Source organism: Blastococcus sp. OS1-29 (genome assembly GCF_057628075.1).
In genome coordinates this window covers 336015-393163 of the sequence record NZ_JBXXJK010000004.1, presented here as the reverse complement: position 1 = coordinate 393163, position 57149 = coordinate 336015, and the positions used below count along the sequence as shown (strand labels likewise).

Here is a 57149-nt window from a genome sequence, read left to right as displayed (position 1 = left end):
GGGGTCTTCTGCGTGTAGTCGCGGGGGGTCGGCCCGAAGACCGTGCCACCACCGGCGAACTGCGGCGCGCGGGTCGAACCCTGACGGGCGCGGCCGGTGCCCTTCTGGCGGTAGGGCTTGGCGCCACCACCGCGGACCTCGCCGCGCGTCTTGGTCGAGTGCGTGCCCTGACGTGCCGCGGCCAGCTGGGCGATGACGACCTGGTGCATCAGGGAGACGTTCGCGTTGGCGTCGAAGAGGTCACCGGGCAGCGTGACGCTGCCGGAGGTCTCCCCCGCCGGGGTGCGGACGTCGACCTGGCGGTCGGTACGCGTCTCGGTGGATGAAAGCGTCACTTCTTGTCACTCCCCACGGGGCCGCCCTTGACCGCGGAACGGACGAGGAGCAGGCCACCCTTCGGACCGGGAACGGCGCCCTTGATGAGCAGCAGCCCGCGCTCCGTGTCGACCTTGTGCACGACCAGCGAGAGCGTCGTCGTCTTCACGTGACCCATGCGGCCGGCCATCTTCAGGCCCTTGAACACGCGACCGGGGGTCGACGCGCCACCGATGGAACCGGGCGACCGGTGCTTGCGCTGGGTGCCGTGCGACGCGCCGAGGCCCTTGAAGCCGTGACGCTTCATGACGCCGGCGGTGCCCTTGCCCTTGCTGGTGCCGATGACGTCGACCTTGGCCACGCCGTCGAACACCTCGGCGTTCAGCTCCTGACCGACCGTGTACTCGCCGGCGTCCTCGGTGCGGAGTTCCACCAGGTGCCGCCGCGGCGTGACGCCCGCCTTGGTGAAGTGCCCACCCTCGGGCTTGTTCACCTTGCGCGGGTCGATCTCACCGAATCCGAGCTGGACGGCGGAGTAGCCGTCGACCTCGGGGGTGCGCACCTGGGTCACCACACACGGGCCCGCCTTGACGACGGTCACCGGCACGAGGCGGTTGTTCTCGTCGAAAACCTGGGTCATCCCCAGCTTCTCGCCGAGGAGACCGCGAAATGTGCTCGCCATGTCTGCTGACTGCCCTTACTGAATGTTGACGTCGACCGAGGCCGGCAGGTCGATGCGCATGAGCGCGTCGACCGTCTTCGGCGTCGGGTCGAGGATGTCGATGAGCCGCTTGTGCGTGCGCATCTCGAAGTGCTCGAACGAGTCCTTGTACTTGTGCGGCGAACGGATCACCGCGTACACGTTCTTCTCCGTCGGCAGAGGCACCGGGCCGACCACTCGCGCTCCGGTCTTGGTGACCGTCTCCACGATGCGTCGCGCCGAGGCGTCGATGGCCTCGTGGTCGTAGGCCTTCAGCCGGATGCGGATCTTCTGTCCCGCCATCGCTGTCTTCTGCTCCTGCCGATCGGTTGTGAAAGTTCGAGTGGGTCTGCTGACCCGGTGACGGGCGGCGGCCTGGACCGGCCGCCGCCCGCCGGGGGTGTTACTTGAGGATCTTGGTGACGCGGCCGGCGCCGACGGTGCGGCCACCCTCACGGATGGCGAACCGAAGGCCCTCCTCCATGGCGATGGGCTGGATCAGCTCCACCGTCATCTCGGTGTTGTCGCCGGGCATGACCATCTCGGTGCCGGCGGGCAGGGTCACCACGCCGGTCACGTCCGTCGTCCGGAAGTAGAACTGGGGACGGTAGTTGTTGAAGAACGGCGTGTGACGGCCACCCTCGTCCTTCGAGAGGATGTAGACCGAACCCTCGAAGTTGGTGTGCGGGGTGATCGAACCGGGCTTCACGACGACCTGGCCGCGCTCGACGTCCTCGCGCTTGATGCCACGGAGGAGCAGCCCGACGTTGTCACCGGCCTGACCCTGGTCGAGCAGCTTGCGGAACATCTCGACGCCGGTGACGGTCGTCTTCGTCGAACCCTCGCGGATACCGACGATCTCGATCTCCTCGGAGACCTTGACGATGCCACGCTCGACGCGACCGGTGACGACCGTACCGCGACCGGTGATCGTGAAGACGTCCTCGACGGGCATGAGGAACGGCTTGTCGATCTCACGCTCGGGCTCGGGGATCGCGGTGTCGACCGCGTCCATGAGCTCCATGAGCTTGTCGCCCCACTCCTTGTCGCCCTCGAGCGCCTTGAGCGCCGAGACGCGGACCACGGGGACGTCGTCGCCCGGGAACTCGTACTCGGAGAGCAGCTCGCGGACCTCGAGCTCGACGAGCTCCAGGATCTCCTCGTCGTCGACCATGTCGGCCTTGTTGAGGGCCACGACGATGTAGGGGACGCCGACCTGGCGGGCCAGGAGGACGTGCTCCTTGGTCTGCGGCATCGGGCCGTCGGTCGCGGCGACCACCAGGATCGCGCCGTCCATCTGGGCGGCACCGGTGATCATGTTCTTGATGTAGTCGGCGTGCCCGGGGCAGTCGACGTGCGCGTAGTGCCGAGCCTCGGTCTGGTACTCGACGTGCGCGATCGAGATCGTGATGCCGCGGGCCTTCTCCTCGGGCGCCTTGTCGATCGAGTCGAAGGCGGACGCCTCGTTGAGGTTCGGGAACTTGTCGTGCAGGACCTTGGTGATCGCCGCGGTGAGCGTCGTCTTCCCATGGTCGATGTGCCCGATGGTGCCGATGTTGACGTGCGGCTTGGTCCGCTCGAACTTGGCCTTGGCCACTGGGTTCCTCTCTCCGTGTCTTTCGCAGTCGTGCGCGTGTCTAGGGGGATTGCGGGCAGTGCTCGGGTGGTGCCGGGGCTATTCGCCCGTGACCTTGGCGATGATCTCCTTGGCCACGTTGGACGGAACCTCGGCATACGAGTCGAACACCATGGTGTAGCTCGCCCGTCCCTGGGTGCGGCTGCGCAGGTCGCCCACGTAGCCGAACATCTCCGAGAGCGGCACCAGGGCCTTGACGACGCGAGCGCCGGAGCGCTCGTCCATCGCCTGGATGGTTCCGCGCCTGGAGTTCAGGTCGCCGATGACGTCACCCATGTTCTCTTCCGGGGTGACGACCTCGACGGCCATCAGCGGCTCGAGCAGGGCCGGGCTGGCCTTGCGGGCGGCCTCCTTGAAGGCGATCGAGCCGGCGATCTTGAAGGCCATCTCCGAAGAGTCGACCTCGTGGTACGCCCCGTCGAGCAGGGTGGCCTTGACGCCGACCATGGGGTAGCCGGCCAGCACGCCGTACTGCATGGCGTCCTGCATGCCCTGGTCGACCGACGGGATGTACTCGCGGGGGATGCGCCCACCGGTGACCTTGTTCTCGAACTCGTAGGTCGCCGAGTCGCCGCCCATCTCGAGCGGCTCGATGGCGATCTGCACCTTCGCGAACTGGCCGGAGCCACCCGTCTGCTTCTTGTGCGTGTAGTCGTAGCGCTCGACGGCCTTGCGGATCGTCTCGCGGTAGGCCACCTGCGGCTTGCCGACGTTCGCCTCGACGTTGAACTCACGCCGCATGCGGTCGACCAGGATCTCCAGGTGCAGCTCGCCCATGCCCGAGATGACCGTCTGACCGGTCTCCTCGTCGAGGCGGACCTGGAACGTCGGGTCCTCCTCGGCCAGCTTCTGGATGGCCGTGCCCAGCTTCTCCTGGTCGCTCTTGGTCTTCGGCTCGATGGCCACCGAGATGACCGGCGCGGGGAAGGTCATCGACTCGAGGATCACCGGCTTCTGCGGGTCGCAGAGGGTGTCACCCGTGGTCGTGTTCTTCATGCCGTTGACGGCGACGATCTCGCCGGCGCCCACGCCCTGGCGCTCTTCGCGCTTGTTGGCGTGCATCTGGTAGATCTTGCCGACCCGCTCCTTGCGGTCCTTCGTGCTGTTCAGCACGGGGGACCCGGCGTCCAGCTTGCCGGAGTAGACCCGGATGTAGGTCAGCTTGCCCAGGTGCTGGTCGGTCTGGATCTTGAACGCCAGCGCCGAGAACGGCTCGTCCTCGTCGGCGTGGCGCAGGACCTCGGTCTCGCCGTCCAGCGCCGTGCCGACGATGGCCTCGATGTCGAGCGGGCTGGGCAGGTAGTCGGTGACCGCGTCGAGCATGGGCTGGACGCCCTTGTTCTTGAACGCGGAACCCGTCACGACCGGGTTGACCTGGCCGGCGATGGTCGCCTTCCGGATCGCCGCCTTGATGGTGTCGACCGAGATGTCCTCGCCGCCGAGGTAGGACTCCATGATCGAGTCGTCGAAGTCGGAGATGCCCTCGAGGAGCTTCTCGCGGTACTCCGCGGCCTGGTCGGCCAGCTCGGCCGGGATCTCCTCGACCGTGTAGTCCTCACCGAGCTTGGTCTCGCCGCGCCACGTGAGGGCCTTCATCTGGACCAGGTCGACGACGCCGATGAAGTCGGCCTCGGCACCGATCGGGATCTGCAGCACCAGCGGGTTCGCACCCAGACGCTCGACCATCATGTCGACGCAGCGGAAGAAGTTCGCACCGGTGCGGTCGAGCTTGTTGACGAAGCACATGCGCGGGACGCCGTACTTCTCGGCCTGCCGCCAGACCTGCTCGGTCTGCGGCTCCACGCCCGCGACACCGTCGTAGACGGCGACGGCACCGTCGAGCACCCGCAGCGACCGCTCCACCTCGACGGTGAAGTCGACGTGCCCGGGGGTGTCGATGATGTTGATGTCGTAGCCGTTCCAGGAGCACTTCGTCGCGGCGGACGTGATGGTGATGCCGCGCTCCTGCTCCTGCTCCATCCAGTCCATGGTGGCCGCGCCGTCGTGGACCTCACCGATCTTGTAGTTGATACCGGTGTAGAAGAGGATGCGCTCGGTCGTCGTGGTCTTGCCGGCGTCGATGTGCGCCATGATCCCGATGTTGCGGGTCTTGGCGAGCTCGGCCTTCTTGGCCATCTCTTACTCCTCTTTGTTTCGGTTCCGTGTGCGGGTGCCGGGGGTCGCCCGGGTGTCCCGCCGACGGCGGGCGCTGGTGCGTTACCAGCGGTAGTGCGCGAAGGCCTTGTTCGACTCGGCCATCTTGTGCGTGTCCTCGCGCCGCTTGACCGCGGCACCGAGACCGTTGCTCGCGTCGAGCAGCTCGTTCATGAGGCGCTCGGTCATCGTCTTCTCGCGACGGGCCCGGCTGTACTGGATCAGCCAGCGCAGACCCAGCGTGGTGCTGCGCGAGGCGCGGACCTCGACCGGGACCTGGTAGGTCGCACCACCGACGCGGCGGCTGCGGACCTCGAGGGCCGGCTTCACGTTGTCCAGCGCGCGCTTGAGCGTGACGACCGGGTCGGTGTCGCTCTTGGCGCGGGCACCCTCGAGGGCGCCGTAGACGATCGCCTCGGCGACCGAACGCTTGCCGTCCACCAGGACCTTGTTGACCAGCTGCGTCACCAGCGGCGACTGGTACACCGGGTCGGCGACGAGCGGACGCTTCGGGGCGGGGCCCTTGCGCGGCATTAGCTCTTCTCCTTCTTCGCGCCGTAGCGGCTACGAGCCTGCTTGCGGTTGCGGACACCCTGCGTATCCAGCGAGCCGCGGATGATCTTGTAGCGCACGCCGGGCAGATCCTTCACACGGCCACCGCGCACGAGCACCATCGAGTGCTCCTGCAGGTTGTGGCCGACACCCGGGATGTAGGCGGTCACCTCGATGCCGCTGGTCAGCCGGACGCGGGCGACCTTGCGCAGCGCCGAGTTCGGCTTCTTCGGCGTCGTCGTGTAGACGCGCGTGCAGACTCCGCGACGCTGGGGCGAACCCTTCAGCGCCGGAGTCTTGGTCTTCTCGACCTTGTCCTCGCGGCCCTTGCGGACCAGCTGGTTGATCGTGGGCATGGGTGGCCTGGATCTCCTACCTGCGCTGGGGTGGTGCTGTCTGTGTGGTGCGGGCTGGTCGTACCTGGTGCCGGTCCTGACCCGTTCCCGGCCGCGAACCATTGTCCGGCCCCCGCGGTCGGGCGTGTCGCCCAGCCCGGGACCGGCCGATGAAGTCGGACCGGAATCGGTCGCCCCTCGCGACTCGGCGCCGCCACCCACCGGCGTGAACCGGAAGGTGGTCCCCGGCAGCCGTGAGGCCACCCAGGCGCACCGCGAACGGGAGCAGGCCCAGGGCACCCTGGGCACGGCTGACCACGATACCCGTGCGCCCGAGGCCGGTCAAAGCCGGGTACCTCACATGCACGGCCAGCGGCCAACTGTCGCCCACCGAAGCGGGCGACACCCGGGACCAACGGCCCGCCGTCCGGTTCTCTTCCCAGCCCGTGGTCCGTGTCCCGGGCTCTGGGGCGGCGCGGCCGACGGTACCGCTCCGAGGTGCCTGGTGGGTGCTCTGTGCGGAGCGACATGCCGCTGCCCGATACCGTGCTCGCGGCGCCAACGGTGGTGCCGGGAGACCCGGGAGGGCACGTGCGCATCGGCATCCAGGCCAGCTACAGCGGTGGGTTCCAGGAGACGGCAGCCGAGATCCGGGACCTGGAGGCCGCGGGTCTCGACGTCGCGGCGGTGGCCGAGGTGTACACGTTCGACGCCGTCAGCCAGCTGGGGTACCTCGCCGCGGTCACCGAGCGGGTCGAGCTGCTCAGCGCCATCTTCCCGATCTACAGCCGCACTCCTGCCCTGACCGCCATGACCGCCGCCGGGCTCGACTTCGTGTCCGGCGGCCGGTTCACCCTCGGCCTGGGCGCCTCCGGGCCGCAGGTGATCGAGGGCTGGCACGGCGTCCCCTACGACGCTCCACTGCAGCGCACCCGCGAGGTCGTCGAGATCTGCCGCCAGGTGTGGCGCCGCGACCGCCTGGACCACCAGGGCAAGAAGTACACGGTGCCGCTGCCCGCCGACCAGGGCACGGGCCTGGGCAAGCCGCTGAAGCTCATCAACACCCCTGTCCGCGACCGGATCCCCGTGATGCTTGCCGCGCTCGGCCCCAAGAACGTCGAGCTCGCCGCCGAGATCGCCGAGGCGTGGGAGCCGATCTTCTTCCACCCGGAGAAGGCCGCATCCGTCTGGGGCGAGTTCCTCGCCGCGGGCAAGGCCAAGCGCGACCCGTCGCTCGGTGAGCTGCAGGTGATCACCGGGGTGCCGGTCGCCATCGGGGACGACGTCGAGCCGCTCCTGGAATTCGTGAAGCCGGCGCTGGCCCTGTACATCGGCGGCATGGGCGCCCGCGGCAAGAACTTCTACAACGACCTCGCCGTCCGCTACGGGTACGAGGCCGAGGCGAAGACGATCCAGGACCTCTACCTGGACGGCAAGAAGGACGAGGCCGCGGCCGCGGTGCCGCTGGAGCTGGTGAAGGCGTCGTCCCTCATCGGGCCCGAGTCCTACGTGGCCGAGCGGATCGCCGCCTTCGCCGAGGCCGGCGTGAGCACCCTGATGCTCCAGCCGCTGGACGGCAGCCGTGAGGCCCGCCTGAGGACCGTGGAGACGATGAAGCGCCTCGCCGGCTGAGCCGCCCGCTCCAGGGGTGTTGTGCACGCTCCAGGGGTCCTGCACGACCCCGAAGGCGCGTGCAGCACCCCGAAAGCGAGGGCCCCGCAGACCTGACCGGTCTGCGGGGCCCTTGTGTCACTCAGCTAGGGCGCTCAGCCCCGCCAGTCGTACTCCTCGAGGCGCACGGCCTCGCCGCTGCCCTGACCGAAGACGTCCGGGCTGTAGTACTGCCCGTCGTCGTACCCGGCCATCGTGTAGACCGCGGCGCGGGCCTCCTCGGTCGGCTCGACCGTGATGTTCCGGTAGCGGCTGATGCCCGTACCCGCCGGAATCAGCTTGCCGATGATCACGTTCTCCTTCAGGCCGAGCAGGCTGTCGCTCTTGCCCTGGATCGCGGCGTCGGTGAGGACCTTCGTCGTCTCCTGGAAGGACGCCGCCGACAGCCACGACTCGGTCGCGAGCGAGGCCTTGGTGATGCCCATGAGGACCGGACGGGCCGAGGCCGGCTCGCCGCCCTCGGCGACGACGCGGCGGTTCTCGGTCTCGAACAGCGTCCGCTCGACCAGCGCGCCCGGCAGGAACTCCGTGGCGCCCGAGTCGATGATGGTCACCCGCTTCAGCATCTGGCGGATGATCACCTCGATGTGCTTGTCGTGGATCGACACGCCCTGGCTGCGGTAGACCTCCTGGACCTCGCGGACCAGGTGCAGCTGCACCTCGCGGGGGCCCATGATCCGCAGCACCTCGTGCGGGTCCACAGCACCCTCGGTGAGCTGCTCGCCGACCTCGACGTGGGCGCCGTCCTCGACCCGCAGCCGCGACCGGCGCGACAGCTTGTCGATGACGACCTCGTCGGAGCCGTCGTCCGGGGTGATGGTGAGCTTGCGGAACTGCTCGCCGTCCTCCACCCGGATCGTGCCGGCCAGCTCGGCGATCGGCGCCTTGCCCTTGGGGACGCGGGCCTCGAAGAGCTCCACCACACGCGGCAGACCGTGGGTGATGTCCTCACCCGCGACACCACCGGTGTGGAAGGTGCGCATCGTCAGCTGCGTACCCGGCTCACCGATCGACTGCGCGGCGATGATGCCCACCGCCTCGCCGACGTCGACGAGCTTGCCGGTCGCGAGCGACCGGCCGTAGCAGGTGGCGCAGGTACCGAGCAGCGACTCACAGGTGAGCACCACGCGGACCTTGACCTCGGACACACCGGCGTCGATCAGCGTCTGGATCAGGACGTCGCCCAGGTCGGAGTTGGCCTGTGCGATGACCGTCCCGTCCTCGGCCACCACGTCGGCAGCCAGGGCGCGGGCGTAGACGCTGGTCTCCACGTGCGGGTCACGGACGACCTTGCCGTCGACGACGGTGCCGATCGGCATGACGACGCCGCGCTCGGTCCCGCAGTCCTCCTCGCGGATGATGACGTCCTGCGAGACGTCGACCAGGCGACGCGTGAGGTAGCCCGAGTCGGCCGTACGCAGAGCGGTGTCGGCCAAACCCTTGCGGGCACCGTGCGTGGAGATGAAGTACTCCAGCACCGACAGACCTTCCCGGAAGTTGGCCTTGATCGGCCGCGGGATGATCTCGCCCTTCGGGTTGGCGACCAGACCACGCATACCGGCGATCTGGCTGATCTGCATCATGTTGCCTCGGGCGCCCGAGTTGACCATGACCCAGACCGGGTTGGTGGTCGGGAAGTTGTCCACCATCGCCTGGCTGACCTCGGCCCGCGCGCGGGTCCAGATCTCGATGAGCTCGCCACGACGCTCGGTGTCGGTGATGACACCGCGCTCGTACTGCTTCTCGATCTTGGCGGCCTCGGCCTCGTGCCGGTCCAGGATCGCCTGCTTCGACGGCGGCGTGACGACGTCGTCGATGGCGATCGTGATGCCGGCGCGGGTGGCCCAGTGGAACCCGGCGGACTTCAGCGCGTCCAGCGTCGCCGCGACCTGCACCTTGGGGTAGCGCTCGGCGAGGTCGTTGACGATCGCCCCGAGCTCCTTCTTCGGCACCTGGTAGTTGACGAAGCGGTAGTCCTCGGGCAGGGCCTCGTTGAACAGCACCCGACCCAGGCTGGTGAGCACGCGCGCGGGTGCGCCCGGCGTCCAGTCCGCAGGCGCTTCCCACGGCTCGTTGACCGAGCCGTTGTCGACGCCGAAGACCTCGTCGAGGCGGATCCAGGCCCGCTCCTGCAGACCCAGCGCGCCCTTGTCGTACGCCATGACCGCCTCGGCGGCCGAGGAGAACGCGTGCGGCTGGCCACCATCGGCCTCGGCCGGCGAGGCCACGAGGGTCGTCAGGTGGTACAGGCCCAGCACCATGTCCTGGGTCGGCGCGGTGATCGGACGACCGTCGGCCGGGCTCAGGATGTTGTTCGAGCTCAGCATCAGGATCCGGGCCTCGGCCTGCGCCTCGGCCGACAGCGGCAGGTGCACCGCCATCTGGTCACCGTCGAAGTCCGCGTTGAACGCGGTGCAGACGAGCGGGTGGATCTGGATGGCCTTGCCCTCGACCAGCTGGGGCTCGAAGGCCTGGATGCCGAGACGGTGCAGCGTGGGCGCGCGGTTCAGCAGAACCGGGTGCTCGGTGATGACCTCCTCCAGCACGTCCCACACGACGGGGCGCGCGCGCTCGACCATCCGCTTGGCGGACTTGATGTTCTGCGCGTGGTTGAGGTCGACCAGCCGCTTCATGACGAAGGGCTTGAAGAGCTCCAGCGCCATCTGCTTGGGCAGACCGCACTGGTGCAGCTTCAGCTGCGGGCCGACGACGATGACCGAACGGCCGGAGTAGTCGACGCGCTTGCCGAGCAGGTTCTGGCGGAACCGGCCCTGCTTGCCCTTGAGCAGGTCGCTCAGGGACTTCAGCGGACGGTTGCCCGGACCGGTGACCGGCCGGCCGCGACGGCCGTTGTCGAACAGCGCGTCCACGGACTCCTGGAGCATCCGCTTCTCGTTGTTCACGATGATCTCGGGCGCGCCGAGGTCGAGCAGCCGCTTGAGCCGGTTGTTCCGGTTGATCACGCGGCGGTACAGGTCGTTCATGTCGCTGGTGGCGAAGCGGCCACCGTCGAGCTGCACCATCGGGCGCAGGTCCGGCGGGATGACCGGCACGCAGTCCAGCACCATGCCCATGGGCGAGTTGCGGGTCTGCAGGAACGCCGCGACCACCTTGAGCCGCTTCAGCGCGCGCAGCTTGCGCTGGCCCTTGCCGTTGCGGATGGTGTCGCGCAGCGACACGGCCTCGGCGTCGAGGTCGAAGTCGGCGAGCAGCTTCTGCAGCGCCGCGGCACCCATGCCGCCCTCGAAGTACTCCCCGAAGCGGTCGCGCAGCTCGCGGTAGAGGCCCTCGTCGGCGATGAGCTGCTTGACCTCCAGCTTGCGGAAGGTGTCGAGCACCTCCTCGAGGCGGTCGATCTCGCGCTGGGCGCGGTCGCGCAGCTGGCGCATCTCGCGCTCGCCACCCTCGCGCACCTTGCGGCGGACGTCGGACTTGGCGCCCTCCGCCTCGAGCTCGGCGAGGTCGGCCTCGAGCTTCTGCTGGCGCGCCTCGACGGTGGAGTCGCGGGCGTCCTCGAGGTTGTGCTTCTCGGCGCTGATCTCCGCCTCGATGGTCGGGAGGTCGCGGTGCCGCGCCTCGTCGTCCACCGTGGTGATCAGGTAGGCCGCGAAGTAGATGATCTTCTCGAGGTCCTTGGGCGCCAGGTCGAGCAGGTAGCCCAGGCGCGACGGAACACCCTTGAAGAACCAGATGTGGGTGACCGGAGCCGCGAGCTCGATGTGGCCCATGCGCTCGCGGCGCACCTTGGCCCGGGTCACCTCGACGCCGCAGCGCTCGCAGATGATGCCCTTGAACCGGACGCGCTTGTACTTGCCGCAGTAGCACTCCCAGTCCCGGGTGGGACCGAAGATCTTCTCGCAGAAGAGGCCATCCTTCTCCGGACGCAGCGTCCGGTAGTTGATGGTCTCGGGCTTCTTCACCTCACCGTGCGACCACTGGCGGATGTCGTCGCCGGTGGCAAGGCCGATGCGCAACTCATCGAAGAAGTTGACGTCGAGCAACGTGATGACCCCTTTCCGGGGCTAGTTCTTCTATGTCCAAGTGGGTGGGGAGCCGGCCGGCCCGAACCCGGGCCGGCCGGCTACCTGACTAAACGTCCTCGACGCTCGACGGCTCGCGGCGGCTGAGGTCGATGCCCAGCTCCTCCGCGGCCCGGAAGACCTCGTCGTCGGTGTCGCGCAGCTCAATCGCGTTGCCGTCGCTGGAGAGGACCTCCACGTTCAGGCAGAGCGACTGGAGCTCCTTGAGCAACACCTTGAACGACTCCGGGATGCCCGGCTCGGGGATGTTCTCGCCCTTGACGATCGCCTCGTAGACCTTGACGCGGCCCAGGATGTCGTCGGACTTGATGGTGAGCAGCTCCTGCAGCGCGTAGGCCGCGCCGTAGGCCTGCATCGCCCAGCACTCCATCTCACCGAAGCGCTGGCCACCGAACTGCGCCTTACCACCCAGCGGCTGCTGCGTGATCATCGAGTACGGGCCGGTCGACCGGGCGTGGATCTTGTCGTCGACCAGGTGCAGCAGCTTCAGGATGTAGACGTAGCCCACGGCGATCGGCTCGGGGAAGGGCTCCCCGGAGCGGCCGTCGAACAGCTGCGCCTTGCCGGTCTGCTTGACCATCCGGTCGCCGTCACGGTTGGGCGTCGTCGCACCGAGCAGGCCGATGATCTCGTCCTCCTTGGCGCCGTCGAACACCGGCGTCGCCGTCCGGGTGCCCGGGGCCGCCGACTTCGCCACCTCGGGAAGGTTGGCGGCCCAGTCCGGCGTGCCCTCGACCTGCCAGCCCTGCTTGGCGATCCACCCGAGGTGCATCTCGAGCACCTGGCCGACGTTCATGCGGCCGGGCACACCGAGCGGGTTGAGGACGATGTCCACCGGGGTGCCGTCCGGGAGGAACGGCATGTCCTCCTGCGGCAGGATCTTCGAGATGACGCCCTTGTTGCCGTGGCGTCCGGCGAGCTTGTCGCCGTCGGAGATCTTGCGCATCTGGGCGACGTAGACCCGGATCAGCTCGTTGACGCCGGCGGGCAGCTCGTCGCCGTCCTCGCGCGAGAACACGCGGACGCCGATGACCTTGCCGGACTCACCGTGCTTGACCTTCAGCGACGTGTCGCGCACCTCGCGCGCCTTCTCGCCGAAGATCGCGCGGAGCAGCCGCTCCTCGGGGGTCAGCTCGGTCTCGCCCTTGGGCGTGACCTTGCCGACGAGGATGTCGCCGGGGACGACCTCGGCACCGATGCGGATGATGCCGCGCTCGTCGAGGTCGGCGAGGACCTCCTCGGAGACGTTCGGGATGTCCCGGGTGATCTCCTCGGCACCGAGCTTGGTGTCGCGGGCGTCGACCTCGAACTCCTCGATGTGGATCGAGGACAGGACGTCGTCCTGCACGAGGCGCTGCGACAGGATGATCGCGTCCTCGTAGTTGTGGCCCTCCCACGGCATGAAGGCGACGAGCAGGTTCTTGCCCAGCGCCATCTCGCCCTGGTCGGTGCACGGACCGTCGGCGATGACCTGGCCGACCTCGACCCGCTGGCCCTCCTCGACGACCGGGGACTGGTTGATCGACGTCCCCTGGTTCGAGCGGCGGAACTTCAGCAGGCGGTAGGTCTGCCGGGTGCCGTCGTCGGCCATGACCGTGACGTAGTCGGCGGTGGAGTCCTCGACCACACCGGCCTTCTCCGCGGTCACGACGTCGCCGGCGTCGACGGCGGCACGCAGCTCCATGCCGGTGCCCACGAGCGGGGCCTCCGAGCGGAGCAGCGGGACGGCCTGACGCTGCATGTTCGCGCCCATGAGCGCGCGGTTGGCGTCGTCGTGCTCGAGGAACGGGATCATCGCCGTGGCGACCGAGGTCATCTGCCGCGGGGAGACGTCCATGTAGTCCACGTTCTCGGGGGCGAGGTAGTCGACCTCACCGCCCTTGGTGCGGACCAGGACGCGCTCCTCGGCGAGGCGACCCTGCGCGTCGAGCGGGCTGTTGGCCTGCGCGACGACGAAGCGGTCCTCCTCGTCGGCGGTCAGGTAGTCGATCTGGTCGGTGACGGTGCCGTTCTCGACCTTCCGGTACGGCGTCTCGATGAAGCCGAACGCGTTGACCCGGCCGAACGAGGACAGCGAGCCGATGAGGCCGATGTTCGGGCCTTCCGGCGTCTCGATCGGGCACATCCGGCCGTAGTGGCTGGGGTGCACGTCGCGGACCTCCATGCCGGCCCGCTCACGGGACAGACCGCCGGGACCCAGCGCCGACAGGCGGCGCTTGTGGGTCAGGCCCGCGAGCGGGTTGGTCTGGTCCATGAACTGGGACAGCTGGCTGGTGCCGAAGAACTCCTTGATGGAGGCGACGACCGGCCGGATGTTGATCAGGGTCTGCGGCGTGATCGCCTCGACGTCCTGGGTCGTCATCCGCTCGCGGACGACGCGCTCCATGCGGGAGAGGCCGACCCGGATCTGGTTCTGGATCAGCTCGCCGACGGTGCGCAGCCGACGGTTGCCGAAGTGGTCGATGTCGTCGACGCCGTGCTCGGGCTCGCCGGCGTGGAGACGCACGACGTACTCGATGGTCGCGACGATGTCGTCCTCGGTCAGCGTGCTGGTGCTCTGCGGCACGGAGACGCCGAGCTTCTTGTTCACCTTGTAGCGGCCGACCTTCGCGAGGTCGTAGCGCTTCGGGTTGAAGAAGAGGTTCTCCAGCAGCGCCTGCGCGGACTCACGCGTCGGCGGCTCGCCCGGACGCAGCTTGCGGTAGATGTCGAGCAGCGCCTCGTCCTGCCCGGCGACGTGGTCCTTCTCCAGCGTCGCGAGGACGGTCGGCGACCACTGGAAGTGCTCGCGGATACGGTCCTCGCCCCAGCCGAGCGCCTTGAGCAGCACGGTGACCGGCTGGCGGCGCTTGCGGTCGATGCGGACGCCGACGGTGTCGCGCTTGTCGACGTCGAACTCCAGCCACGCACCGCGGCTGGGGATGACCTTGGCGCTGTAGACGTCCTTGTCCGACGTCTTGTCGAGAGTCTTGTCGAAGTAGACGCCCGGGCTGCGGACGAGCTGGGACACGACGACGCGCTCGGTCCCGTTGATGACGAAGGTGCCCTTGTTCGTCATGATCGGGAAGTCGCCCATGAACACCGTCTGGCTCTTGATCTCGCCGGTGGTGTTGTTCATGAACTCGGCCGTGACGAACAGCGGCGCCGCGTAGGTCATGTCCTTGTCCTTGCACTCCTCGAGGGACGCCTTGACGTCCTCGAAGCGCGGGTTGGAGAAGGACAGCGACATCGAGCCGCTGAAGTCCTCGATCGGGGAGATCTCCTCGAGGATCTCGGCGAGGCCGCCGACCGCGTCGGCCTGCTCCTCGGGCGAGAGGGTGGCGCGCCACTCGGGGCTGCCGATGAGCCAGTCGAACGACGCCGTCTGCAGGGCGAGCAGGTCCGGGACCTCGAGAGGCTCCTGGATCTTCGCGAAGGAGACGCGCAGCGGGGCGCCGGGGATCTTCTGCTGGTCGGCCTCACCGGTTCGGGGGCCGCTTGCGCTGTTCTTTTCGGTGGTGCGGGTGGGCGTGCTGGTGGGGCGAGAGCCTGCCAAGATGCGTCCTTCCAAGGACCTCACGACGTGCGGGCGGGACTGTGCGGGGTCGTCGTCGGTAATGGCGGAGCTGTCCACCTGACCGGGCCCGGACCGTTGGCCGACCACGGGTGTCCGGAACCTGCTCCCGGGCACCCCTGGTGACCCGTCTCGGCGGGCAAGCAGTCAGAGGGCAGCGCAACAGGAGACCCTACCCCTGCTCCAGCGCTCTGTCCACGCCGGGGGGCCGGGTGCGACCGGCGCCACATCCGGGGGACGGGCGGTGCTGAGCATGGGACCAACGGGCGTGCGCGACCATGATGCCAGTAGAGGGCGTCCGGCGTAACCGCCACGCCCAGAAGGACCCCCTCCTTCTCAGCCCTCGCACGCTCGGGCCGAGCCTCGGGAGGGGGCTCAGCTGGTGGTCAGCAGGGTCAGGTCGTTGATCTTCCAGTCCCCGTTCACCTTGGCGATCCGCACCTGCACCGTCTGCGTGCACGACTGGGCACCGTCGGCCGTGACGGTGCACTCCGACCCCTGGGGGGCGGGCTGCTCACCGGTGTTGACCGACTTCACGACGTACTCGCCGAAGACGACGACGGTCGCGGTGTCCTGGGCGTCGTTGACCTGCTGCAGGCCGACGTCGAGGACCTGGTAGCTCGTGGTCGCCGACACCTGCTTGTAGGTGTCGATGATGCCGCCCTGGCCGAGGTCCTTCTTGTACTGGTCGCGCAGGTCGCCGGTCAGCACGTCGAGCTTGCGCTTGATGCTGCCGTCGGAGTCCTTGTAGTCGTAGGCGTAGAGCGCCTGCACACCGCTGCGCGCCGCCGAGAAGATCGTCGGGTCGACGTACCCGGGGTCGACCCGCTGCCGGATCAGCAGCCCGCCCGCGACGAGCGCCGCCACGCACAGCAGCGCGAGGACGAGCGCCGGCACGCGGGAGGGACGACGGCCTGCCGTGGCCTCGGCGGCGGCCGTTCCGCGATCGCGGGAGAGGGCGGCCGAGCCGGTCCGCTCGCTCCGCGACGTGGCCGGACGTGCCGTGGCCGCCGGTCGGGCCGTCTCGGCGGTCGCGTCCTCGCGCTCCCGCCGGCTGCCGGCGACGCGGGGGCGCGGCGTGGGTCGCGCCCCTGCGGCCGGCCGCGGGCGCGGCGTGGGGCGGGGGCGCTCGTCGGAGCTGGTCCGGTCAGGAGTGTCAGCCATTGTTGCCGGTCCCCGTCCCCGCGACGCCCGAGAGCAGCCAGCGGCCGCCCGTCTTCTCCATCTCCACCCGGATGCGGTAGCGCACGACCTGCGCCTGCTCGCTCGCGCTGCTCTTCTGCGTCGACTGGATGACCAGCAGCACGGTGGCGCTCTTCTCGCCGGCGCTGGTGACCCCCGCGCCGACGACCTCGGTGTTCACCGTCGCCTGCGAGTCGGTGATCTGCTGCCTCCGGCTGTCGAGCTGGTCGACGGCCTCCTTCTTCAGGTCGCCGGTGGTGACCCGGCGGATCTGCTCGAGGTCGTCGTCGAGGGTCAGGTAGTCGAACGACGTCATGTCCACGACGCCGGAACGGGCGGCCTGGAGGACCTCGACGTAGTCGTCGGTCCGGACCGACGACTTCGCCGGGCGGGTGAACCAGAGGAAACCCACCCCGGCGAGCAGGAGCACCAGGATGACGGCGAGCACCGGCACGAGGGGCACTGACGGACGGGTGGCCGTCGGCGCGCCACCGTCCGGGTCGTCTGCCGGACGCCGGCGGGAACGGCGCCCCTTCTCCGCGGCCGTCTCCACCGTCGCCTCAGGACCGGTCGCCCGGGGTTCGGGGGCCGGCGTCTCGTCGGCGGTCGACGCCAGGGTCGGCGTGTCCTCCTCCTGCGGGCGTGGCCGCGCATCGCTGGTCACGCGCTGGATCCTCCTCGTCGTCTCACGGTGGCTGGTCTCCTCATCGGTGCCGGCGGTGCGGTGCTCAGCCGGCGGTGCTGGAGAACGGGCTGGCGTGCAGCATGCCGTTCAGCGCATCGGTCAATGGGTTGGAACCGCCGAGGGCCCCCGTGCCGCCGGCCGCACCGCTCTGCGGGCCGCCCGATCCCACTCCCCCGGAGCGGCCGATGTTCTGCTCGCCACGGATGTTGGAACCGTTCTCGTTCACCCCGTCCGACGGATTCGGGTCGACACCGTTGATCACCGAGCAGGTGACGCTACGGGTGTCGGCCGCCGCGACGGCGCCCGGGCTCGGCGTCGACGCCGTCGACCGGTAGCCGCTGATGCAGGCGTGGGGATCGTCGGCGTTGAGCACGAACCCGAAGTGGGCGCGCATCGTGCCGCTGTCGTTGCGGACGACGGTGAAGCCGCCCGAGACGACGTCGGGATACGTGACGAGCATCTGCTCGACGCCGTCCAGCCGCGGGATGGTGACCTTGTTCAGGATGTCCAGGTTGCGGACCAGCGAGCCCAGCCCTGGTCCGGCATTGTCCACCAGCTGCTGGATCTCACCGGCAGCGTCGGGGGCGTTCACCACGAGCTGCCGCACGTCCGGGTCGATCTGGACGAGCGTGTCGGTCACCTTCCGCAGGTCCGAGGCCCACTGGCGGATCGCCGACCGGTTGGCGTTCTGGGTGTCGAGGACCGTCTGCCCGTCGGTGATCAGCTTGAGGGTCTGCGGCAGCGACTCCTCGGCACGGGCGAGCAGCAGGTTGCCGTTGTCGATCAGCCGGCCGAGGTCGTCGCCGGAGCCGGCGAAGGCCTGCCCGAGCTCGTTGACCACGATCCGGAGGTTCTCCTGGTCCAGCGAGCCGACGAGCTTGTCCATGTTGAGCAGCAGCTGCTCGACCGGGACCGGGATCGAGGTGCGGTTCTTCGGGATGACCGACCCGTCCTTCAGATAGGGCCCCTTGTCGTCATCGGGCTTGAGCAGCACGTACTGCTCACCGACGGCGCTGCGGGTCGCCACCACCGCCTTGGTCGAGGCCGGGATCTTGTCCGCTCCGGGGTCGATGCTCAGCACCACCCGGACGCCTCCGTCGATCAGCTTCATGTCGGTGACCCGGCCCACGGCGACGCCGCGGTAGGTCACCTCGGCGTTGACGAAGATGCCGCCGGAGTCCTTGAAGTCCGCGGCGACGTCGTAGCCGCTGCCGAGGATCACGCGGTCCAGCCCGACGTACTTGAAGCCGAGGTAGGACATGCCGAGCACCGCCACGACGGCGAACGCAATGAGCTGCAGCTTGGTCCGGCGCGTGATCATCCGGTCACCCCCGGGATCGCCGGCACGCCGATGGTGCCGGTCGGCGCCTTCGGATCGGGCACCTGGCCCACGATGTTCCCCGGCAGCGTCGTGAACGGACCGACCCCGCCGCCGGACCCGCCGGTCGCCGCCGCCGCCTGGTTGGCCGGCGGCGTGCCGGCCTGGCCACAGGTGCCGGTGGGGACGTCCTCGGGCCGCAGCACCTTGAGGGCTCCGGTCACCGGGTCGATGGCGTATCGGCAGAGGGTCTGGGTGAGGTCCAGCTCGACCGAGGCCGTCATGTTGGTGAACAGCGCGTACCCGCCCGTCCGCTGGTCCTGCCGGTAGTTGAGCGGGGTGGCGCCACCGTGACCGGTGCCGATCACCGAGCTGGCGGGGAACGGGTACGTGATCAGCAGGTCCAGCGAGCCGGCGAGGTCCGGCCCGGCCGCGGCCAGTTGCGTGAGGATCGGCTGGAGCAGCTTCAGGTCGGCGACGGTGTCGGCCGAGGACTGGTTGATGATCCGCGTCCCCACGTCACCGAGCCGGGCCAGGCCCTGCAGCATCGAGACGAGCAGGTCGCGCTGCTGGTTGATCACGTCCAGGCCCGGGCCGATGTCGGCCAGGGCGGTGTCGATCGTGGTGGTGCGCGACGCCAGGGTGTCGGCGAGGGTGTTCGCGCTGTCCAGCGCCCGGTTGATCTCGGACTTCTGGACGTCGAGGCCGCCGATGAACGTGTCGAGCTGGGTCAGCGTGCTGCGGACGGCGGCCTCGCGGCCCTGCAGCGCCTCCCCCAGCTCCCGGTTGATGGTCTGCAGCTGGGCCAGCCCGCCTCCGTTGAGGACAAGGGACAGCGCGCCGAGGAGCTCCTCCACCTCGACGTTCCGGTTGGTCCGCTCCAGCGGGATGTGGGGGTGCTGACGCAGCGTGCCCTCCGGCTTCTCGTTGCCCGGGGCGGCGAGCTCGATGAACTTCTCCCCCAGCAGCGACGACTGCTGGATCTTGGCCACGGCGTTCGCCGGGAGGTCCACGTCGCCGTTGACCGTGAGGGTGACCAGCGCCGTCCAGTCCTTCCGCAGTTCGATCTTGTCGACCCGTCCGACCGGCACGTCGGCCACCTTGACACCGGACTGCGGCACCAGGTCGAGCACGTCGAGGAAGGCCACCTGAACGGTGTACGGGTCGCTGCCGACGTCGGCGCCGCCGGGCAGGTTGAAGGAGTAGGCGCCGCGGAAGCCGCAGCCGGCCAGCAGCGTGGCCAGCGTGACCAGGGCGGCGAGCCGCCGCAGGCGGGATCGCACCGTTGCGCGGTTCATCCCTGTCCCCCGATCGACGGCAGTCCGACGATCTGCCGGCCGCCCGCGCCGCCGCCGGCGCCACCCCCGTTGATCAGGGTGAGCAGCTCCTGCAGGTCGGGGATGTTGTTGCCGTTGGCGTCGTCGGGCACGTTGTCGGCGTTGGCGTCACCGGACAGCAGCCGGGCGCAGATGCCCTCCGGCGTCGTCGGCAGCGGCACCGGGACCGGCAGCGTCGGGTCCGGGAGGGGCAGATCCTTGATCGTCACCCGCCCCGTCGCCGCGAGGATCTGGCAGACGATGACCTCCGGGGAGGTCGAGCCCACCGAGTTGTCGCGGGTGTCGAGCGTGCCGTAGTCGGGGTTGTAGGCGTGCGACAGGTTGCCCAGGGCGGCGGGCGCGACGTCCAGCACCTCGGCGAGGGCCTGCCGCTGCTGCACGAGGGCCAGCGTGACGTCCGCGAGGCGGTTGACGTTCGTCGTCAGCAGGGTCCGGTTGGCCTGCACGAAGCCGGAGACGTCGGCCAGCGCCTTGTTCAGGAGGGTGACCGCCGACGCGAGGTCGGCGCGTTCCTGGGCGAGCTGGGCGGCGACGGCGGTCATGTTCTGGTTGAACTGGCCCACCTGCGCGTCGATGGAGGCCAGGGCGGTGGTGAACGTCTGCAGGTTGTCCAGGGACGCGAACAGGTCGTTCCGGTGGTCGGACAGGGTCTCGACGGCCTGCGAGAAGCCCTTGAGCGTGCGGTTGAGCGCCGCGCCGTTGCCGTCGAGGTTGGCCGCGCCGACGTCGACGAGGTCCGACAGCGCGCCGTTCTTGTTGGCACCGTTGGGACCCAGAGCGGCCGACAGCTCGTCGAGGGCGCCGTAGACCTGGTCGAGCTCGACCGGGGTGGCGGTGCGCTCCAGCGGCACCTTCGCGCCGTCCTTCATCTTCTCCCCGCCGTCGTAGACCGGCGCGAACTGCACGTACCGGTCGGACACCAGCGACGGGGCGAGGACGACCGCGTCCGCCTTGGCAGGGATGTCGTAGGCGTCGTCGATCAGCATCTGCACCCTGACCTTGTCGCCCTCGGGGACGACGTCGCTGACGGTGCCGATGGGGATGCCGAGCACGCGGACGTCGGAACCGGGGTACAGGCCGACCGTCTGGGTGAACCAGGCCGTGACCCGGTACTGGCCCGCGGGCCGCAGGATCGTCCAGCCCAGCGCAGCCAGCAGGACGAGGGTGGCCGCGACCGCCACGCCACGCTGCAAGGTGCCGCTCATCAGTTGCCCTCCGTACAGCCCACGGGGAGCGGTGTCTGTGCGGCGCCGCCGCAGACGATCCCGCCGACGACGGCCGGCAGCAGGTTGTCGACGAAGCTGTCGAACCAGCGGCCGTTGCCCAGGGTGTTGGTGAAGACCCGCACGAACGGCGCCAGGTTGTTGACCGTCTGCGCGAGCGCCGCCCGGTTGCGGGACAGGATGTCGGTGACCGTGGACAGCTGCTGCAGCGCCGGCGTCAGCGTCGCGCGGTTGTCGGCCACCAGGCCCGACAGCTGCTTGGACAGCTCCTGGGTGCTCGTCAGGATCGAGTCGATCAGCTCGCGGCGCCGCTGCACCTCGGTGAGCAGCACGTTGGAGTCCTCGATGAGCCGGGTGAACTCACCGTTGCGGTCGGCCAGCACCTGGCTGACCTGGCGCGTGGCCGACAGCAGCTGGCCCAGCTGGGCGTCGCGGGAGGAGATCGTGTCCGACAGCCGCGCCAGCCCCTGCAGGGAGGTGCGCACCTCCTCGGGGGTGTTCGCGAACGTCTGCGACAGCACCTCGAAGGAGCTCGCCAGCTGCGTGGTGTCCAGTTGCTCCACCGTGGTCGACAGGTCGGCGAAGGCCTCGACGACGTCGTACGGCGAGGCGGTGCGGTCCAGCGGGATCGGCTTGTCCGGGTCCAGTGCGGTGCTGCCCCGCGGGACGAGCGCCAGGTACTTCGCACCGAGCACCGTCTCGATCTTGATGGCCGCCTCGGACCGGTCGCCGACGAACGCGTCGGACACCCGGAACTCGACGGTCACCGCGCCGTGCTCGAGCGCCAGGCTCTCCACCTTGCCGACCTTCACCCCCGCGACCCGGACCGGGTCGTCGGGCTGCAGGCCGGCGGCCTCGGAGAACTGCGCGCGGTAGACGGTGCCGCCACCGATCAGGGGCAGCGACTGCGCGTTGAAGGCGAGGAACACCAGCAGGGCGATCACGGTGAGGCTGATGGCGCCGATGATCACCGGGTTCCGATCGCGGAAGGGCTTGGACTCACGAGCCATCACCGACACCCCCTCTCGCCGTTGTTCAGGCCGCTGCCCGCCGGGATCTGCACGCCGGTCTCGGTGCCGCCGGGCCCGGTCGCGGGGACGACGACGTAGCCCGAGGCGCTGCACATGAAGAAGTTGAACCAGCTGCCGTTGATCGCGGTTCGGGTGATCGAGTCGATCTTCATCGGGGCCAGCTTGAGGAAGCCCTCGAGCACGTCACCGCTGTCGGCGAGGTTGCTCGACAGCTGCCCGAGCCCCTGGATGTCCGCAGCCAGCGGCGGGCGGGCGTCGGCGAGGAAACCGCTGGTCGTCGTCGCCAGGGTGTCGATCGTCTGCAGCGAGTTGAAGATGGCGTCCTTGTCGCCGGCCAGCCCCGTCACGAACTGCTGGAGGCTCACGACGAGGTCCGACAGCTGCTGATCGCGCGCGGCGACATGGCCCATGACCGTGTTCAGGTTGTCGATGACATTGCCGATGACGGCGTCCTTGTCCGCCAGCGAGCTGGTCAGCGAGGCGACGTGGTTCAGCAGGCTCTCCACCGTGCCGCCCTCGCCCTGGAAGACCTGGATGATCTCGAAGGACACGCGGTTCATGTCTGCCGGCGACAGCGCCTGCAGCAGGGGCCGGAACCCGCCGAACAGCGTCGTGAGGTCGAGTGCCGGCTTCGTCTGGGCCAGCGGGATGACGCCGCCGTCGCGAAGCGTCCGGCCGCCTGACCCCTTCCCCTCGGTCAGCGCGATGTAGCGCTGGCCGACGAGGTTGCGGTACTTGATCGTGGCCTGAACGGCCGCGGGCACCGGGACGTCCGCGCTGACCTCCAGGGTGACCTCGGCGGTCGGCCGGTCCTGCTTCGCGGACAGGCCGATGCCGGTGACCTGGCCGACCCGGACGCCCGCGATGCGCACCTCGTCGCCCGCGACGAGACCGGCGACGTCGGTGAACTGGGCCTTGTAGGTGAGCTGCTTGCCGTAGCCGGCGTTGGTGATCGTGCTGATCAGCACGTAGCTCGCCAGCACCGTCACCAGCCCGAAGATCACCAGCTTGACCAGCGGGCCGGTGAGGCCGCGCAGTTGTCCCTTCATCGCAGCATCACCTGCGTCCCGCGCAGCAGGGGCGCCATCGTGGAGGCGGCCAGGTCCGAGACCTGGCCCGGCTTCAACCCGGTCTGGTAGGCGAGGATGCTGCGCACGAAGTCCAGTTCCGCGGTCGAGCCGGCCAGGTGGAACGGCAGGGACTGCCCCGCCCCCGGGTCGGGATTGCCCGCGCCCGGCGGCACGTCCTTGGGCCCGCTCCCGCCGAGGCAGTTGGGGTTGCCCGTCGTCGGGTTGTCGGCGGAGTTCACCCCGTCGGCCGGCGCGTTCGGGCAGTAGTACTCGTTGTGCTGGGCCGCGGCGATGATCGCGTCGATGTTGTCCAGTCCTCGGCAGTCGGGGCCGCTCTGGTCGGCGTACTGCGGCTGGTCACCGGGCACGTAGGGGTTGCGCGGCGGCAGGCTGACCGTGATGTTCAAGTTCAGCGCGGGGTCGCCGTCGGCGCCGAAGGCCTCGCTGATCATCGGGTTGAACCGCGTCAGGCCGTTGAGCAGGCAGGGGTACTCGGGCGAGTACTTGGCGAACACCCCGAGCACCGGCCGGGAGGTCTGGGCCAGTGAGATCAGGTTCTGCTCGTTGGTCTCCAGGAAGGCCGCCGTCACGTTCGAGGACGCGTCCACGACGGTGAACGTGCGGCGCAGCTGCTCCTTCTGGTCGACCAGCGTCTTGTTCACGATCGACAGGTTGTCCAGGACGGCGAGCAGGTCGTCCGCGGCCCCCTGGTAGGTGTCGGCGAAGTCGGCGAGCTCGGAGATGTCGGCCTGCAGCTGCGGCAGCACCGTGTTGACCTGGCCGAAGTACTCGCCGGTGGCGGCGAGGTTCTCGCCCAGGGACTTCCCGCGACCCCGCAGTGCGTCGGCCACCGCGCCGAGGGTGTAGGAGAGGTCCTGCGGCTGCACGGCCTGCAGCAGCGGGAGGGTGTCGTCGATGACCTTCTGCAGCTCGATGGCGTTCGAGCTCCGGTCCTGGCCGATGACGTCGCCGTCGGCGAGCCTCTTCTGGCTGGGGCTGTCGGGGATCTGCAGGTTGACGAAGCGCTCACCGAACAGCGTCTTGGGCAGCAGCCGGGCGCTGACGTCGGCGGGGATCTCGTCGAGGTAGTCGGGGTTGATGGCCAGGTCGATGGTGGCGCCCTCGGTGCTGGCCGCCACGCTGCGGACCTCGCCGACGATCACCCCGCGCACCTTGACGTCGGAGGCCTCCTGCAGCTGGTTGCCGGCGGTGTCGGTCTTCAGGGTCACGTGGGCGACGGTGGCGAAGGCCTTCTGGTACGTGGCGACCGCCAGGCCCAGCAGCAGTGCCAGGACGACGAGGAACGCCACGCCCTGCAGCCGGATGCGGATCTTCTTGCTCATCGCCGGCTCACCCCGCGATCCGCACGGTCGTGGTCGAGCCCCAGATGGCCAGCGACAGGAACAGGTCGATGATGTTGACCGCCACGATCGAGAAACGGACGGCGCGACCGACGGCGAGGCCGACGCCCGCGGGGCCGCCGCCGGCGACGTAGCCGTAGTAGCAGTGGGTCAGGATGATCACGACCGCGAAGACGAGCACCTTGAGGAACGACCAGAGGACGTCCTGGGGCGGCAGGAACAGGTTGAAGTAGTGGTCGTAGGTGCCCGCGGACTGCCCGTAGGCCTGCGTGGCGATCAACCGCGTGGCGAAGTAGCTGGTCAGCAGCCCGAGCACGTACAGCGGGATGACGGCGATGAAGCCGGCGATGATGCGGGTGGTCACGAGGAACGGCAGCGAGGGAACGCCCATGACCTCGAGGGCGTCGATCTCCTCGTTGATCCGCATGGCGCCGATCTGCGCGGTGAACCCGCAGCCGACGGTCGCCGAGAGCGCGAGGCCGGCCACCAGCGGGGCGATCTCGCGGGTGTTGAAGTACGCCGAGAGGAAGCCGGTGAACGCCGACGTGCCGAGCTGGTCCAGCGCCGCGTAGCCCTGCAGGCCCACCTCGGTGCCGGTGAAGAACGACAGGAACGCGATGACGCCGACCGTGCCGCCGATGACCGCGAGGGCCCCGCTGCCGAAGGTGACCTCGGCCAGCAGCCGCATCGTCTCCTTCTTGTAGCGCTTGAGCGTGCGCGGGGTCCAGCCCAGCGCGCGGCCGTAGAAGCCGAGCTGCTCCCCCAGGTCGTCGAGCGTGCTCAACGGCACCCGGTAGACCTTCTTGAACTTCCGCAGGCCGACCCTGACGCGGTCGGTGGTCGAGAGAAGGGCCATCACTGTCCCTTCGGCGGCACGAGCTGGAAGTAGATCGCCGTGATCACGAAGTTCACCGCGAACAGCAGCAGGAACGTGATGACGACGGACTGGTTCACGGCGTCCCCGACACCCTTGGGACCGCCCCCGGCACGCAGGCCCTTGTAGGCGGCGACGATCGCGGCGATCAATCCGAAGATCAGCGCCTTGATCTCGCCGGACCAGAAGTCGGCCACCTGCGCCAGAGCGCTGAACGACGCGAGGTAGGCGCCGGGCGTGCCGCCCTGCAGGATCACGTTGAAGAAGTAACCGCCGGCGACGCCGACGACGCTGACCAGGCCGTTGAGGAGCGTCGCCACCAGCATGCAGGCGAGGACGCGGGGCACGACGAGACGCTGGATCGGGCTGATGCCCAGGACCTCCATGGCGTCGATCTCGTCGCGGATCTTGCGGGCGCCCAGGTCGGCGCAGATGGCCGACCCGCCGGCGCCGGCGATCAGCAGCGCGGTCACGATCGGGCTCGCCTCGCGGAGGACGGCGAGGACCGAGGCCGATCCGGTGAACGACTGCGCGCCCAGCTGACGGGTCAGTGAGCCCAACTGCAGCGCGATGACCGCGCCGAAGGGGATCGCGACCAGCGCCGTCGGCAGGATCGTGACGCTCGCGATGAACCACGTCTGCTGGATGAACTCCCGAATCTGGAACGGGCGCTTCGGCAGCGCCCGCATGGTGTCCAGGGCGAAGGCGAAGAGGTTGCCGCTGGCGGCGAGCGGCCGGGTGGGCGAGAACTTGCCGTCGAGGAGCCCCGGGGCCTTCGGCTTGTCGGTCGCCGTCACCCCTCGCCCCCTTGACGGGGCAGGGTCGCCGTGCGGCCGCGGGAACCTCCGTCGGCGTCCGCCTCGGGCGCCCAGTGCCGGCCACCCTGACCGGGCGTGGGCTCGAACGCGCCGGAGTCGGCCTGGGCGAGAAGGTCGCCGGGCAGGGACTTCCGGATGGCCTCGCGGGTCTCGTCGTCGAACTCGTGGAGCATCCGTGCGACGCGCTCCTGGCGGCGGCGCTCGGCCTTGCGCTCGGGCAGGCCCTCCGTCGGCGTCAGCTGGGGCGGGACGGCGTCCCCGCCGCTGGCGCCCTTGGGGCCGATCCCGTTGTGCGAGTCGCCACCCCGCTCCTCGAGGGCCTTCATCTCGGCCTCGACCTGGGCGACGTCCTTCTCCTCGCTCATCCCGATCGGCCCCTCGCGGCGGCCGTTGAGGAACTGCCGGACGACGGGCTCCTGCGAGGTGAGCAGCTGCTCGCGGGGGCCGAACATGACCAGGTTGCGGCGGAAGAGCAGCCCGAGGTTGTCCGGCACGGTGCGGGCGGTGCCGATGTCGTGGGTGACGATCAGGAACGTCGCGTCGATCTGGGCGTTCAGGTCGACGATCAGCTGGTTGAGGTAGGCCACGCGCACCGGGTCGAGCCCGGAGTCCGGCTCGTCGAACAGGATGATCTCGGGGTCGAGCACCAGGGCCCGGGCCAGGCCGGCGCGCTTGCGCATACCGCCGGAGATCTCACCGGGGAGCTTTCCCTCGGCGCCCTCGAGACCGACCATCCCCATCTTCTCCAGGACGATCGACTTGATCTCCGACTCGCTCTTCTTGGTGTGCTCGCGCAGCGGGAAGGCGATGTTGTCGAACAGGTTCATGGAGCCGAAGAGGGCGCCGTCCTGGAACAGCACGCCGAAGAGCTTCCGGATCTCGTAGAGCTTGTGCTCGCTGGTGCGGACGAGGTCGGTGTCCTGGATGACGATCGAGCCCTTCTCGGGCTTGAGCAGGCCGACCAACGACTTCAGGAACACCGACTTGCCGGTGCCCGAAGGGCCGAGCAGGACCGAGATCTCGCCGGGCGGCAGCGTCAGGGTGACGTCGCTCCAGATGTTCTGGCTGCCGAACGACTTCGACAGCCCTTCGACCTCTACCGCGACGCCCACGACTGCCTGTCCCTCCGCTCCGGCTGCATCGCCGGGTCCCCGCCCCGTCGCATCGACGAGCCCCGGCAGTCTCCGACGTCCCGCGCACGTCCGCATCCGGACGCCCACGAGTCGCATCTACTGACGAGTAACGACCGTGCGCCACACAGGTTACGTGCGTCACGGGGTTTCCGTGACGCGGATCTCCACCAACTTCCCCGGCCGTGGCCTGCCCACACGTCCTTGTCGCCCGAGAGGGGGTACGCAACAGGGGCCGTTCCCCCGAAGGAGAACGGCCCCTGGCGTCGTGCGGTGGTGCGGGTGGTGCGGTGCCCGGCTGTCAGCGCCGGTGGAGGCTTCGCCGTGCAAGGACCCCCTGCCCCCACCACTCGCGCGCTCGCGGCGGGACCCTGCAGGCGGCCCGAGGGCAGCGAAAGGTCTTACTTGACGGTGACGGCGGCGCCGGCGCCCTCGAGAGCGGCCTTGGCCTTCTCGGCGGCGTCCTTGGCGACCTTCTCCAGGACCGGCTTCGGCGCGTTGTCGACCAGGTCCTTGGCCTCCTTGAGGCCGAGCGACGTGAGCGTGCGCACCTCCTTGATGACCTGGATCTTCTTGTCGCCGGCGCTCTCGAGGATGACGTCGAACTCGTCCTGCTCGGCAGCGGCCTCGTCGCCACCGCCGCCACCACCGGCGGCGGGGGCGGCCGCGACGGCCACGGGGGCAGCAGCGGTGACGTCGAACGTCTCCTCGAACTGCTTCACGAAGTCGGACAGCTCGAGGAGGGTCATCTCCTTGAACGCGTCGAGCAGGTCCGAGCTGGAAATCTTGGCCATGTCTGTCTCCTTCTGTCAGTCGTCGCTCGCTGCGTCAGCAGCGGCGGTCTCGGTCTCGGGGGTGGTGTCAGCAGCTACGTCATCGGTGGCCGGGGCGGCCTCGGCAGCGGCCTCGGGGGCCGGAGCGGCCTCCTCGGCGGGAGCGGCGGCCTCGGCCGGAGCCTCGGCAGCCTTCTTCTCCTGCAGCGCGGCGGCGAGGCGGGCGACCTGCGACAGCGGGGCCTGGAACAGCCCGGCAGCCTTGGTCAGGTTGCCCTTCATCGCGCCGGCCAGCTTGGCCAGCAGCACCTCACGGCTCTCGACGTCGGCGAGGCGGGTGACCTCGCGTGCGTCGACCGTGCGGCCCTCGACGACGCCGCCCTTGACGACGAGCGCCGGGTTGGCCTTCGCGAAGTCACGGATGGCCTTCGCCGCGTTGACCGGGTCACCCTCGATGAAGGCGATCGCGGTCGGGCCGTTGAGCAGCGGGGCGAGGTCGGAGAATCCGACCGAGTCCGCCGCCCGCTTCGTCAGGGTGTTCTTGACGACGGCGTAGCTGCTGCCCTCACCGAGGGAACGACGCAGCTGGGTCAGCTGCGCCACGGTCAGCCCGCGGTACTCGGTGAGCACCGCCGCACTCGAGTTCTGGAACCGCTCGGTGATCTCGTCGATCACCGCGGCCTTCGCCTGCGTGGGCATGGGCCTCCTCTCGTCTGTCGGGCGACCACCGGCCGGTGCACGACTGCGGACGATCTCCGGCCCCGGAGACGAGGAACGCCCCGGCGCAGAGCGCACGGGGCGAGAGGCAGGCGCGAGCGACTGCCGGTCGAACCGTCCACCTGCGCGGGCGCCCGGGTCACCGGGACCTTCGATCGCACGCGGACGTGCGACGACCAGCGGTCTTGGGGGGAACAGCGACGAGAGTACCCCATCCGTAGCCGACCCCGAATCCGAACGTCGGGCGACCGCCTCCGCCGACCCCAGGAGCTCTCGTGCCCTCCACCCTCTCCCCCGACCGGTCCGTCGCCGGACGTCTGTCGACCGTGATCGCCGAGGTGCTCGGCGAGGTCCCCGTCCGCATCCGGGCCTGGGACGGCAGCGAGACGGGCCCGGCCGGAGCACCGGTCCTCGTCGTCCGGTCGCGGACGGCACTGCGACGGCTGCTGTGGAACCCGGACGAACTGGGCCTCGCGCGCGCCTACGTGGCCGGCGAGCTCGACCTCGAGGGCGACCTCGCCGAGGGGCTGTCCCGCGTCCGGGCCGTCCTCCGCAGCCGGCCGCCCGCGCTGCCGGGATGGCGGGACCGGCTCCGCTGGGCCGGCACGGGTCTGCGGCTCGGCATCATCGGACGTCGGCCGGCGCCGCCCCGGGAGGAGGCCGAGCTCGGCGGGGAGAAGCACAGCACCGGCCGGGACAGCGACGCGATCAGCTACCACTACGACCAGAGCAACGAGCTCTACGCGACGCTGCTCGACGAGCACATGGCGTACTCGTGCGCTTACTTCCGCTCCGACCCGGCCGACGACCCCGGGGCCCGCGACGGCAGCTACGGGATCACCGACGCGCAGCGGGACAAGCTGGAGGCGATCTGCCGCAAGCTCGGCCTGCGGCCGGGGATGCGGCTGCTCGACGTCGGCTGCGGGTGGGGGTCGCTCATCCTCTATGCGGCCGAGCACCACGGCGTACACGCCACCGGGGTGACGATCTCCGCCCAGCAGCGCGACCACGTCGAGAAGCTGGTGGCCGAGCGCGGGCTCGCCGACCGGGTCGGCGTGCGGCTGCAGGACTACCGCGAGGTGCCCGTGCCCGCGGACGGTCCCTACGACGCCGTGGCCTCGATCGAGATGAGCGAGCACGTCGGGCAGGAGCAGTACCCCGCCTATGCCGCCACGCTGCACCGGCTGGTGCGCCCCGGTGGTCGGGTGCTGCTCCAGGCGATGAGCCACCCGACCGCGCCGGGTGGCGGTGCGTTCATCGAGCGCTACGTCGCCCCCGACATGCACATGCGGCCGGTGTGGGACACCGTGGCGATGCTCGCCGAGCCGGGTCTGGAACTGCGCGACGTCGAGAGCATTCGCGAGCACTACGCCTGGACCGTGCGCGCCTGGGCCGACACGCTCGAGCGGCGCTGGGACGACGTCGTCGGCCTGGTCGGCGTGGCGAGCGCCCGGATCTGGCGGCTCTACCTGGCCGGCGGAGCGCTGACGTTCGCCGAGAACCGGATGGGCGTCGACCAGCTGCTGTTCGTCCGGCCCGACGACCGCGGAATCAGCGGGATGCCGGCCACCCGGCGTGACTGGGCGGTCTCCTGAGCATGGACTGGGGAGCGTTCTGGATCGACGCCGCGATCACGTTGGGCGCCGTCTGGGTGCTGCTCTCCGGCACCTGGCTCGTGGCCCTGCGGGTCGGCCGGCACGCGATCATCGACGTCGTCTGGGGTGCCGGCTTCGCCGTCGTCGCGGTGCTCGGTGCCTTTCTTGCGGGGAGCCACGGGGTGGGGGACGGCGGGCGCACCGCGCTCGTCCTCGTCCTGACGGTGGTCTGGGGGCTGCGGCTGGCCGTGCACATCGGCCGGCGCAACCACGGCAAGGGCGAGGACCCGCGGTACGCCGACATCCAGGCGCGCGCCACCGGCAGCCCGGCCCTGCACATGTACCGCCGGGTGTACCTCACGCAGGCGGCCGCCATGTGGTTCGTCTCGCTGCCGGTCCAGGCCGCCGTGCACCAGGACGGCCCGCTGTGGTCGGGGGCGTCGCTGGTCGTGACGCTGCTGGGCGTCGCTGTCTGGGCCGTCGGGTTCTTCTTCGAGGCGGTCGGCGACTGGCAGCTGGAGCGGTTCACGGCAGACCCCGCCAACGAGGGCGTGGTCAACGACCGCGGGCTGTGGCGGTACACCCGGCACCCGAACTACTTCGGCGACGCCTGCGTGTGGTGGGGCCTGTTCCTGCTGTCGGCCGGCCACTGGTCCGGGCTGGCGTTCGTGCTCTCCCCCGTCTTCATGACGTGGACCCTGGCGAAGGGCACGGGGGCCCCGCTGACCGAGAAGCGGATGTCGAGCTCGCGGCGCGGCTACGCGGACTACGTGCGGCGGACGAGCGGCTTCGTGCCATGTCCACCGCGATCTTCACCGCGACGCTCCGCGTCGCACCGCGGCCAGGAGCCGTCCCCCAGGTGAGCTGAGCCCACCCGCGTTCCACCGGAGGAGGCCTCCGGCCCCCGTCCGGAGGAACGGCAGACACGACGAAGACCCCGCAGCAGATGCTGCGGGGCCTTCGTTCTCGGACTTACGCCGTGGGCTCGTCCACCAGCATGTTGCGCGTGCGGTTCGGGTCGACCGGGATGCCCGGGCCCATGGTCGTGGAGATGGTGACCTTCTTCAGGTACCGGCCCTTCGCCGACGACGGCTTGGCCCGCAGGACCTCGTCGAGAGCAGCGGCGTAGTTCTCGACCAGCTGGTTCTCGCCGAACGACGTCTTGCCGATGACCAGGTGCAGGTTGGCCTGCTTGTCGACGCGGAAGTTGATCTTGCCGCCCTTGATGTCGTTGACGGCCTTGGTGACGTCCGGGGTCACGGTGCCGGTCTTCGGGTTCGGCATCAGGCCACGGGGGCCGAGGATGCGGGCGATCCGGCCGACCTTGGCCATCTGGTCCGGCGTCGCGATCGCGGCGTCGAAGTCCAGGAAGCCGCCCTGGATGGCCTCGATCAGGTCGTCGGAACCGACGCGGTCGGCACCGGCGGCCTCGGCCTCGGCGGCCTTGTCGCCGGTCGCGAACACGATCACCCGCGCGGTCTTACCGGTGCCGTGGGGCAGGTTGACGGTGCCGCGGACCATCTGGTCGGCCTTGCGCGGGTCGACACCCAGGCGCATGGCCACCTCGACGGTCGCGTCGTAGGCCGTCGTCGACGTCTCCTTGGCCAGCGTTGCGGCCTGGAGCGGGCTGTACAGGTTGTCGCGGTCGACCTTGTCGGCCACCGAGCGGTACTTCTTGCCGTGCTTCGCCATGGTGATTCCTCTCGCGGGACCCGCCCTCGACGACGAGGCCCCGATCGTGTGGTGAACGGGCCTGGCGAGGCCCTCCCACGAATTGCTGGTCGGTGCTGGGTTCAGCCCTGGACGGTGATGCCCATCGACCGGGCGGTGCCGGCGATGATCTTCTCGGCCTGGTCCAGGTCGTTGGCGTTGAGGTCGGCCATCTTCGTGGTGGCGATCTCGCGGACCTGGTCACGGGTGACCGTGGCGACCTTGGTCTTGTGCGGCTCGCCCGATCCCTTGTCGACACCGGCGGCCTTGAGCAGCATGCGCGCCGCCGGCGGGGTCTTGGTGACGAAGGTGAACGAGCGGTCCTCGTAGACCGAGATCTCGACCGGGATGACGTTGCCGCGCTGCGACTCCGTCGCGGCGTTGTACGCCTTGCAGAACTCCATGATGTTGACGCCGTGCTGGCCCAGCGCCGGACCCACCGGCGGCGCGGGGGTGGCCGCACCGGCGTTGATCTGGAGCTTGATGACCGCGGTCAACCGCTTCCTGGGGGGCATGTCTTCCTTCTATCTCTGCAGAACAGGTCCGGGCGGACCGCTCAGATCTTGCTGACCTGGTTGAACGACAGCTCGACGGGCGTCTCGCGGCCGAAGATGGACACCAGCACCTGCAGCTTCTGCTGCTCGGCGTTGATCTCGTTGATGGTGGCGGGGAGGGTCGCGAACGGGCCGTCCATGACGGTGACCGACTCCCCGACCTCGAAGTCCACAACAGCGGCCGGTGCGGCGGTAGTCCCGGCCGCGGCCTCGCCGCCGGTGGCGCGCGCCGCCTGCGGGGCCGTCGCCGGGACGAGGATCTTGACGACCTCGTCGAGCGTGAGCGGCGACGGGCGCGAGGTCGCGCCGACGAACCCGGTGACGCCCGGGGTGTTGCGGACGGCGCCCCACGACTCGTCGTTGAGCTCCATGCGGACCAGCAGGTAGCCCGGCAGCACCTTGCGGTTGACCTGGGCGCGCTTGCCGTTCTTGATCTCGGTGACCTCCTCGGTCGGCACCTCGATCTGATAGATGTAGTCCTCGACGTCCAGTGACTGGATGCGCGCCTCGAGGTTCGTCTTCACCTTGTTCTCGTAACCGGCGTACGAGTGCACGACGTACCAGTCGCCCGGCGCCAGCCGCAGCGCCTTCTTCATCGCCTCGGCCGGGTCCTCGTCCTCCGGCTCGACGTCGGACGACGGGGCCGGCTCGGCCAGCGGGTCGGACGCCAGGGTGTCGGGATCCCCGCTCTCGATCTCGGGTGTCGCGTCGGCGACCTCGCCGTCGGCGATGTCGGCGTCGTCGTCGATCGCCAGATCGGTCGTGTCGCTCGACGCCTCGGCGGCGCCGGGCTCACCGGCGCCGGTGTCGAGATCGGCGCTGCCGCGCTCGTCGAGGCGGGTGTCGTCCAGGTCGGTCGCGGTGAGGCCTTCGACCGGGGTGTCGGTCTCGAAGGGCTCGCGGGGGTCGGTCACAGGGGTCTCTTCCTTGTCATGGAGCCGTGTCGTGCGGCGGGCGTGCAGGACGGGGGATCAGCCGAAGACGGCGATCACGCCCTTGGCGAAGAGCAGGTCCAGGCCGGCCACCAACGCGACGACGAACGCCACGAAGACGATGACCACCGTCGTGTAGGTGATCAGCTCGCGGCGGCCGGGCCAGATCACCTTGCGCAGCTCGGCCACGACCTCCCGGAGGAACCGAGCGATCGAGCGCTTCTGGCGGGTCTCGGCACGGGCCCGCTCCGCCTCGGCGCGGGACCGCGTGCCGCCGCCGGCACGGGCCGGGGTGGCCGAACGCGCGGCGCGCCGGCTCCGCGTCGCCGTCGACTCGTCGTCGTCGTCGCCGGCGGTGATGCGTCCCCCACGGCGACGGGCGGGCGTGGCGACGATCTTGTCCTCGTCGGCCTCCGCCTCCGCGGCGATCTCGTCCTCGGCGGCCTCGAGCTCCCCGGCGTCGTCGACCCCGGGAGCCTCGCGGTCGAGCTGTTCGTCGGTCAGCTCGGCATCGCGAGCGTCGTCCTCGCGTCCCGGCTTCTCGTCGCTCACTGCGCCTCGCTCGCCTCGTGGTGCCGGTCGCTCGGGTGAGCGGCCGGATGGTCGGTTACTGCCGTGCGGTGGCAGGGGTGACAGGACTTGAACCTGCAGCCTGCGGTTTTGGAGACCGCTGCTCTGCCAATTGAGCTACACCCCTATGCCCTGGCCGGGGCCCGGGACCGCCCGCCTCACCATGGCAGCACGGACCCTGCGAGAGGTTCCGGGGCACGCCGGTGGCGGGGTCAGCTGCCCCAGGACTGCGAGTGTACGGGACCGCGCCGGGCGAGAGCCAACGTCCTCCGGGCCGCCGGCGCCTCGACTGACGGTAGGCCGTGTCCGGTCGCCGCGACTTTGACACCATGGGGGCATGACCGCCGTGTCCTCGGAGTCCGCCATGCCCGTCACCCTCCCGACCGCTGAGTCCGCCGCCCTGCCCCCGGCCGAGCGCCGGATCTCGCGCCGGATCGCCGCGATCAGCGAATCCGCGACGCTGGCCGTCGATGCCAAGGCCAAGGCGCTCAAGGCCGCGGGGAAGCCGGTCATCGGCTTCGGGGCGGGCGAACCCGACTTCCCGACGCCGGACTACATCGTCGAGGCGGCAGTCGCCGCCTGCCGCCAGCCGGCCATGCACCGCTACACCCCGGCCGGCGGGCTGCCCGCGCTCAAGGAGGCGATCGTCGCGAAGACGGCGCGCGACTCGGGCCTGCAGGCCACGCCCGCGAACGTGCTGGTCACCAACGGCGGCAAGCAGGCCGTCTACGAGGCCTTCGCCACGATGCTCGACCCGGGCGACGAGGTCCTGGTCCCCGCTCCGTTCTGGACGACGTACCCCGAGGCGATCCGGCTGGCCGGGGGCGTCCCGGTGCCCGTCGTCGCCGACGAGCAGAGCGGCTACCTCGTGTCAGCGGCGCAGCTCGAGGCCGCGCGGACGCCGCGCACCAAGGTGCTGCTGTTCTGCTCGCCGTCCAACCCGACCGGAGCGGTGTACCCGGCCGAACAGGTCGAGGAGATCGGCCGCTGGGCGCTGGACGCCGGACTGTGGGTGCTCACCGACGAGATCTACGAGCACCTCACCTACGGCGGGGTCACCGCGCCGTCCATGCCGGTGCTCGTGCCCGAGCTGGCCGACCGCTGCGTCGTCGTGAACGGCGTCGCCAAGACCTACGCGATGACCGGCTGGCGGGTGGGCTGGATGCTCGGCCCGGCCGACATCGTGAAGGCCGCGACCAACCTGCAGTCGCATGCCACGTCGAACGTCGCCAACGTCTCCCAGGCGGCGGCGGTGGCCGCGCTGACCCGTGACCTGTCCGCCGTCGCGACCATGCGCGAGGCGTTCGACCGGCGTCGGCAGCTGATCGTGTCGATGCTGCGCGAGATCCCCGGCATCGCCTGCCCGGAGCCGCAGGGCGCGTTCTACGTCTACCCGTCGGTCAAGGGCCTCCTGGGCCGGCCGATCGCGGGGCGGACGGCGGAGTCCAGCGCGGAGCTGGCCACGCTGATCCTGGAGGAGGCCGAGGTGGCCGTCGTCCCCGGCGAGGCCTTCGGGACCCCGGGCTACGTCCGTATGTCCTACGCGCTCGGGGACGACGACCTGGTGGAGGGCGTCACCCGTCTCCAGCGGCTGCTCGCGTCGGCCGAGTAGCTCCTCAGCGCGGGACGTCCTTCTGGTCGAGCGCGCCGGCCTGCTCCAGCGGGGCGAGCGCCGCCGGCAGGTCGCCCAGTGCGGCGCCCAGGTCGGCCGGGGTCGCGATCGACCAGGCGTTGGTGTCGACGTAGCAGCGGATCGCGGCGTCGAACGCGTCGGGCCCGACCGCGTCCCGCGCGGCGAGCAGGGCCGCGCCGCCCTTGTCGTAGACGAGGGTGAAGTAGCTGTGGTCGTTCTCGTAGTCGGCCATCGAGCCCCCGACCGGCCCCTCCAGCGAGAGGGCCTGCCGATCGACCAGACCGTGGTCACCGTCGACGACGGCCTCGGCCCAGGATGCGAGCGCTTCGTCCAGCCACGGGTCGCGGAACTGCGAATTGCCGACCATTCCGTAGAACCACATGTGCGCGACCTCGTGCACGAGCACCTGCGGGTCCCGCGACGCCTCGAAGATCATGCTCGGGTACTCGATGCCGCCCCCGTAGTCGGGCAGCAGCGCCACGCTGAGGGTGCGGTACGGGAACGGGCCGACGTGTTCGGCGATCGCGGTGATCGCGGCGACGGTCTGCTGGGCGAGCTCCGGCGCGGGGAGATCGGCGCCGGGCAGGACACCGACCGTGACGCCGACGCCGTCCGGGGTCCTGGCCTGGGCGGTGGTGAACAGGCCGGCCGCCACGCCGACATCACGCGCCACCTTCTCGGTGGAGGTCCAGGTGCGGCGGCCGTCCTGCGCCGCCGACGGTTCCGCCCTGGTTCCGGTCATCAGGACCGTGAGGTCCTCCGGCGCGGAGACGCTGACCGAGGTGTCCATCACGGGGCTGCTCGCCGTCTCCCCGCTGAGCGCGACGAACGGGTCCTCCGCCCAGCCGACACCGGGTTCCCACGCGAGCAGGGGGGCGCCGCTGGCCCACCAGGAGACGCCGTCGTCGGTGCCGAACCGGTCGAAGTCGCGCCCGCCGAGGGTGAGCGTGAAGTCGAGTTCGACCTCGGTGGACTTCCCGGCCCGGAGCTCGTGGTCCAGCGGAACGACGTAGAGGCCACCCGGATCGGCCGCGGCCGCCGCCTCGTAGCCGCCTCCGGCGACGTCGTCGCCGCGGACGGCGTCGACGACGAGGCGGTTCCCGTCGGGCGCGGAGTCGGGTCCGTTGGGCACCAGCCGGAACACCAGCTCGCGGACCGGCTCGTCCGGGGTGAAGACGACGGTCTCGGTGCCGGTCACGGTCTTCCGGTCGTCGGCCAGCCGGAAGTCCAGCTTCACCACCGGTCGGTGGGGGTCGGGCCGCGCGCGCTGGGCCGGGCAGCCCCCGTGGGGCGCCGTCGAGGGGGTGGCGGCGGTGGGAACGGCGTCGTGCGCCGGGGTCGCGACCGTGTCCGCGAACGACGCGCAGCCGCTCAGGAGCAGCGCCGCGACGGCGGCCGGGCCGGCCCGCCGCGCCGGTGTCATGCCAGGCGGACGGTCGCGCGCGCCAGGGAGAGGACCTTCTCGCCGCCGGAGGTGACGGTGAGGTCGACCCTCGCCAGGCCGTCGTCCAGGAGCGCGCCCACCGTGCCGCGGACGGTCACCTCGGCACCCTCGTCGTCATCGGGAACGACGACCGGCCGGCCGAAGCGCACCTGGTACTCGACGAGTGCCGCCGGGTCGCCGGTCCAGCTCGTGACCGCGCGCCCGGCGAGCGCCATGGTGAACATGCCGTGGGCGATCACGCCCGGCAGGCCGACGGACGTCGCGACCCGGTCGCTCCAGTGGATCGGGTTGAAGTCGCCGGAGGCGCCGGCGTAGCGGACGAGGTCGCCGCGGGTGACCCGGTAGACCTGCTCCGGCAGTTCGGTGCCGACGGCGACGTCCGTGCTCATGCTGCTCCCCGTGCGACCAGCATCGACAGCGAGGTGCAGACCGCTTCGCCGTCCTCGGTCGCCAGATCGACCCGGGCGGTCAGCAGGTCGTTGCCGGCCACGCTGCGGGCGGCGTCGATGGTGGTGGTCGCGACCAACCGGTCGCCGGCCCGGATCGGGCGGTGGTGGGTGAAACGCTGCTCACCGTGGACGACGCGGCTGTAGTCGATGCCGACGTCCGGGTCGTCGAGGACCACCATGGCGGCCGCCAGGGTGACCGTGATGGCGAAGGTCGGCGGGGCGATGACGTCGGGGTGCCCGGCCGCGCGGGCGGCATCGACGTCGGTGTGGACCGGGTCGTCGGAGCCGATCGCGGCGGCGAACTCGGCGAGCTTCGCGCGACCGACCTCGTAGACGGCGGAGGGCGGGTAGCTGCGCCCGACCAGTGCCCGGTCCAGCGCCATGCTCCCGCCCTCTCGCGTCTAACGGCTGATCAGGTCAGCGGGTCTCGCGGTGCAGCGTGTGCTTGCGGTCCTTCGGGCAGTACTTCATCAGCTCGAGCCGGTCGGGGTCGTTGCGCCGGTTCTTGCGGGTGATGTAGTTGCGGTTCTTGCACTCCTGGCAGGCCAGGGTGATCTTCGGACGGATGTCGGTGGCTGCCACGGAAGTGCTCCTAGCCTTGTGCGTCCGCACCGGCGGTTGCCGACGCGGTGACGGACCCCGTCATCCGGGGTCCGTCGGGAGTAGCGGTGACCGGACTTGAACCGGTGACACAGCGATTATGAGCCGCTTGCTCTACCAGGCTGAGCTACACCGCCAGGCTGATGTTCCAGAGCCCCTTTACGGAATCGAACCGTAGACCTTCTCCTTACCATGGAGACGCTCTGCCGACTGAGCTAAAGGGGCGTGCTCGAAGAGCCGTCGGCGACTCTACCTGACCGCTCGGCCCTCCCTGCAGGGGCCCGCCGGCGCGTTACGTCCGGACGAACAGGCGGCGGTGGGTCGCGCCAGGTCCGGCCGAGCGGACGCCGGTGCGGGCGAGCAGCCACGCCTCGAGCCGGTCGTCGGCCAGTGGCCGGCTGACCAGGAAGCCCTGCAGCTTGTCGCAGCCCATCTCCGCCAGCAGGTTGCGGGTCAGCTCGTCCTCGACACCCTCGGCCACGACCCGCAGGCCCAGGTTGTGGGCGAGCTCGATGATCGACCGGGCGATGAACGACTCCCCCTGGCTGGTGGACATGCCGAGCACGAAGGACTTGTCGATCTTGACCTCGTCGATCGGCAGCTGCCGCAGCTGGGACAGCGACGAGTAGCCGGTGCCGAAGTCGTCCATCGACAGCCGCAGCCCGAGCGCGTGCAGGTCACCGAGCACGCTGCTGTCGCGGACCGAGTCGTCGACGACGCTGCCCTCGGTCAGCTCGAGGGTGAGCAGCTCGCCGGGCACGCCGTGCCGCTGGAGGGCCCGCCGCACGCGCATGACCAGATCCGGCTCGGTCAGGCAGTGCACAGACAGGTTCACCGCCACCGACAGCGCGATGTCCTGGTCCAGCCAGCGCCGGCAACGCGCCAGCGCGAGGTCCAGCACGTGGTCGGTCACCGCACCGATCCGGCCGATCTGCTCGGCCAGGTGGATGAAGTCGTCCGGCGGGATCGCGCCGTACCGCGGATGCGCCCAGCGCACCAGCGTCTCGACCGAGACGATGTCGGAGGTCTGGGCGTCGATGATCGGCTGGAACACGACGCCGATCTGACCGTCGGCCATGGCCTGCTCGAGCTCGGTGCCGAGCTGCAGGCGGCGCAGGCTCTGCTGGTCCAGCACCGGGTGGTAGCTCGCCACCCCGCCGGACTCGATGGCGGCGAGCAGGGCGACGTCCGCGCGCTGCATGAGCGTTCCGGCGTCCGTGCCGTGCACCGGGGCGGCCGCGACGCCGATCGTCAGGGTGACCTCGAGGTCCAGCCCGGCGACCCGGGCACGGGTCGAGGCGGCCTCGCGCAGCCGGCGGGCGGCACGCTCGGTGGCCGCGAGCGACAGGCCGGGCAGCAGGACGGCGAACTGCTCACTCTCCATGCGTGCCAGCAGCGCCTGCGGCGGCGCGTGCTCGCGGAGCAGGCCGGCGGTGACGAGCAGCAGTTCGTCGCTCGCCGCGTGCCCGAGGGTGTCGGTGACCTCGGTGTAGTTGCCCAGAGCGGCGAGGATGAGACCGGCACGGGCACCGACCGGGTCGTCGGCGAGCAGCTGGTCGATCTCTGCGGACAGCCGCTGGCGGTTCGGCAAGCCGGTGAGCCGGTCGTGGTCGGCGTCGTAGCGGATCTGGGTGAGCAGCTGCTGGTGCCGGATCGCCGCGTTGACGTGGGTGAGCATCGATTCCAGGGCGGCGCGGTCGCTGTCGGCGAACGACACGATCGCGCTGCGGCGGTCGCACACCTCCAGGTAGCCGGGCTCGCCGGCCGCCGTCATCACCGGCGCGCCGAGCAGGTCGGAGACTCCGCGTCGGCCGAGCGCCACGACCTCCTCCTCGTCCGCCCGCGCCAGGGAGACCAGCAAGGGCCCTTCCGCCGCGACCGCGCGGCGGCGGAAGACGTCGTCGGAGTCCCCGGGCCCGTCGTACCAGACGGCTCCGTTCTCGGCCGACACGATCAGCCGGGGCTCCTCGTCGAGGTACGGCGGCAGCCACAGCGCCACGCGCTCGGCGTTGAGCAGCTCCCGGACCGCCTCGACGATCTGCTGCGTGCCGGCCTCGTCCGGCGAGACCTGCTCCACGCGCCGCGCGAAGTCGTAGACGCGTTCGACACTGTTGCCCTCGCGGGCCACCCTCCCGAACCGGCGGAAGAGCAGTCCCACGACCGTCAGCACGGGGACGACCAGGAGCCAGGCCCACGAGCTCAACGAGGACAACAGCAGCGCGATGATGCCCACGGAGACCAGGACCGGGGAGACCACGCCGATCGGGACGAACTGCTGTCGCCAGAACTGCGGTCCGGGATAACCGGCCGTACCGATGATCGCCACGGTGATCATCAAGGCGCCGACCAGATTGGCCGCCAGGACGGCGATGACCAGACTCAGCCACCCGATCGGTTCCCTGACGTCCAGCGGCGGGAAGACGTGGAGAACTGCCACGGCGACCGAACCGTGCACCACCGCCAGTGCCACGTTGTAGACGGCCTTGGCGGGCGGCCATGCCTGCACCGTGAGCTGGATCGCTGCCGCGACGGCCCAGGCCAGGGTCGCCCACAGTCCGCCGACCTCGACGAGGGCAATGGTGAGGGCCAGTTCCGCGAGCGACCAGGCGTAGGTCTGCCGGCGGTACTCGATGTGCATCGACACCGATTCGCTGACGAGGAAAAGAACAGCGATGACGAGCACAGGAATCGGCCGGAACGGCTCGGCGGCCGACGGAAGGACTGCGACGGCGAGAACGATCGCCAGGGCGGCTCCGCCCACCGCGATCCCCCAGGCCCGACGCGCGGCGGAATTCAGCCAGCGTGGGGCATGCGGAACCAGGGGCTCGGCCAATGTCACCGGGGTTTCTCGGGAAGAGGGAGGTTGCGGCGAGGCTAGCAGCGGGAACCGCCCACTCCCCGGTCGTGAGAACGCGACGGGGCAGATGTCATCGACATCTGCCCCGTGTCGGGAAGCGCTGGAGGTCAGCGACCCCACTTGACGGTGCGGCCCCACTTGACCGTGCGGCCCCACTTGACCGTGCGGCCCCACTTGACGGTGCGTGCGTCGGACGAGCTCATGATGCCTCCCTGGATGCCTGATGGCATGGCTGACAGCGACTTGCGGCAGCCGCCTACGCGCGGGGGCAGAGCGTCGTGCAATACGGACCGCGCTGGAGACATTGCTTCCCGTCACCCGTCCGGACAAGCACCGAAGATCACGATGGAGTGTCGACTGCTCGCGTCGTCGCTCTCAGTAGTCAAAATCAGACCACATGTCACCGAATGGGTGACGCGACCGGGTGACCTGGCGTCCGTGGTCAAGGAGCTCGACGGCGTCCCTGGGGCCCGGGATCAACGCTCCGACGAGCGGGTCCCACCAATGCGTCCTGGGTGGCGTTGGGACCTGGAGGGAACCCAGTGCCTGTGTCGTTCCCTCGAAGGAATCCTCGGCGATGTGGGCCATGGCGTACGCGCGCAGCCAGTCCTCTTCGCTCACGCCCGTGACCGCGGTCGGGTCGAACGCGTGGGGAGCGAAGGTCGGTTTCTGGCCCGGCGCCGGATCCCACGTGCCGTCCAGACCGAGTCCCATGGCGACGAAGTCCACGACCACCCCGGCGGCCAGCCCCCACGGCCCCGGGGCCAGGTCGGCAACCAGGCCGACTGTCACGTTCCACAGGAAGGCTCGATCCTCGGCGGCCTTCTCCAACTCCAGCTCCCCCAATGCATGCGCGAGTGCCTGCCCGTACTCCTGCACCGCCAGGTAAGAGTTCGGAACGACGATCGCCGGGAACTCCTGAACCGCTCCGTCGACCGAGAACGGGGCTGGCTGGTCCGCCACCCATCGCTGGAGTGCTGCCTCCACGACGACAGCTGCCTCGCGCGGTTCGTGGTCAGGTACGCCAACCCGCGCAGCATCGACTCGTCACCGGGTCGGGGAGCTCCGTCCACGCCGACGTTCAGCGCCTTCCCGGCGACCGCGACATGGAGGGCGAGCGCGTCGGCGAGCGCCGGCACCACCTCGTCCGCGGTCGCGCGGACGACGCGCCAGTCGTGGACGTCTCCGTTCTGCAGACCGCCCGCCAGCGCCTCCAGTGCGCCACGGACCACCGCGTCCCCCAGGACACCTGGCTCCGCGGCTGCCAGCGGGATCAACCCCATCAGCGGTGCACCGTGGTCCTCCCAGGTCCGCGAGAGCAGGACGTCCCACACCGATGGGAAAGCCAGGAAGGCGGCCGCCGGGATGCGGTCCTGGGCGGCGGTAAGAACCGCCACGACCGTGGCCAGCGGGTCAACCGGCTCGACGTCACCGCCGTCCGCCTCGGCGCGCTGCGCGGCCGTACCCCCCAGGAAGTGATCGCGAAGTGCGATCTGGATCCCCCACGACGCCGCCGTCCGCGGATCCACCCCGCGGGATCCCGGCCCGAGGCCGGCCGCGAGCACGGCTCCCATGCCCAGCACGCGCAGGTCGACGCGGGCATCGCTGTCGTCCGGCGTTGCGTATTCCGCGGTCAGGACTGCGCTGACGGTGGAGCCTGTCCCCGGAGCGGCGGTGCCGAGCGCCTGCGCGAGTAGTCGCGCAAGCGCGCTGGCGGGCCCCAGGTAGCCCTCCCCGAGGACCTCGAGGTTGTAGCTCATCCCACCGACGCCGAGTGCGCCCAGCAGGGCGCCTGCGAAGGCAGGTGATCCGGCGAACGGCAGCGCCTCCCGTGAGACCCTCTCCCGCTCGTCGGGACCGCGGCCGGGGCCCAGCTGCCCGGCCAGGTCGCGACCGCGGCGGATCAACTCGCGGTCACCCCAGCCGGGCAGCTGGGCTGCGAGGTAGGCCACCACCCGGTTCGGGTCGCCGGCGAGACCGCGGCCGCCCACCACGGCACAGGAGTCCGCGAGAACCCGCGCCGTCGCGGCGGCGTGGTCCTCGACCTCTTCCAGCACCGCGGCATGTCGCCTGCGCCGGCCCGCCTCCGCCACCTCCACCTCGTGGACGACCGCCTGCGCCGCGGAGCCGGCGCCCCGGAGTTGAAGCTCCAGGTCGGGCAGCCCTTCCAGACGGCCATACGCCTCCCGGAACTGCTCGTGCTGCTCGTTCCGCAGGGCAGCGACCCGCCGCCGGGCAGCGAGCAAGCACTCGCCGTGCGCGGCCAGACGCTCGGCGGCGGAAGGCATCGCGTCGCTCGCGGCCCGAATCAGCGCGACGAGACCGGCCAACTGCGCGGCGGCCGCCGAGGCATCGGCGCCGAGCCACCCGGGTGCCGCGGTGGCCGGACCGAGCAGGCGATTGTCGATGTCCATCATGCGACGCCCCGTGGCCAAGAGGTCGTGAGCCAGCTCGATCAGCGCGTGGCCATCCCCCGGCGGCAGCGGCAGCGGGATCTTCGCCGGCATGACGACGGTCATTCGGGGCCCAGCTGTCCGCGGGGAACCAGCGTGCTGTCCAGCCGGAGCCACGAGTGGGCCACATCGGTCACGGTGCCCGCGAGCCAGTCGAGTCCGCCGGCGAAGGCCGTGATGGCCGCATGGTGGCTGTCGAGGAAGGCGCCCACCGCAGCCTTCAGAGGGCCGTCGACCGGAGCGTGCCTGCGCAGGTCGGCGCCGATGTCCTCGACGTCGTCCGCGGCGTCCCGCATCGTGTTCGCGAGCCGGTACACCTCGGCCGCATGCATCTCGATGGACATGCGGCGCAGTCTCACGAAGAAGGGGGCTGCGCCGCTGGCGTCGTCCACAGGTCCGTCCGCGGGCCAGGCTGCCACCCGATCGAGTGTCCACAGTGTCCACAGACGCTGTCCACAGGCGGTGGACAACGCTCCGTCTGCCTACAGTGCCGAGCGTGCGCAGGGATGAGGACAAGGAACGCGGGTCGACGCTGCCCTTCATCCTCGTGTGCTGGACCGTCGCCGCGCTGATGGCGTTCGGGGCCATCGCCGCCTCCGACGCCTTCCTCGAGCAGCAGGACGTGCAGTCGGTCTGCGACGGCGCCGCGATCGCGGCCGCCAACAGCACCGACGAGGGCGCCGTCTACGCCCGCGGCGTCGGCACGGAACTGCCCCTCACGCGGGCCACGGCCCAGACCGCCGTCGCCGACCAGCTCGCCGACGGCGGCACGCGGCTGGACTCGTGGTCCGCCGACACCGACGGCGCCGAGGTGACCGTCCGCTGCACGCGCTACGCCGACATCGCCTTCGGCTGGCTGTTCCTGGGCGGGCAGCCGCTCGAGCGGACCGCCGTCGCCAGCGCCCGCGCCCCCACGCTGTAGCCGGTTCGCGAACGGCGACGGCCCCCGACCGGAGGGGTCAGGGGCCGTCGTACCGAGGCGTGGCGGGTGAAGGATTCGAACCTTCGTAGGCTAAGCCGACGGATTTACAGTCCGCTCCCATTGGCCACTCGGGCAACCCGCCGTGCGGTGGTACCGGAGAAGAGTACAAGAACCGCGGACGGCGTTCCCGGAGCCCCGGGCCGTCCGCGCGATGAGAGGAAGCAACCATGGCCGACTCGTCCTTCGACGTCGTGAGCAAGGTCGACCGCCAGGAAATCGACAACGCCCTCAACCAGGCCGGCAAGGAGCTGTCGCAGCGCTTCGACTTCCGCGGCGTGAACGCGACGATCGCGTGGGCCGGCGAGGAGGGCGTGACGCTGCAGGCCGACACGGAGGAGCGCGTGGCGGCGGCCCTCGACGTCTTCAAGGAGAAGCTCGTCAAGCGCGGCATCTCGCTGAAGTCCCTCGACGCCGACGAGCCGCAGTCCTCCGGCAAGACGTACAAGATCTCCGCGCGGATCAAGCAGGGCATCGAGTCCGACGTCGCCAAGAAGATCGCCAAGCTCATCCGCGACGAGGGCCCCAAGGGCGTCCAGGCGCAGATCCAGGGCGACCAGCTGCGGGTCAGCGGCAAGAAGCGCGACGACCTGCAGGCGGTGCAGCAACTGCTGCGCGGCGCCGACCTCGACGTGGCGCTGCAGTTCGACAACTACCGGTGACGTGAAGGCCCCCGTCCGGAGGCTCGCCGCGAGCTTGCGAGCGGTGAGGGGACGGGGGTCCTTACTCGAGCTCGCGGGCCATTCCCTCCAGGCGGGCGATGCGCTGATCCATCGGCGGGTGCGTCGAGAACAGCGTGGCCAGGCCCTGGCCGCGGAACGGATTGGCGATCATCAGGTGGCTCTGCGTGACCAGCCGGTCGTCCTGGGGCAGCGGGAGGGCCGCGGCCCCGCGCTCGATCTTGCGCAGCGCGGCGGCCAGCGCCAGCGGGTCCTGGGACAGCTGGGCACCGGAGGCGTCGGCCTGGAACTCCCGGCTGCGGCTGACCGCCATCTGCACCACGCCGGCCGCCAGCGGTCCGAGCAGCATCAGCAGCAGCCCGCCGAACGCGTTGCCGCCGCCGCGGTCGTCCGACCGGCCGCCGAACAGCGAGGCGAACATCGCCATGTGCGCCAGGTAGGTGATCACCGTGGCCATCGCGCCGGCGACGGAGCTGATCAGGATGTCGCGGTTGTAGACGTGCGAGAGCTCGTGGGCCAGCACGCCCCGCAGCTCGCGGCGGTCCAGCAGCTCGAGGATGCCCTGGGTGACGCAGACGGCAGCGTTGCGCGGGTTGCGCCCGGTGGCGAAGGCGTTGGGCTGATTGGTCGGGCTGACGTAGATCCGCGGCATCGGCTGACGGGCTTCCGTGGCCAGCTCGCGGACGATCGCGTAGAGCTGCGGACCCTGCGTCTCGGTGATCGGGAAGGCCCGCATCGCCCGCAGCGCGAGCTTGTCAGAGTTGAAGTAGGCGAAGCCGTTGACGCCGAGCGCGATGACCAGCGCGATGAACAGGCCGCCCCGGCCGCCGATGAGCGCCCCCGCAGCGAGGATCAGACCGCCCATGGCCCCCAGGAGCACGGCGGTCTTCAGTCCGTTGTTCCAACGTCGCACGACCCGTCCAACGCGACCGTGGGGGTCACCGTTCCCCGACGACGGCGCTCCCCTCCCCCGTCGGAATGAGGAACGGGGCCGCCCGGTTGCTGTCGGTGCGAGATCATCGTGTCCGGATCCACACCCGGCCGCGGGCACACGCACGTAACCTCGGCCGGTGGAGGTACACCACTGATGACTGGCACCATCCCGCCCAGCTCCGCGCCCGGCGGTCTCGTGAAGAGCGTCGTCGAGCTCGACCGCGTCGTCATCCGGCTCGCCGGCGACTCCGGCGACGGCATGCAGCTGACCGGCAACCGGTTCACCAGCGAGACGGCCAGCTTCGGCAACGACCTGTCGACGCTGCCCAACTTCCCCGCCGAGATCCGCGCGCCAACGGGGACCCTGCCGGGTGTCAGCTCCTTCCAGCTGCACTTCGCCGACCACGACATCATGACGCCCGGCGACGCGCCCGACGTCCTCGTGGTGATGAACCCGGCCGCACTGAAGGCGAACATCGCCGACCTGCCCGGCGGCGGCCTGCTGATCGCCGACTCCGACGAGTTCACGCCGCGGAACCTGGCCAAGGTCGGCTACGCCAGCAACCCGCTCGAGGACGGCTCGCTCGAGGGCTGGCAGGTGGTCACCGTGCCGCTGACCAGCATGACCACCGACGCGCTCAAGGACTCCGGCCTCGGCAAGAAGGAGGCCGAGCGGAGCAAGAACATGTTCACCCTCGGGCTGCTGTCGTGGATGTACCACCGGCCCACCGAGGGCACGGTCCGCTTCCTCGAGCGCCAGTTCCGCCGCAAGCCCGAGATCGCCGCCGCGAACATCGCCGCGTTCCGGGCCGGCTACAACTACGGCGAGACCACCGAGGCGTTCGCCGTCTCCTACGAGATCAAGCCGGCCCCCATGGCCCCGGGCCGGTACCGCAACATCTCCGGCAACCAGGCCCTCGCGCTCGGGCTCGTGGCGGCCGGGCAGCGCTCGGGCCTGCCGCTGTTCCTCGGCGCGTACCCGATCACGCCGGCGTCGGACATCCTGCACGAGCTGTCCAAGCACAAGTCCTACGACGTCCGCACGTTCCAGGCCGAGGACGAGATCGCCGGCATCTCCTCGGCGATCGGCGCCGCCTTCGGCGGCGCGCTCGGGGTGACGACGACGTCCGGTCCCGGCGTCTCGCTCAAGTCCGAGGCCCTCGGTCTCGCGGTGATGACCGAGCTGCCGCTGGTCGTCGTCGACGTGCAGCGCGGCGGCCCCTCGACCGGGCTGCCGACCAAGACCGAGCAGTCGGACCTGCTGCAGGCCATGTTCGGCCGCAACGGCGAGGCCCCGCTGCCGGTGATCGCGCCGCGCTCCCCCGGCGACTGCTTCGACGCGGCCCTGGAGGCCTGCCGGATCGCGCTGACCTACCGGACGCCGGTCATCCTGCTGTCCGACGGCTACCTCGCCAACGGCGCCGAGCCGTGGGCCGTCCCGGACGTCGAGGACCTGCCGGATCTGCGCTCGGCGGTGGGCTTCGCGACGGAGCCCAACGGTGAGGACGGCGAGTTCCTCCCGTACCTGCGGGACGAGGAGACCCTCGCCCGGCCGTGGGCGATCCCCGGCACCGCCGGCATGCAGCACCGCATCGGCGGGCTGGAGAAGGCCGACCGCACCGGCAACATCTCCTACGACCCGGCCAACCACGACTTCATGACCCGCACCCGGCAGGCGAAGATCGACGGGATCGCGGCGAGCCTGCCGGCCACCGACGTCGAGGACCCGGACGGCGACGCGAAGGTCGCCGTCATCGGCTGGGGCTCGACCTACGGGCCGATCGGCGCCGCCTGCCGGCGGATACGCCGCTCCGGCCGGTCGATCGCGCAGATCCATCTGCGCCACCTCAACCCGATGCCGGCCGACCTCGGCGAGGTCCTGCACCGCTACGACCGGGTGATCTGCCCCGAGATGAACCTCGGCCAGCTCTCGCTGCTGCTGCGCGCGAAGTACCTGGTGGACGTCGAGAGCCACACCCAGGTGCGCGGGCTGCCGTTCCGGTCCGCCGAGCTGGCCGCCGTCATCCAGGACGTCATCGATTCCACCAGCGGCGCACCTCTCGCCGCTGATTCCACCGGAGGAGCCGAATGACCGCCGTCGAACTCGGCATGCCCGCCGAAGGCCCGATCGCCGACGCGATCGCGCACTCGGTCGACGCCCACGGCCCGAAGCTGACCGAGCTGAAGGCCAAGGACATGAAGACCGACCAGGAGGTGCGCTGGTGCCCCGGGTGCGGTGACTACGTCATCCTCAACGCCGTCCAGAGCTTCCTGCCCAGCCTCGGCATCGCCCGCGAGGACATGGTCATCGTCTCCGGCATCGGCTGCTCCTCGCGTTTCCCGTACTACATGAACACCTACGGGATGCACTCGATCCACGGCCGGGCGCCGGCGATCGCGACCGGGCTCGCCGCCTCGCGGCCCGACCTCAGCGTGTGGGTCGTCACCGGCGACGGCGACGCCCTCTCGATCGGTGGCAACCACCTGATCCACGCGCTGCGGCGCAACGTGAACCTGACGATCCTGCTGTTCAACAACCGGATCTACGGGCTGACCAAGGGCCAGTACTCACCCACGTCCGAGGTCGGGAAGGTCACCAAGTCCACCCCGATGGGGTCGATCGACGCGCCGTTCAACCCGGTGTCGCTGGCCCTGGGCGCGGACGCCACATTCGTCGGCCGGGCGATGGACTCCGACCGCAAGGGCCTCACCGACGTGCTGCGACAGGCCGCCGAGCACAAGGGCACGTCGCTGGTGGAGATCTACCAGAACTGCAACATCTTCAACGACGGCGCGTTCGAGCTGCTCAAGGACCCCGCGACCGGCACCCAGTGGTCGATCCCGCTCGAGCACGGGAAGCCGCTGGTCTTCGGGCCGGACGGCGCGTCCTGCGTGGTCCGCGACGAGTTCGGCGGGCTGCGGATCGCCGAGACCAACCAGGTCGAGCATGACGAGATCGTCGTGCACGACGCGCACCGGGAGAACCCGGCCTACGCCTTCGCGCTGTCCCGGCTGTCGTCCCAGGACCTGCGCTACACGCCCATGGGCGTCTTCCGCTCGGTCCAGAAGCCGACGTACGACGCGATGATGGCCGATCAGCTCGAGACGGCCCGCACCGAGGCCCCCGGTGACCTGCAGGCCCTCCTCGCCGGCGGCGACACCTGGGAGGTCAAGCCCTAGCGGTGCCCTCGCCGTCACCGGCCGGTGTCGGGGACGCCCGCCGCGCACCGAGCTGGTCTCGGGGCACCGCCCGGGCCGTGGCCGACCGTTCGGCTCGCCGGACGGCGACCAGCAGCTCGCGACGGCGTGCGCCCTGGTCGGGACGGTCCCGCACCCCGCCCGTCATGCGGCTCGGGCGTCGGTGCTGGCAGCCACCTCCGCGGCCAGCCCCCGGGCGGCGGTCAGGGCGGCTTCGACGTAGGGCCCACCGCGCTGGCCGAGCACGACGCCGGTGATCGCGATGTCGCGGCCGCCGACCGGGCGGACGACCCGGAAGGCGTAGCAGCCACCGGCCGCGTCGTGCGAGCCCGTCTTGCCGGCGACGAAGCCGTCCTGCCCGAGCAGGCTGCTGGTGGTGACCACCGTGCCGGCCACCGGCAGGCGGGCGGAGGTCGCACCGGCCACCTCCGCGAACACCGGGTCACGCATCGCGGCGTCGAACAGCCGCACCTGGTCCGACGCCGTGGAGACGGTGTCAGCTGCCATGCCGCTCGGATCGGTATAGGTGGTGTCGTCCATCCCCAGGTCGTCGGCCGCCTCGTTCATCAGTGCCACGAACGCGTCGACGGAGCCGGCGATCGACCGTGCCAGGACGACCGCCACGTTGTTGGCCGAGGGCAGCAGCAGCGCCTGGAGGGCCTGCAACTGGGTGAGCTCCTCGCCGGCCGCCACCTCGACCACCGATTCACCGTTCGCCCGCCGTCGCGCGGTGTCGGCGACATCCTGGTGGGTGAGCCGGATCACCGGCCCCGGCTCCCCAGGCTCCAGTGGCCGCTCGTGGAGCACCACGTAGGCGGTCATCACCTTGGTGACGCTGGCGATGGGCACCGGGAGCTCACGACCGCTGCTGCGGATCGCGTCCAGCTCCGACGTCGTGTAGGCGGCCTGTCCCTCGGCCGGCCAGGTGACCGCCGCCTCCGGCATCTCCGGTGCCCGGTGCAGGAGAGCGGCGCCACCCACCACCCCGGCGAGGACCAGCGCCAGCACGGCGCGCAGCCCACGGCTGCGCGGGGAACGTCCTCGCACCGCGCGGCCGTGCCGATAGGTCGTCCGCGCGGCCGGGCAGCCCGCCGGGAGGGAACGGTGCACCGCTGCGGGCGCGGTTCTGTGCAGGGGGCGGGTCATGCCGCGAAGGGTCCGGGGCGGCGACTCTGGTCGCCGTCAGCCGGTCCCTTACGCCTTCCTTATGACTGCCCCGGGCATGCTGAGGTCTGCCTGAGCTGGCTCCGACCGGTGGACCGCCCACCGCCCGGGAAGGGAGAACCGGAATGCGGGTGTTGGTGGCCGACGACGAGCGGCTGCTCGCCGACACGGTGGCCGAGGGACTGCGCCGGCTGTCGATGGCCGTCGACGTCTGCTACGACGGCGAGGCCGCCGTCGAGCTGGTCTCGGTGCACCGGTACGACGTGGCCGTCCTGGACCGGGACATGCCCGGGCGCACCGGGGACGAGGTCTGCCGGTACCTCACCGCATCCCGGGACGGCGCCCGCGTGCTGATGCTGACGGCGGCCGGCGGCATCCGCGACCGGGTCGACGGCCTGTCGCTGGGCGCGGACGACTACCTCACCAAGCCCTTCGCCTTCGCCGAGCTCGCCGCGCGCGTCCAGGCCCTGGGCCGCCGCTCGCGCGAGGCCACCCCGCCGGTGCTCGACCAGTGCGGCATCGTGCTCGACGTCCCTCGGCACACGGTGTCCCGGGACGGCGCCGTGCTGGCGCTCACGCCGAAGGAATTCGCCGTCCTCACCGTCCTGATGCGGGCCGAAGGACGGGTCGTGCCGGCCGAGCAGCTGCTCGAGCAGGCCTGGGACGAACACGCGGACCCGTTCACCAACGCCGTACGGGTCGCAGTGATGACGCTGCGCCGCAAATTGGGGGACCCGCCGGTGATCCACACGGTGCCGCGCGTCGGCTACCGGCTCGGACACGGCTGAGCCGGTGTCACCGACGCTTCGCCAGCGCATCGCGATCAGCCTGCTCGTGACCGCGGTGCTGGGGCACCTGTATCTGAGCTGGGGCATCCCGCTGGCGCGCAACCTCGTGCGGGCCGGCTACGGCTCGCAGCTCCTGATCTGCGTCGACGGGTGGCGGCAGTTCGGCAACACCTGCGTGCCGGGCACCTTCAGCGTGCCGCTCGCCTCCGTCCTGCTGACGGCGGTGACGCTGGCGCTGGCCGCGGCCCTCGGCGGCCTCGTGCTGTGGTGTGGCCGGCCGCTGCGCTCCCTCGCGGCCACGCTGCGGCGGTTCGGTCCGCAGAACCTCGCGGAGCGCACCGAGCTGCGGGGCCCGCGCGGTCAGTTCGCCGCCCTGGCCGAGTCCATCGACGGCATGCTCGACCGGGTCTCGGCCGGCTACGAGGGGCAGCGGCGCTTCGCCGCGAACGCCTCGCACGAACTCCGGACGCCCCTGGCCGTCCAGCGGACCCTCATCGAGGTCGGCCTGGCGGGTCGTCCGACCGCCGAACAGCTCGAGCTGCTCACCAAGCAGCTGCTGGAGACCAACGAGCGCAACGAGGCGCTGATCGAGGGGCTGCTCGTGCTCGCCGAGACCGAGCAGGGGCTCACCTCCCGGATGCCGCAACGGCTCGACGCGTTGGCCGCCGACACCGTCGCCTCCTACGGTCGGCTGGCGGCGGCGGCCGAGGTGAGCCTGCAGCTGGAGTCCGTGCCGGTGACCGTGGCGGGCGAGTCGGCGCTGCTGGAGCGGCTGATCGCCAATCTCGTGCACAACGGCATCAAGTACAACCACCCCGGCGGCGAGGTCCGCGTGCGGGTGGACGCCGGGCAGCCGGTGCTGACCGTGACCAACACCGGTCCGGTCGTGCCGGCCGAGGCGGTTCCCCGGCTGTTCGAGCCCTTCCGGCGAGCCCGCGGGGACCGGCTGGATCACAGCGGCGGTGCCGGACTCGGGCTGACGATCGCCCGGTCGATCAGTACGGCGCACGACGGTCTCATCGAGGCCGTGGCGCAGCCCGCCGGCGGATTGTCGGTCCGGGTAGACCTACCGCTGGGCCAGTGACGGCCCGGCCCCCTGGCAGCGCCGAACGAGATCAGCGAGGCGTGACGCGCAGCAGCTTGTCGTCGTCGCCGTTGTCGGTGGTCACGTACAGGTCGCCGTCCGTGCCCTGCTGGACGGTCCGGATCCGGCCGTAGCTCCCCTCGAGCTCCGGCAGCCGGAACTGCTGCTCCAGCTTGCCGTCGCGGTCGAGCCGGAGCGCGAGCACACCCTGCCCCTTTAGGACGCCGAGCAGCAGCAGCCCGTCGTAGGCCCCCCACTGCGCGCCGTCGAGGAAGGTGCCCCCGCACGTCGCGATCGTCTGCGACCCGGACGACCACACCGCCTCGATCGCGCCGGGGATCGAGGTGTCGGTCATCGGCACGCTCTCGTCGTAGCCGCCGTCGGATCCGTTCGGGTCGTACCCGTAGTTGCCGCCCGGCCGCAGCAGGTTCACCTCGTCGTCGCGGAAGGTGCCCTGCTCCACCCCGAAGACCTGGTTCGTGCCCGGACGGACGGCGAGGCCCTGCACGTTGCGGTGCCCGTAGTTCCACACAGCCACCTCCCCCGTCGCCGGGTCGGCCAACAGCACCTTGCCCGCCCGGCTGGAGCGGTCCTGCGGGTTGCTGCCGACGGCGTTGTCGCCGGTCCCGATCAGCAGCGCCCCGTCGGGGGTGAACCGCAGCCGGCAGCCCCCGTGCCGGCCCGACGTCGCGTTGGCCGGGATGTCACCGACCAGCGGGTCGGCGACCCGGCTCGCGGTGCGCCAGTCGGCGGAGACGGTCCAGGCGATGACGGCGATCGACGGGGTGGCGCCGTCCGTGACCCCCTGGCAGCTGTAGAACCGCCGGTTGCCGTCGAAGCCGGGATCGAGGACGAGCCCCATCAGGCCCGTCTCGCCCCGGGCGAACAGGTCGTCCATGTCGGCCCGGACGTGCTGGCGCGTGCCGTCGGGCAGGACGGCGGTGAAGCCACCGGCCCGCTCGTCGAACAGCAGCGTGCCGTCGGAGGCCTGGGCGACGTCCCACGGGTGGTCGAGCCCGTCGGCGACGACGGTGACCTCGAGGCGCGGCGCACCGGACGGCGCAGGCAAATCCGTTGGCGTAGCCGTGCACCCGAGGAGCAGTGCGGCCACCATGCAGGGCCCCGCCGCGAGCGTGCGAGCGGTGGGGGGCATGGTGCGCCTTTCGTCAGCTGGTGCGGGTGACCACGTAGTCGCACAGCGCCGACAGCGCGTCCCGGACGTCGCCGGCCGGCACCTGCTCGAGCCGTGCGCGGGCGCGGTCGGCGTACTCGGCGAGCACCTCGTTCGCCCGGGCGAGCGACCGGGACGAGCGCAGCAGCTCGAGGGCCTCGGCGTGGTCGGCGTCGTCACTGATCGGCGCGGCCACGAGCTCCCGCAGCCGCGCCTCCGCCGGGTCGTCGCCGGCGAGCGCGAACAGGGCGGGAAGGGTCGCGATGCCCTCGCGCAGGTCGGTGCCCGGCGACTTCCCGGAGGCGCCGTCGCGGCTCACGATGTCGAGCAGGTCGTCGGAGATCTGGAAAGCCACACCCACCTCCTCGCCGAAGGCGGTGAGGGCCTCGACCAGTGACGCCTCGACGCCGGCGAAGCTCGCGCCGAACCGCGCGGACGTCGCGACCAGCGAGCCGGTCTTGTCCGCCAGCACCCCGAGGTAGTGGTCGATCGGGTCGTCGCCGGGCTGGGCGCCGACCGTCTCCTTGATCTGCCCGGTGACCAGCCGCTCGAAGGTCTGCGCCTGGATGCGCACCGCGTCGGGCCCGAGGTCGGCGAGCAGGTCCGACGCACGCGCGAACAGCAGGTCGCCGGTGAGGATGGCGATGCTGTTGGTCCACCGGCTGTTGGCGCTGGGGGCGCCCCGGCGCACCGCGGCCTCATCCATGACGTCGTCGTGGTACAGCGTGGCCAGGTGGGTGAGCTCGCAGACCACCGCGGCCCGGATCACCTCCGGCGCCTGCGGCTCGCCCAGCTGGGCGGCGAGCAGCGCCAGCATGGGGCGGAACCGCTTGCCCCCCGCCGCCATGAGGTGGCCGGCGGCCTCGCGGACGAAGGGGTGCTCGCTGCCGACGGCGGTGGTCAGGGCCGACTCGACGCGGACGAGTCCGTCGGCGAGCGCGGCGCCCAGTGCTCCCTCGGGGAGCCAGGGGCCGATGGTCGACGCCGGCGTGGAGCCCCGGTGCCAGACCTCGGTGGAAGTGCCGTCGGCTGCGGCACGGGCTCCGGTCATCAACCGACGAAGATAGCCGCCCGCTGGGCGAGGTCGAGCACCGACCCGGGAACGATGCCCAGCGCGAGGGTGGCCGTTGCCGTGATCGCGAGGACGACCGTGGTCGGCAGACCGGGCACGCCGACGGTCGGGCCGTCGGCGGCCGGCGGCGAGAAGTACATGAGCACGATGACCCGCAGGTAGTAGAAGGCCGCCACCGCGCTGGCCAGCAGCGCGACCAGCGCCAGCGGCCAGGCACCGGACTCGATGGCCGCCCGGAAGACGGCGAACTTCGCGGTGAACCCGGCGGTGAGCGGGATCCCGGCCAGCGCCAGGAGGAACAGGCTCATGACGCCGGCGGTCAGGGGTGAGCGCGACGCGAGGCCGGCCCACTGCGACAGGTGGCTCGCCTCGCCGTCGCCGTCCCGGACGAGGGTGAGGACGGCGAAGGCGCCGATCGTCGTCAGGCCGTAGGTGAGCAGGTAGAACAGCGTGGCGGCCAGGCCGGAACCGTGGCCTCCGCCGAGACCGATCACGCCGGTCAGCAGGAAGCCGGCGTGCGCGATCGAGGAGTAGGCCAGCATGCGCTTGAGGTCGGTCTGGGTGAGGCCGAGCACGGCGCCGACGATCATGGAGATGATCGCGATGCCGTAGATCAGCGGTCGCCAGGTCCATTCGCTGGTGCCGAAGGCGACGTACAGCAGCCGCAGGATGGCGCCGAACGCGGCGACCTTCGTGCACGCCCCCATGAACGCCGTCACCGGCGTCGGAGCGCCCTGGTAGACGTCCGGCGTCCAGGTGTGGAACGGCGCGACGCTGCCCTTGAACAGCAGCCCCACGATGAGCAGGGCCAAGCCCAGCACGAGCAGGATGTTGCTGCCCTCGGCGACTGCGCCGGACCGGATGTCGGCCAACCGGACGCTGCCGACGGCGCCGTAGACCAGCGCCAGCCCGTAGAGGAAGAACGCCGAGGCGAAGGCGCCCAGGAGGAAGTACTTGACCGCCGCCTCCTGGCTGAGCAGCCGCCGCCGGCGGGCCAGGCCGCTGATCAGGTACAGCGGCAGGCTCAGCACCTCGAGGGCCACGAACATGACCAGCAGGTCGTTCGCGGCGGTGAACAGCATCATGCCGCCGATGGCGAACGTGGCGAGCGGGTACACCTCGGTCTGCACCCGCTCGGACGTGAGCAGTTCGCGGTCGCGGGGACTGCCGGCCGGCACGGCGGCCGACGTCACGAACGACGAACGTGCCGGGTCGAGGGACCGCTCGGCGAACAGCAGGATCGCCAGCGCTCCGAGGCCCGCGATCGTCGCCTGCAGGAACAGCCCGGCGCCGTCGACGGCGAGCGCCCCACCGGCGGTGACCTCGTGTTTGCCGGCGAGCAGCAGGGTGGCCACCAGCGCGCCCAGGGTGCCCACCAGGGCCAGGGCGACCTGGACCGGATGCCGGACGTCGCGCGGGGCGAACGCCTCGACCAGCACGCCGGCGCACGCGGCGCCGAAGATGAACAGCAGCGGCGCGAGCGCGGCGAGGGAGAGAGCGGGCGCGTGGATCATCGTGCGGACCCTCCGAGGTCGCTCATGGTGGCGCTGACGGCCGGCTCGATCAGGTTCAGCAGCGGCTGGGGGTAGACACCCAGCGCGATGATCAGGGCGACGAGCGGCGCGACGACGGCGATCTCCCGCCGGTCGAGGTCGAGGACGCGCAGCGTCCGGCGCGGCGCGGTCCGGACGGCGGTGCCACCACCCGTATCGGTGGGCGGGTGCTCGGGCGGGAGCTCCTGCAGCAGCACCCCGGCCGGCGGGCCGTGCATGGTGCGCTGGTACATGAGCAGGATGTAGATGGCCGACAGCAGGATGCCGACGGCGGCGAGGACGGTGAACACCGGCTGCGACGGGAAGGAGCCGATCAGCACCAGGAACTCGCTCACGAAGCTGTTGGTGCCCGGCAGCGCCAGCGAGGCCATGCCGGCGACGAGGAACACCCCGCCCAGCAGCGGCGCCTTCGCGGCGATCCCGCCGTAGTCGCGGATCTGCCGCGAACCGCCGCGGGCGATCAGGAAGCCGACCACCAGGAACAGCAGGCCGGTCGAGATGCCGTGGTTGACCATGTAGAGCACGGCACCCGTGGCGGACTCGGTGGTGAAGGCGAAGATGCCCAGGGCGATGAACCCGAAGTGGGAGACCGACGTGTAGGCGACCAGGCGCTTCATGTCGCTCTGCCCCATGGCCAGGAGCGCCGCGTAGAGGATGCCGACCACGGCGAGCACCAGGACCCACGGCGCGAAGAAGCGTGAGGCATCGGGGAACAGGGGCAGGCAGTAGCGCAGGAAGCCGAACGTCCCGACCTTGTCCAGGACGCCGACCAGCAGTACCGCGCCCCCGATCGGGGCCTCCGCTGCGGAGTCGGGCAGCCAGGTGTGCAGGGGTACCAGCGGCGCCTTGATGGCGAAGGCGACGAAGAAGCCGAGGAAGAGCAGCTTCTGCACGCCGGGGGTGATGTCGAGCTGGCGCAGCGCGTCGAACGCGAACGTGCCCTCGCCCAGCTGGCTGTTGCTCACCACGTACAGGCCGATGACGGCGGCGAGCATGATCAGGCCGCCGACCAGGCTGTACAGGAAGAACTTCACCGCGGCGTACTGCCGGCGGGGCCCGCCGAAGCTCCCGATGAGGAAGTACATCGGGACGAGCATCGCCTCGAAGAAGACGTAGAAGAGGAACACGTCGGTCGCGGCGAAGACGCCGACCATCATCGCCTCGAGCAGCAGCAGCCAGGCGAAGTAGGCCTTCATCGACCGGCCGGGGAACTCCTCGCGCCACGAGGCGCCGACCACGACCGGCACCAGGACGC

Annotated in this window: 50 protein-coding genes and 4 tRNA genes (2 of these 54 cut by a window edge); 10 read left to right on the top strand and 44 right to left on the bottom strand. The window is 70.5% G+C overall.

Translation table 11 applies throughout. From position 1 onward, the window contains the following. The 7 genes from rplD to rpsL form a co-directional block, all read right to left on the bottom strand. Positions 1-335, bottom strand: the 5' end (the start) of a protein-coding gene (rplD, locus tag AC2H4J_RS12955; RefSeq protein ID WP_487465286.1) for a 50S ribosomal protein L4. It extends 592 nt beyond the left edge of the window; 335 of the gene's 927 nt are visible here — the first part of the coding sequence; the start codon lies at positions 333-335; the stop codon falls past the left edge of the window. Next, positions 332-997: a 50S ribosomal protein L3 gene (gene rplC / locus AC2H4J_RS12950; RefSeq protein WP_487465285.1), complete on the bottom strand. Its 666-nt coding sequence runs from the start codon at positions 995-997 to the stop codon at positions 332-334. The genes rplD and rplC overlap by 4 nt, the downstream gene beginning before the upstream one ends. A 15-nt stretch (positions 998-1012) precedes the next feature. After that, positions 1013-1318: a 30S ribosomal protein S10 gene (gene rpsJ / locus AC2H4J_RS12945; protein WP_014377994.1), complete on the bottom strand. Its 306-nt coding sequence runs from the start codon at positions 1316-1318 to the stop codon at positions 1013-1015. Positions 1319-1418: 100 nt separating this feature from the next. Beyond that, positions 1419-2612 (bottom strand): elongation factor Tu, encoded by a 1194-nt coding sequence (gene tuf, locus AC2H4J_RS12940; protein WP_487465284.1) that lies wholly within the window; start codon positions 2610-2612, stop codon positions 1419-1421. A gap of 78 nt (positions 2613-2690) precedes the next feature. Then, positions 2691-4787: an elongation factor G gene (fusA, locus tag AC2H4J_RS12935; protein WP_487465283.1), complete on the bottom strand. Its 2097-nt coding sequence runs from the start codon at positions 4785-4787 to the stop codon at positions 2691-2693. An 81-nt stretch (positions 4788-4868) separates the two neighbouring features. Beyond that, complete coding sequence (rpsG, locus tag AC2H4J_RS12930; protein ID WP_487465282.1) at positions 4869-5339, bottom strand: 30S ribosomal protein S7; 471 nt, start codon at positions 5337-5339, stop codon at positions 4869-4871. Then, a complete protein-coding gene (rpsL, locus tag AC2H4J_RS12925) occupies positions 5339-5713 on the bottom strand; it encodes a 30S ribosomal protein S12 (protein ID WP_012950487.1) in 375 nt (124 codons plus the stop codon). The genes rpsG and rpsL overlap by 1 nt, the downstream gene beginning before the upstream one ends. A gap of 507 nt (positions 5714-6220) precedes the next feature. On the opposite strand from rpsL, the gene AC2H4J_RS12920 reads away from it, so the two are divergent. After that, positions 6221-7324 carry an LLM class F420-dependent oxidoreductase gene (locus AC2H4J_RS12920; protein WP_487465281.1) on the top strand — a complete coding sequence of 368 codons (1104 nt, stop codon included), beginning with the start codon at positions 6221-6223 and terminating at the stop codon, positions 7322-7324. Positions 7325-7458: 134 nt separating this feature from the next. On the opposite strand, the gene AC2H4J_RS12915 is transcribed toward AC2H4J_RS12920, so the two are convergent. The 15 genes from AC2H4J_RS12915 to rplJ form a co-directional block, all read right to left on the bottom strand. After that, positions 7459-11364 carry a DNA-directed RNA polymerase subunit beta' gene (locus tag AC2H4J_RS12915; protein ID WP_487465280.1) on the bottom strand — a complete coding sequence of 1302 codons (3906 nt, stop codon included), beginning with the start codon at positions 11362-11364 and terminating at the stop codon, positions 7459-7461. 88 nt (positions 11365-11452) lie between these two features. Continuing rightward, the gene (rpoB, locus tag AC2H4J_RS12910) at positions 11453-14938 is read right to left on the bottom strand and encodes a DNA-directed RNA polymerase subunit beta (protein ID WP_487465279.1); all 3486 of its coding nucleotides are present in this window, start codon (positions 14936-14938) and stop codon (positions 11453-11455) included. 393 nt (positions 14939-15331) lie between these two features. After that, positions 15332-16120 (bottom strand): hypothetical protein, encoded by a 789-nt coding sequence (locus AC2H4J_RS12905; RefSeq protein WP_487465278.1) that lies wholly within the window; start codon positions 16118-16120, stop codon positions 15332-15334. Further along, positions 16113-16802 carry a hypothetical protein gene (locus AC2H4J_RS12900; RefSeq protein ID WP_487465277.1) on the bottom strand — a complete coding sequence of 230 codons (690 nt, stop codon included), beginning with the start codon at positions 16800-16802 and terminating at the stop codon, positions 16113-16115. The genes AC2H4J_RS12905 and AC2H4J_RS12900 overlap by 8 nt, the downstream gene beginning before the upstream one ends. A 64-nt stretch (positions 16803-16866) precedes the next feature. Next, complete coding sequence (locus AC2H4J_RS12895) at positions 16867-18144, bottom strand: MCE family protein (protein WP_487465276.1); 1278 nt, start codon at positions 18142-18144, stop codon at positions 16867-16869. Further along, complete coding sequence (locus AC2H4J_RS12890; RefSeq protein ID WP_487465275.1) at positions 18141-19424, bottom strand: MCE family protein; 1284 nt, start codon at positions 19422-19424, stop codon at positions 18141-18143. Before AC2H4J_RS12890 ends, AC2H4J_RS12895 begins: the two co-directional genes overlap by 4 nt. Positions 19425-19435: 11 nt before the next feature. Then, on the bottom strand, positions 19436-20683 hold the full coding sequence (locus AC2H4J_RS12885) for an MCE family protein (RefSeq protein WP_487465274.1): 1248 nt from the start codon (positions 20681-20683) through the stop codon (positions 19436-19438). Further along, positions 20683-21711: an MCE family protein gene (locus AC2H4J_RS12880; RefSeq protein ID WP_487465273.1), complete on the bottom strand. Its 1029-nt coding sequence runs from the start codon at positions 21709-21711 to the stop codon at positions 20683-20685. The genes AC2H4J_RS12885 and AC2H4J_RS12880 overlap by 1 nt, the downstream gene beginning before the upstream one ends. Beyond that, positions 21711-22781 carry an MCE family protein gene (locus tag AC2H4J_RS12875; protein ID WP_487465272.1) on the bottom strand — a complete coding sequence of 357 codons (1071 nt, stop codon included), beginning with the start codon at positions 22779-22781 and terminating at the stop codon, positions 21711-21713. The genes AC2H4J_RS12880 and AC2H4J_RS12875 overlap by 1 nt, the downstream gene beginning before the upstream one ends. After that, positions 22778-24145 carry an MCE family protein gene (locus tag AC2H4J_RS12870; RefSeq protein WP_487465271.1) on the bottom strand — a complete coding sequence of 456 codons (1368 nt, stop codon included), beginning with the start codon at positions 24143-24145 and terminating at the stop codon, positions 22778-22780. Before AC2H4J_RS12870 ends, AC2H4J_RS12875 begins: the two co-directional genes overlap by 4 nt. Before the next feature lie 7 nt (positions 24146-24152). Continuing rightward, positions 24153-25019 (bottom strand): MlaE family ABC transporter permease, encoded by an 867-nt coding sequence (locus tag AC2H4J_RS12865; protein ID WP_487465270.1) that lies wholly within the window; start codon positions 25017-25019, stop codon positions 24153-24155. Further along, on the bottom strand, positions 25019-25834 hold the full coding sequence (locus AC2H4J_RS12860) for an MlaE family ABC transporter permease (RefSeq protein WP_487465269.1): 816 nt from the start codon (positions 25832-25834) through the stop codon (positions 25019-25021). The genes AC2H4J_RS12865 and AC2H4J_RS12860 overlap by 1 nt, the downstream gene beginning before the upstream one ends. Then, positions 25831-26967, bottom strand: a complete 1137-nt coding sequence (locus tag AC2H4J_RS12855) for an ABC transporter ATP-binding protein (RefSeq protein ID WP_487465268.1) — start codon at positions 26965-26967, stop codon at positions 25831-25833. The genes AC2H4J_RS12860 and AC2H4J_RS12855 overlap by 4 nt, the downstream gene beginning before the upstream one ends. A gap of 419 nt (positions 26968-27386) precedes the next feature. Then, positions 27387-27779, bottom strand: a complete 393-nt coding sequence (rplL, locus tag AC2H4J_RS12850; protein WP_487465267.1) for a 50S ribosomal protein L7/L12 — start codon at positions 27777-27779, stop codon at positions 27387-27389. Positions 27780-27794: 15 nt separating this feature from the next. Further along, positions 27795-28457 (bottom strand): 50S ribosomal protein L10, encoded by a 663-nt coding sequence (gene rplJ / locus AC2H4J_RS12845; RefSeq protein WP_487465266.1) that lies wholly within the window; start codon positions 28455-28457, stop codon positions 27795-27797. A gap of 293 nt (positions 28458-28750) precedes the next feature. Between rplJ and AC2H4J_RS12840 the strand changes: the two genes are divergently transcribed. Both AC2H4J_RS12840 and AC2H4J_RS12835 read left to right on the top strand, forming a co-directional pair. Next, positions 28751-30070 (top strand): class I SAM-dependent methyltransferase, encoded by a 1320-nt coding sequence (locus AC2H4J_RS12840; protein WP_487465265.1) that lies wholly within the window; start codon positions 28751-28753, stop codon positions 30068-30070. Positions 30071-30072: 2 nt separating this feature from the next. Next, a complete protein-coding gene (locus AC2H4J_RS12835; RefSeq protein ID WP_487465264.1) occupies positions 30073-30933 on the top strand; it encodes a DUF1295 domain-containing protein in 861 nt (286 codons plus the stop codon). Positions 30934-31042: 109 nt separating this feature from the next. Here the strand turns inward: AC2H4J_RS12835 and rplA are convergent, their stop codons facing one another. From rplA to AC2H4J_RS12810, 5 genes are all read right to left on the bottom strand, one after another. After that, positions 31043-31762 (bottom strand): 50S ribosomal protein L1, encoded by a 720-nt coding sequence (gene rplA / locus AC2H4J_RS12830; RefSeq protein WP_487465263.1) that lies wholly within the window; start codon positions 31760-31762, stop codon positions 31043-31045. A 101-nt stretch (positions 31763-31863) separates the two neighbouring features. Beyond that, positions 31864-32295: a 50S ribosomal protein L11 gene (gene rplK / locus AC2H4J_RS12825; protein WP_487465262.1), complete on the bottom strand. Its 432-nt coding sequence runs from the start codon at positions 32293-32295 to the stop codon at positions 31864-31866. 41 nt (positions 32296-32336) lie between these two features. Continuing rightward, positions 32337-33248 (bottom strand): transcription termination/antitermination protein NusG, encoded by a 912-nt coding sequence (gene nusG / locus AC2H4J_RS12820; RefSeq protein ID WP_487465261.1) that lies wholly within the window; start codon positions 33246-33248, stop codon positions 32337-32339. A 57-nt stretch (positions 33249-33305) separates the two neighbouring features. After that, entirely contained in the window at positions 33306-33818 is a 513-nt protein-coding gene (gene secE / locus AC2H4J_RS12815; protein ID WP_487465260.1) for a preprotein translocase subunit SecE, read from the bottom strand. Between the two features lie 69 nt (positions 33819-33887). After that, positions 33888-33963, bottom strand: a tRNA-Trp gene (locus AC2H4J_RS12810). A gap of 210 nt (positions 33964-34173) precedes the next feature. Here AC2H4J_RS12810 and AC2H4J_RS12805 point away from each other — a divergent pair. Beyond that, entirely contained in the window at positions 34174-35448 is a 1275-nt protein-coding gene (locus AC2H4J_RS12805; protein ID WP_487465259.1) for a pyridoxal phosphate-dependent aminotransferase, read from the top strand. A gap of 4 nt (positions 35449-35452) precedes the next feature. Here the strand turns inward: AC2H4J_RS12805 and AC2H4J_RS12800 are convergent, their stop codons facing one another. From AC2H4J_RS12800 to AC2H4J_RS12755, 10 genes are all read right to left on the bottom strand, one after another. Continuing rightward, complete coding sequence (locus AC2H4J_RS12800; RefSeq protein WP_487465258.1) at positions 35453-36892, bottom strand: M1 family aminopeptidase; 1440 nt, start codon at positions 36890-36892, stop codon at positions 35453-35455. Further along, a complete protein-coding gene (locus AC2H4J_RS12795) occupies positions 36889-37302 on the bottom strand; it encodes a MaoC family dehydratase (protein WP_487465257.1) in 414 nt (137 codons plus the stop codon). Before AC2H4J_RS12795 ends, AC2H4J_RS12800 begins: the two co-directional genes overlap by 4 nt. Then, positions 37299-37745, bottom strand: coding sequence for an FAS1-like dehydratase domain-containing protein (locus tag AC2H4J_RS12790; protein WP_487465256.1), 447 nt, complete (start codon positions 37743-37745; stop codon positions 37299-37301). The genes AC2H4J_RS12795 and AC2H4J_RS12790 overlap by 4 nt, the downstream gene beginning before the upstream one ends. A 34-nt stretch (positions 37746-37779) precedes the next feature. Further along, on the bottom strand, positions 37780-37944 hold the full coding sequence (gene rpmG, locus AC2H4J_RS12785) for a 50S ribosomal protein L33 (RefSeq protein ID WP_116451031.1): 165 nt from the start codon (positions 37942-37944) through the stop codon (positions 37780-37782). Between the two features lie 81 nt (positions 37945-38025). Next, a tRNA-Met gene (locus tag AC2H4J_RS12780) sits at positions 38026-38099 on the bottom strand. Positions 38100-38114: 15 nt separating this feature from the next. After that, positions 38115-38187 (bottom strand) — tRNA-Thr (locus AC2H4J_RS12775). Between the two features lie 67 nt (positions 38188-38254). Then, positions 38255-40723, bottom strand: a complete 2469-nt coding sequence (locus AC2H4J_RS12770) for a putative bifunctional diguanylate cyclase/phosphodiesterase (protein ID WP_487465255.1) — start codon at positions 40721-40723, stop codon at positions 38255-38257. A gap of 471 nt (positions 40724-41194) precedes the next feature. Beyond that, complete coding sequence (locus tag AC2H4J_RS12765) at positions 41195-41650, bottom strand: hypothetical protein (protein WP_487465254.1); 456 nt, start codon at positions 41648-41650, stop codon at positions 41195-41197. Continuing rightward, positions 41608-43338, bottom strand: coding sequence for a hypothetical protein (locus AC2H4J_RS12760; protein WP_487465253.1), 1731 nt, complete (start codon positions 43336-43338; stop codon positions 41608-41610). Before AC2H4J_RS12760 ends, AC2H4J_RS12765 begins: the two co-directional genes overlap by 43 nt. Beyond that, on the bottom strand, positions 43335-43616 hold the full coding sequence (locus tag AC2H4J_RS12755) for a hypothetical protein (protein ID WP_487465252.1): 282 nt from the start codon (positions 43614-43616) through the stop codon (positions 43335-43337). The genes AC2H4J_RS12760 and AC2H4J_RS12755 overlap by 4 nt, the downstream gene beginning before the upstream one ends. 152 nt (positions 43617-43768) lie before the next feature. Here AC2H4J_RS12755 and AC2H4J_RS12750 point away from each other — a divergent pair, with 152 nt between their 5' ends. After that, entirely contained in the window at positions 43769-44194 is a 426-nt protein-coding gene (locus AC2H4J_RS12750) for a pilus assembly protein TadG-related protein (protein ID WP_487465251.1), read from the top strand. Between the two features lie 60 nt (positions 44195-44254). Here AC2H4J_RS12750 and AC2H4J_RS12745 read toward each other — a convergent pair. Continuing rightward, positions 44255-44336, bottom strand: a tRNA-Tyr gene (locus AC2H4J_RS12745). Positions 44337-44421: 85 nt separating this feature from the next. On the opposite strand from AC2H4J_RS12745, the gene AC2H4J_RS12740 reads away from it, so the two are divergent. Continuing rightward, complete coding sequence (locus AC2H4J_RS12740; protein ID WP_487465250.1) at positions 44422-44913, top strand: YajQ family cyclic di-GMP-binding protein; 492 nt, start codon at positions 44422-44424, stop codon at positions 44911-44913. A gap of 61 nt (positions 44914-44974) precedes the next feature. On the opposite strand, the gene htpX is transcribed toward AC2H4J_RS12740, so the two are convergent. After that, positions 44975-45844 (bottom strand): zinc metalloprotease HtpX, encoded by an 870-nt coding sequence (gene htpX / locus AC2H4J_RS12735; RefSeq protein WP_487465249.1) that lies wholly within the window; start codon positions 45842-45844, stop codon positions 44975-44977. Positions 45845-46018: 174 nt separating this feature from the next. Between htpX and AC2H4J_RS12730 the strand changes: the two genes are divergently transcribed. Then, a complete protein-coding gene (locus AC2H4J_RS12730) occupies positions 46019-47956 on the top strand; it encodes a 2-oxoacid:acceptor oxidoreductase subunit alpha (RefSeq protein WP_487465248.1) in 1938 nt (645 codons plus the stop codon). After that, positions 47953-49044 (top strand): 2-oxoacid:ferredoxin oxidoreductase subunit beta, encoded by a 1092-nt coding sequence (locus tag AC2H4J_RS12725; protein ID WP_487465247.1) that lies wholly within the window; start codon positions 47953-47955, stop codon positions 49042-49044. Before AC2H4J_RS12730 ends, AC2H4J_RS12725 begins: the two co-directional genes overlap by 4 nt. 162 nt (positions 49045-49206) lie before the next feature. Here the strand turns inward: AC2H4J_RS12725 and AC2H4J_RS12720 are convergent, their stop codons facing one another. Then, complete coding sequence (locus AC2H4J_RS12720; protein ID WP_487465246.1) at positions 49207-50208, bottom strand: D-alanyl-D-alanine carboxypeptidase family protein; 1002 nt, start codon at positions 50206-50208, stop codon at positions 49207-49209. A gap of 143 nt (positions 50209-50351) precedes the next feature. Between AC2H4J_RS12720 and AC2H4J_RS12715 the strand changes: the two genes are divergently transcribed. Together AC2H4J_RS12715 and AC2H4J_RS12710 are read left to right on the top strand one after the other, a co-directional pair. Continuing rightward, complete coding sequence (locus tag AC2H4J_RS12715; protein WP_487465245.1) at positions 50352-51014, top strand: response regulator transcription factor; 663 nt, start codon at positions 50352-50354, stop codon at positions 51012-51014. A gap of 4 nt (positions 51015-51018) precedes the next feature. Continuing rightward, positions 51019-52098: a sensor histidine kinase gene (locus tag AC2H4J_RS12710; protein ID WP_487465244.1), complete on the top strand. Its 1080-nt coding sequence runs from the start codon at positions 51019-51021 to the stop codon at positions 52096-52098. Between the two features lie 31 nt (positions 52099-52129). Here AC2H4J_RS12710 and AC2H4J_RS12705 read toward each other — a convergent pair whose 3' ends face one another. The 4 genes from AC2H4J_RS12705 to AC2H4J_RS12690 all read right to left on the bottom strand — a co-directional run. Continuing rightward, positions 52130-53167, bottom strand: coding sequence for a PQQ-dependent sugar dehydrogenase (locus AC2H4J_RS12705; protein WP_487465243.1), 1038 nt, complete (start codon positions 53165-53167; stop codon positions 52130-52132). Positions 53168-53264: 97 nt separating this feature from the next. Continuing rightward, positions 53265-54320, bottom strand: a complete 1056-nt coding sequence (locus AC2H4J_RS12700; RefSeq protein ID WP_487465242.1) for a polyprenyl synthetase family protein — start codon at positions 54318-54320, stop codon at positions 53265-53267. Continuing rightward, positions 54320-55855 (bottom strand): NADH-quinone oxidoreductase subunit NuoN, encoded by a 1536-nt coding sequence (gene nuoN, locus AC2H4J_RS12695; protein ID WP_487465241.1) that lies wholly within the window; start codon positions 55853-55855, stop codon positions 54320-54322. Before nuoN ends, AC2H4J_RS12700 begins: the two co-directional genes overlap by 1 nt. Next, on the bottom strand, positions 55852-57149 hold the 3' portion of the coding sequence (locus AC2H4J_RS12690) for an NADH-quinone oxidoreductase subunit M (protein ID WP_487465240.1). It continues 277 nt past the right edge of the window; only the last 1298 of its 1575 coding nucleotides appear in the window; its start codon lies beyond the right edge, outside the window — the gene reads right to left on this strand; it ends in the stop codon at positions 55852-55854. The genes nuoN and AC2H4J_RS12690 overlap by 4 nt, the downstream gene beginning before the upstream one ends.

Coding starts and splice junctions, on each gene's coding strand:
- rplC (WP_487465285.1), bottom strand. CDS start 997: ATGGCGAGCACATTTCGCGGTCTCCTCGGCGAGAAGCTGGGGATGACC.
- rpsJ (WP_014377994.1), bottom strand. CDS start 1,318: ATGGCGGGACAGAAGATCCGCATCCGGCTGAAGGCCTACGACCACGAG.
- fusA (WP_487465283.1), bottom strand. CDS start 4,787: ATGGCCAAGAAGGCCGAGCTCGCCAAGACCCGCAACATCGGGATCATG.
- rpsG (WP_487465282.1), bottom strand. CDS start 5,339: ATGCCGCGCAAGGGCCCCGCCCCGAAGCGTCCGCTCGTCGCCGACCCG.
- rpsL (WP_012950487.1), bottom strand. CDS start 5,713: ATGCCCACGATCAACCAGCTGGTCCGCAAGGGCCGCGAGGACAAGGTC.
- AC2H4J_RS12920 (WP_487465281.1), top strand. CDS start 6,221: ATGCCGCTGCCCGATACCGTGCTCGCGGCGCCAACGGTGGTGCCGGGA.
- AC2H4J_RS12905 (WP_487465278.1), bottom strand. CDS start 16,120: ATGGCTGACACTCCTGACCGGACCAGCTCCGACGAGCGCCCCCGCCCC.
- AC2H4J_RS12895 (WP_487465276.1), bottom strand. CDS start 18,144: ATGATCACGCGCCGGACCAAGCTGCAGCTCATTGCGTTCGCCGTCGTG.
- AC2H4J_RS12885 (WP_487465274.1), bottom strand. CDS start 20,683: ATGAGCGGCACCTTGCAGCGTGGCGTGGCGGTCGCGGCCACCCTCGTC.
- AC2H4J_RS12880 (WP_487465273.1), bottom strand. CDS start 21,711: ATGGCTCGTGAGTCCAAGCCCTTCCGCGATCGGAACCCGGTGATCATC.
- AC2H4J_RS12875 (WP_487465272.1), bottom strand. CDS start 22,781: ATGAAGGGACAACTGCGCGGCCTCACCGGCCCGCTGGTCAAGCTGGTG.
- AC2H4J_RS12870 (WP_487465271.1), bottom strand. CDS start 24,145: ATGAGCAAGAAGATCCGCATCCGGCTGCAGGGCGTGGCGTTCCTCGTC.
- AC2H4J_RS12865 (WP_487465270.1), bottom strand. CDS start 25,019: ATGGCCCTTCTCTCGACCACCGACCGCGTCAGGGTCGGCCTGCGGAAG.
- rplL (WP_487465267.1), bottom strand. CDS start 27,779: ATGGCCAAGATTTCCAGCTCGGACCTGCTCGACGCGTTCAAGGAGATG.
- rplJ (WP_487465266.1), bottom strand. CDS start 28,457: ATGCCCACGCAGGCGAAGGCCGCGGTGATCGACGAGATCACCGAGCGG.
- AC2H4J_RS12835 (WP_487465264.1), top strand. CDS start 30,073: ATGGACTGGGGAGCGTTCTGGATCGACGCCGCGATCACGTTGGGCGCC.
- rplA (WP_487465263.1), bottom strand. CDS start 31,762: ATGGCGAAGCACGGCAAGAAGTACCGCTCGGTGGCCGACAAGGTCGAC.
- rplK (WP_487465262.1), bottom strand. CDS start 32,295: ATGCCCCCCAGGAAGCGGTTGACCGCGGTCATCAAGCTCCAGATCAAC.
- AC2H4J_RS12805 (WP_487465259.1), top strand. CDS start 34,174: ATGACCGCCGTGTCCTCGGAGTCCGCCATGCCCGTCACCCTCCCGACC.
- AC2H4J_RS12800 (WP_487465258.1), bottom strand. CDS start 36,892: ATGACACCGGCGCGGCGGGCCGGCCCGGCCGCCGTCGCGGCGCTGCTC.
- AC2H4J_RS12795 (WP_487465257.1), bottom strand. CDS start 37,302: ATGAGCACGGACGTCGCCGTCGGCACCGAACTGCCGGAGCAGGTCTAC.
- AC2H4J_RS12790 (WP_487465256.1), bottom strand. CDS start 37,745: ATGGCGCTGGACCGGGCACTGGTCGGGCGCAGCTACCCGCCCTCCGCC.
- AC2H4J_RS12760 (WP_487465253.1), bottom strand. CDS start 43,338: ATGACCGTCGTCATGCCGGCGAAGATCCCGCTGCCGCTGCCGCCGGGG.
- AC2H4J_RS12755 (WP_487465252.1), bottom strand. CDS start 43,616: ATGTCCATCGAGATGCATGCGGCCGAGGTGTACCGGCTCGCGAACACG.
- AC2H4J_RS12740 (WP_487465250.1), top strand. CDS start 44,422: ATGGCCGACTCGTCCTTCGACGTCGTGAGCAAGGTCGACCGCCAGGAA.
- AC2H4J_RS12730 (WP_487465248.1), top strand. CDS start 46,019: ATGACTGGCACCATCCCGCCCAGCTCCGCGCCCGGCGGTCTCGTGAAG.
- AC2H4J_RS12725 (WP_487465247.1), top strand. CDS start 47,953: ATGACCGCCGTCGAACTCGGCATGCCCGCCGAAGGCCCGATCGCCGAC.
- AC2H4J_RS12720 (WP_487465246.1), bottom strand. CDS start 50,208: ATGACCCGCCCCCTGCACAGAACCGCGCCCGCAGCGGTGCACCGTTCC.
- AC2H4J_RS12715 (WP_487465245.1), top strand. CDS start 50,352: ATGCGGGTGTTGGTGGCCGACGACGAGCGGCTGCTCGCCGACACGGTG.
- AC2H4J_RS12700 (WP_487465242.1), bottom strand. CDS start 54,320: ATGACCGGAGCCCGTGCCGCAGCCGACGGCACTTCCACCGAGGTCTGG.
- nuoN (WP_487465241.1), bottom strand. CDS start 55,855: ATGATCCACGCGCCCGCTCTCTCCCTCGCCGCGCTCGCGCCGCTGCTG.